The 57,671-nt window shown below is 61.7% G+C and carries 50 protein-coding genes and 2 pseudogenes (1 of these 52 only partly in view); 31 read left to right on the forward strand and 21 right to left on the reverse strand.

The window, feature by feature from the left end:
- Nucleotides 1–2,224, forward strand: the 3' portion of a protein-coding gene (gene acnB, locus AC1Q9F_RS05390; protein ID WP_179695755.1) for a bifunctional aconitate hydratase 2/2-methylisocitrate dehydratase. The gene continues 386 nt to the left of window position 1, outside the view; the window shows 2,224 of its 2,610 coding nt (coding positions 387–2,610); its start codon lies beyond the left edge, outside the window; its stop codon occupies nucleotides 2,222–2,224.
- Nucleotides 2,225–2,503: 279 nt separating this feature from the next.
- Here the strand turns inward: acnB and AC1Q9F_RS05395 are convergent, their stop codons facing one another.
- The 3 genes from AC1Q9F_RS05395 to AC1Q9F_RS05405 form a co-directional block, all read right to left on the reverse strand.
- Complete coding sequence (locus AC1Q9F_RS05395) at nucleotides 2,504–3,784, reverse strand: HAAAP family serine/threonine permease (protein WP_039767145.1); 1,281 nt, start codon at nucleotides 3,782–3,784, stop codon at nucleotides 2,504–2,506.
- 255 nt (nucleotides 3,785–4,039) lie between these two features.
- Nucleotides 4,040–4,210 carry a hypothetical protein gene (locus AC1Q9F_RS05400; RefSeq protein ID WP_007958834.1) on the reverse strand — a complete coding sequence of 57 codons (171 nt, stop codon included), beginning with the start codon at nucleotides 4,208–4,210 and terminating at the stop codon, nucleotides 4,040–4,042.
- Between the two features lie 48 nt (nucleotides 4,211–4,258).
- Nucleotides 4,259–4,453 (reverse strand): hypothetical protein, encoded by a 195-nt coding sequence (locus tag AC1Q9F_RS05405; protein WP_007958836.1) that lies wholly within the window; start codon nucleotides 4,451–4,453, stop codon nucleotides 4,259–4,261.
- A gap of 273 nt (nucleotides 4,454–4,726) precedes the next feature.
- Between AC1Q9F_RS05405 and AC1Q9F_RS05410 the strand changes: the two genes are divergently transcribed.
- Complete coding sequence (locus AC1Q9F_RS05410; RefSeq protein ID WP_007958838.1) at nucleotides 4,727–5,110, forward strand: tautomerase family protein; 384 nt, start codon at nucleotides 4,727–4,729, stop codon at nucleotides 5,108–5,110.
- Between the two features lie 171 nt (nucleotides 5,111–5,281).
- Nucleotides 5,282–6,250: a 2-hydroxyacid dehydrogenase gene (locus AC1Q9F_RS05415; RefSeq protein WP_492618735.1), complete on the forward strand. Its 969-nt coding sequence runs from the start codon at nucleotides 5,282–5,284 to the stop codon at nucleotides 6,248–6,250.
- Here the strand turns inward: AC1Q9F_RS05415 and tssA are convergent.
- The 5 genes from tssA to AC1Q9F_RS05440 are packed head-to-tail and all read right to left on the reverse strand — an operon-like array spanning nucleotide 6,247 to nucleotide 13,757.
- Nucleotides 6,247–7,335: a type VI secretion system protein TssA gene (gene tssA, locus AC1Q9F_RS05420; RefSeq protein WP_492618734.1), complete on the reverse strand. Its 1,089-nt coding sequence runs from the start codon at nucleotides 7,333–7,335 to the stop codon at nucleotides 6,247–6,249. The genes AC1Q9F_RS05415 and tssA overlap by 4 nt on opposite strands.
- Nucleotides 7,332–11,153 (reverse strand): type VI secretion system protein, encoded by a 3,822-nt coding sequence (locus AC1Q9F_RS05425; protein ID WP_492618733.1) that lies wholly within the window; start codon nucleotides 11,151–11,153, stop codon nucleotides 7,332–7,334. The genes tssA and AC1Q9F_RS05425 overlap by 4 nt, the downstream gene beginning before the upstream one ends.
- Nucleotides 11,150–11,914 (reverse strand): DotU family type IV/VI secretion system protein, encoded by a 765-nt coding sequence (locus AC1Q9F_RS05430; RefSeq protein WP_273900974.1) that lies wholly within the window; start codon nucleotides 11,912–11,914, stop codon nucleotides 11,150–11,152. Before AC1Q9F_RS05430 ends, AC1Q9F_RS05425 begins: the two co-directional genes overlap by 4 nt.
- Nucleotides 11,915–11,932: 18 nt before the next feature.
- On the reverse strand, nucleotides 11,933–13,264 hold the full coding sequence (gene tssK / locus AC1Q9F_RS05435; RefSeq protein WP_492618732.1) for a type VI secretion system baseplate subunit TssK: 1,332 nt from the start codon (nucleotides 13,262–13,264) through the stop codon (nucleotides 11,933–11,935).
- 46 nt (nucleotides 13,265–13,310) lie between these two features.
- Nucleotides 13,311–13,757, reverse strand: a complete 447-nt coding sequence (locus tag AC1Q9F_RS05440) for a hypothetical protein (RefSeq protein WP_039767163.1) — start codon at nucleotides 13,755–13,757, stop codon at nucleotides 13,311–13,313.
- 228 nt (nucleotides 13,758–13,985) lie between these two features.
- On the opposite strand from AC1Q9F_RS05440, the gene tssB reads away from it, so the two are divergent.
- The 12 genes from tssB (at nucleotide 13,986) to AC1Q9F_RS05500 (ending at nucleotide 26,863) form a co-directional block, all read left to right on the forward strand.
- On the forward strand, nucleotides 13,986–14,528 hold the full coding sequence (gene tssB / locus AC1Q9F_RS05445) for a type VI secretion system contractile sheath small subunit (RefSeq protein ID WP_007958861.1): 543 nt from the start codon (nucleotides 13,986–13,988) through the stop codon (nucleotides 14,526–14,528).
- Between the two features lie 29 nt (nucleotides 14,529–14,557).
- Nucleotides 14,558–16,042 (forward strand): type VI secretion system contractile sheath large subunit, encoded by a 1,485-nt coding sequence (gene tssC / locus AC1Q9F_RS05450; protein WP_039767165.1) that lies wholly within the window; start codon nucleotides 14,558–14,560, stop codon nucleotides 16,040–16,042.
- Between the two features lie 76 nt (nucleotides 16,043–16,118).
- The gene (locus AC1Q9F_RS05455; RefSeq protein ID WP_007958866.1) at nucleotides 16,119–16,616 is read left to right on the forward strand and encodes an Hcp family type VI secretion system effector; all 498 of its coding nucleotides are present in this window, start codon (nucleotides 16,119–16,121) and stop codon (nucleotides 16,614–16,616) included.
- 15 nt (nucleotides 16,617–16,631) lie between these two features.
- A complete protein-coding gene (tssE, locus tag AC1Q9F_RS05460) occupies nucleotides 16,632–17,075 on the forward strand; it encodes a type VI secretion system baseplate subunit TssE (protein ID WP_492618731.1) in 444 nt (147 codons plus the stop codon).
- The gene (gene tssF, locus AC1Q9F_RS05465; RefSeq protein ID WP_492618730.1) at nucleotides 17,059–18,852 is read left to right on the forward strand and encodes a type VI secretion system baseplate subunit TssF; all 1,794 of its coding nucleotides are present in this window, start codon (nucleotides 17,059–17,061) and stop codon (nucleotides 18,850–18,852) included. The genes tssE and tssF overlap by 17 nt, the downstream gene beginning before the upstream one ends.
- Nucleotides 18,816–19,841, forward strand: a complete 1,026-nt coding sequence (tssG, locus tag AC1Q9F_RS05470) for a type VI secretion system baseplate subunit TssG (RefSeq protein ID WP_492618729.1) — start codon at nucleotides 18,816–18,818, stop codon at nucleotides 19,839–19,841. Before tssF ends, tssG begins: the two co-directional genes overlap by 37 nt.
- Before the next feature lies 1 nt (nucleotide 19,842).
- Nucleotides 19,843–22,383, forward strand: a complete 2,541-nt coding sequence (gene tssH, locus AC1Q9F_RS05475; protein WP_492618728.1) for a type VI secretion system ATPase TssH — start codon at nucleotides 19,843–19,845, stop codon at nucleotides 22,381–22,383.
- A 58-nt stretch (nucleotides 22,384–22,441) separates the two neighbouring features.
- Nucleotides 22,442–23,014: a hypothetical protein gene (locus AC1Q9F_RS05480; protein WP_207983128.1), complete on the forward strand. Its 573-nt coding sequence runs from the start codon at nucleotides 22,442–22,444 to the stop codon at nucleotides 23,012–23,014.
- 163 nt (nucleotides 23,015–23,177) lie between these two features.
- Complete coding sequence (locus AC1Q9F_RS05485; RefSeq protein WP_492618727.1) at nucleotides 23,178–23,711, forward strand: hypothetical protein; 534 nt, start codon at nucleotides 23,178–23,180, stop codon at nucleotides 23,709–23,711.
- A gap of 17 nt (nucleotides 23,712–23,728) precedes the next feature.
- Entirely contained in the window at nucleotides 23,729–24,229 is a 501-nt protein-coding gene (locus AC1Q9F_RS05490) for a hypothetical protein (RefSeq protein ID WP_207983130.1), read from the forward strand.
- 57 nt (nucleotides 24,230–24,286) lie between these two features.
- The gene (locus AC1Q9F_RS05495; RefSeq protein ID WP_492618726.1) at nucleotides 24,287–26,308 is read left to right on the forward strand and encodes a type VI secretion system Vgr family protein; all 2,022 of its coding nucleotides are present in this window, start codon (nucleotides 24,287–24,289) and stop codon (nucleotides 26,306–26,308) included.
- A 12-nt stretch (nucleotides 26,309–26,320) separates the two neighbouring features.
- Nucleotides 26,321–26,863 carry a toxin-antitoxin system YwqK family antitoxin gene (locus AC1Q9F_RS05500; RefSeq protein WP_492618725.1) on the forward strand — a complete coding sequence of 181 codons (543 nt, stop codon included), beginning with the start codon at nucleotides 26,321–26,323 and terminating at the stop codon, nucleotides 26,861–26,863.
- Nucleotides 26,864–27,006: 143 nt separating this feature from the next.
- Here the strand turns inward: AC1Q9F_RS05500 and AC1Q9F_RS05505 are convergent, their stop codons facing one another.
- Complete coding sequence (locus tag AC1Q9F_RS05505; RefSeq protein WP_007958887.1) at nucleotides 27,007–27,402, reverse strand: DUF4280 domain-containing protein; 396 nt, start codon at nucleotides 27,400–27,402, stop codon at nucleotides 27,007–27,009.
- 190 nt (nucleotides 27,403–27,592) lie between these two features.
- Between AC1Q9F_RS05505 and AC1Q9F_RS05510 the strand changes: the two genes are divergently transcribed.
- Nucleotides 27,593–28,660 (forward strand): phosphotransferase family protein, encoded by a 1,068-nt coding sequence (locus AC1Q9F_RS05510; RefSeq protein WP_007958889.1) that lies wholly within the window; start codon nucleotides 27,593–27,595, stop codon nucleotides 28,658–28,660.
- Nucleotides 28,661–28,698: 38 nt separating this feature from the next.
- Entirely contained in the window at nucleotides 28,699–29,466 is a 768-nt protein-coding gene (locus AC1Q9F_RS05515) for an SDR family oxidoreductase (RefSeq protein WP_085687598.1), read from the forward strand.
- Nucleotides 29,467–29,511: 45 nt separating this feature from the next.
- Here AC1Q9F_RS05515 and AC1Q9F_RS05520 read toward each other — a convergent pair whose 3' ends face one another.
- The 6 genes from AC1Q9F_RS05520 to AC1Q9F_RS05545 form a co-directional block, all read right to left on the reverse strand.
- Nucleotides 29,512–30,108 carry a trimeric intracellular cation channel family protein gene (locus tag AC1Q9F_RS05520; RefSeq protein WP_492618724.1) on the reverse strand — a complete coding sequence of 199 codons (597 nt, stop codon included), beginning with the start codon at nucleotides 30,106–30,108 and terminating at the stop codon, nucleotides 29,512–29,514.
- A gap of 905 nt (nucleotides 30,109–31,013) precedes the next feature.
- Nucleotides 31,014–31,256, reverse strand: a complete 243-nt coding sequence (locus tag AC1Q9F_RS05525; RefSeq protein ID WP_207983134.1) for a DUF1652 domain-containing protein — start codon at nucleotides 31,254–31,256, stop codon at nucleotides 31,014–31,016.
- 179 nt (nucleotides 31,257–31,435) lie between these two features.
- The gene (locus tag AC1Q9F_RS05530; RefSeq protein ID WP_492618723.1) at nucleotides 31,436–32,926 is read right to left on the reverse strand and encodes a helix-turn-helix transcriptional regulator; all 1,491 of its coding nucleotides are present in this window, start codon (nucleotides 32,924–32,926) and stop codon (nucleotides 31,436–31,438) included.
- Nucleotides 32,927–33,003: 77 nt separating this feature from the next.
- Nucleotides 33,004–33,894, reverse strand: a complete 891-nt coding sequence (locus AC1Q9F_RS05535) for a LysR family transcriptional regulator (protein WP_085698174.1) — start codon at nucleotides 33,892–33,894, stop codon at nucleotides 33,004–33,006.
- A 6-nt stretch (nucleotides 33,895–33,900) separates the two neighbouring features.
- Nucleotides 33,901–36,108, reverse strand: coding sequence for a xanthine dehydrogenase family protein molybdopterin-binding subunit (locus tag AC1Q9F_RS05540; protein WP_492618722.1), 2,208 nt, complete (start codon nucleotides 36,106–36,108; stop codon nucleotides 33,901–33,903).
- The gene (locus tag AC1Q9F_RS05545) at nucleotides 36,108–36,572 is read right to left on the reverse strand and encodes a (2Fe-2S)-binding protein (RefSeq protein WP_492618721.1); all 465 of its coding nucleotides are present in this window, start codon (nucleotides 36,570–36,572) and stop codon (nucleotides 36,108–36,110) included. The genes AC1Q9F_RS05540 and AC1Q9F_RS05545 overlap by 1 nt, the downstream gene beginning before the upstream one ends.
- Before the next feature lie 118 nt (nucleotides 36,573–36,690).
- Here AC1Q9F_RS05545 and AC1Q9F_RS05550 point away from each other — a divergent pair, with 118 nt between their 5' ends.
- The 10 genes and pseudogenes from AC1Q9F_RS05550 to AC1Q9F_RS05595 all read left to right on the forward strand — a co-directional run bounded on the left by AC1Q9F_RS05550 (nucleotide 36,691) and on the right by AC1Q9F_RS05595 (nucleotide 46,147).
- On the forward strand, nucleotides 36,691–37,581 hold the full coding sequence (locus tag AC1Q9F_RS05550; RefSeq protein WP_492618720.1) for a LysR substrate-binding domain-containing protein: 891 nt from the start codon (nucleotides 36,691–36,693) through the stop codon (nucleotides 37,579–37,581).
- A 229-nt stretch (nucleotides 37,582–37,810) separates the two neighbouring features.
- On the forward strand, nucleotides 37,811–38,740 hold the full coding sequence (locus AC1Q9F_RS05555; protein ID WP_007952852.1) for an amidohydrolase family protein: 930 nt from the start codon (nucleotides 37,811–37,813) through the stop codon (nucleotides 38,738–38,740).
- A gap of 4 nt (nucleotides 38,741–38,744) precedes the next feature.
- On the forward strand, nucleotides 38,745–39,650 hold the full coding sequence (locus AC1Q9F_RS05560; RefSeq protein WP_007952854.1) for an amidohydrolase family protein: 906 nt from the start codon (nucleotides 38,745–38,747) through the stop codon (nucleotides 39,648–39,650).
- A 146-nt stretch (nucleotides 39,651–39,796) separates the two neighbouring features.
- Entirely contained in the window at nucleotides 39,797–41,182 is a 1,386-nt protein-coding gene (locus AC1Q9F_RS05565; RefSeq protein ID WP_492618719.1) for a UbiD family decarboxylase, read from the forward strand.
- Between the two features lie 11 nt (nucleotides 41,183–41,193).
- Nucleotides 41,194–41,763: pseudogene (locus tag AC1Q9F_RS05570) on the forward strand (UbiX family flavin prenyltransferase); the annotation flags it as partial.
- Nucleotides 41,764–41,955: 192 nt separating this feature from the next.
- Nucleotides 41,956–42,486 (forward strand): annotated as a pseudogene (locus AC1Q9F_RS05575) (CobW family GTP-binding protein); the annotation flags it as partial.
- Nucleotides 42,487–42,573: 87 nt separating this feature from the next.
- The gene (locus AC1Q9F_RS05580; RefSeq protein ID WP_492634779.1) at nucleotides 42,574–42,951 is read left to right on the forward strand and encodes a GTP-binding protein; all 378 of its coding nucleotides are present in this window, start codon (nucleotides 42,574–42,576) and stop codon (nucleotides 42,949–42,951) included.
- A gap of 91 nt (nucleotides 42,952–43,042) precedes the next feature.
- Nucleotides 43,043–44,398, forward strand: coding sequence for a nucleobase:cation symporter-2 family protein (locus AC1Q9F_RS05585; RefSeq protein ID WP_007952866.1), 1,356 nt, complete (start codon nucleotides 43,043–43,045; stop codon nucleotides 44,396–44,398).
- Nucleotides 44,399–44,410: 12 nt separating this feature from the next.
- A complete protein-coding gene (locus AC1Q9F_RS05590) occupies nucleotides 44,411–45,799 on the forward strand; it encodes an amidohydrolase family protein (RefSeq protein ID WP_492618718.1) in 1,389 nt (462 codons plus the stop codon).
- Nucleotides 45,800–45,949: 150 nt separating this feature from the next.
- A complete protein-coding gene (locus AC1Q9F_RS05595) occupies nucleotides 45,950–46,147 on the forward strand; it encodes a hypothetical protein (protein WP_007952870.1) in 198 nt (65 codons plus the stop codon).
- Nucleotides 46,148–46,204: 57 nt separating this feature from the next.
- Here AC1Q9F_RS05595 and sigJ read toward each other — a convergent pair whose 3' ends face one another.
- The 5 genes from sigJ to AC1Q9F_RS05620 form a co-directional block, all read right to left on the reverse strand.
- The gene (sigJ, locus tag AC1Q9F_RS05600) at nucleotides 46,205–47,098 is read right to left on the reverse strand and encodes an RNA polymerase sigma factor SigJ (protein WP_492618717.1); all 894 of its coding nucleotides are present in this window, start codon (nucleotides 47,096–47,098) and stop codon (nucleotides 46,205–46,207) included.
- 3 nt (nucleotides 47,099–47,101) lie between these two features.
- On the reverse strand, nucleotides 47,102–47,536 hold the full coding sequence (locus tag AC1Q9F_RS05605; RefSeq protein WP_492618716.1) for a carboxymuconolactone decarboxylase family protein: 435 nt from the start codon (nucleotides 47,534–47,536) through the stop codon (nucleotides 47,102–47,104).
- A gap of 40 nt (nucleotides 47,537–47,576) precedes the next feature.
- Entirely contained in the window at nucleotides 47,577–48,506 is a 930-nt protein-coding gene (locus AC1Q9F_RS05610) for a DHH family phosphoesterase (RefSeq protein ID WP_492619430.1), read from the reverse strand.
- A 74-nt stretch (nucleotides 48,507–48,580) separates the two neighbouring features.
- Nucleotides 48,581–49,864, reverse strand: coding sequence for a Zn-dependent hydrolase (locus AC1Q9F_RS05615; protein ID WP_492618715.1), 1,284 nt, complete (start codon nucleotides 49,862–49,864; stop codon nucleotides 48,581–48,583).
- 147 nt (nucleotides 49,865–50,011) lie between these two features.
- Nucleotides 50,012–51,496: an NCS1 family nucleobase:cation symporter-1 gene (locus AC1Q9F_RS05620; protein ID WP_492618714.1), complete on the reverse strand. Its 1,485-nt coding sequence runs from the start codon at nucleotides 51,494–51,496 to the stop codon at nucleotides 50,012–50,014.
- 621 nt (nucleotides 51,497–52,117) lie between these two features.
- Here AC1Q9F_RS05620 and hydA point away from each other — a divergent pair.
- From hydA to preA, 3 genes are all read left to right on the forward strand, one after another.
- Entirely contained in the window at nucleotides 52,118–53,557 is a 1,440-nt protein-coding gene (hydA, locus tag AC1Q9F_RS05625) for a dihydropyrimidinase (RefSeq protein ID WP_492618713.1), read from the forward strand.
- Nucleotides 53,558–53,729: 172 nt separating this feature from the next.
- Complete coding sequence (locus tag AC1Q9F_RS05630) at nucleotides 53,730–55,097, forward strand: NAD(P)-dependent oxidoreductase (RefSeq protein WP_492618712.1); 1,368 nt, start codon at nucleotides 53,730–53,732, stop codon at nucleotides 55,095–55,097.
- Nucleotides 55,098–56,372 carry an NAD-dependent dihydropyrimidine dehydrogenase subunit PreA gene (gene preA / locus AC1Q9F_RS05635; protein ID WP_492618711.1) on the forward strand — a complete coding sequence of 425 codons (1,275 nt, stop codon included), beginning with the start codon at nucleotides 55,098–55,100 and terminating at the stop codon, nucleotides 56,370–56,372.
- Between the two features lie 55 nt (nucleotides 56,373–56,427).
- On the opposite strand, the gene AC1Q9F_RS05640 is transcribed toward preA, so the two are convergent.
- Nucleotides 56,428–57,048, reverse strand: a complete 621-nt coding sequence (locus AC1Q9F_RS05640; RefSeq protein ID WP_007952885.1) for a TetR/AcrR family transcriptional regulator — start codon at nucleotides 57,046–57,048, stop codon at nucleotides 56,428–56,430.
- A 146-nt stretch (nucleotides 57,049–57,194) separates the two neighbouring features.
- Between AC1Q9F_RS05640 and AC1Q9F_RS05645 the strand changes: the two genes are divergently transcribed.
- Nucleotides 57,195–57,629, forward strand: coding sequence for a GNAT family N-acetyltransferase (locus AC1Q9F_RS05645; protein WP_492618710.1), 435 nt, complete (start codon nucleotides 57,195–57,197; stop codon nucleotides 57,627–57,629).
- Nucleotides 57,630–57,671 lie beyond the last annotated feature (42 nt).

Below are 57,671 nucleotides of genomic sequence, written 5' to 3' on the forward strand. Positions count from 1 at the left end.
CCACGACGTGGCTGAAAAAGCCAAGAACGGCAACGTTCACGCCAAAGCCGTGCTGCAATCCTGGGCTGACGGCGAGTGGTTCAAGAAGCGCCCTGTGCTGGCCGACAAGATCAGCCTGCGCGTCTTCAAGGTCACCGGCGAAACCAACACCGACGACCTGTCCCCTGCCCCAGACGCCTGGTCGCGTCCAGACATCCCGCTGCACGCCCTGGCCATGCTGAAAATGGCCCGTGACGGCATCGTTCCGGACGAGCAAGGCAAGACCGGCCCGATGAAGCAGATCGAAACCATGCGCGGCGAAGGCTTCCCTATCGCCTACGTCGGTGACGTGGTCGGTACCGGTTCCTCGCGTAAATCGGCGACCAACTCGGTTCTGTGGTTCTTCGGCGACGACATCCCTTACGTGCCGAACAAGCGCGCTGGCGGTTTCTGCTTCGGCAGCAAAATCGCTCCGATCTTCTACAACACCATGGAAGATGCCGGCGCACTGCCAATCGAGTTCGACGTATCGAACATGAACATGGGCGACGTGATCGACCTGTACCCGCACGCAGGCAAAGTCTGCAAGCACGGTACCGACGAAGTCATCACCACCTTCGAAATGAAGACCCCGGTCCTGCTGGACGAAGTCCGCGCCGGCGGCCGTATCCCGCTGATCATCGGCCGTGGCCTGACCGAGAAGGCTCGCGCCGAACTGGGTCTGCCAGCGTTCGACCTGTTCAAGAAGCCTGAAGCTCCGGCTGAAAGCACCAAGGGCTTCACCCTGGCGCAGAAAATGGTCGGCAAGGCTTGCGGTCTGGCAGAAGGCAAAGGCGTTCGTCCTGGCACCTACTGCGAACCGAAGATGACCACCGTAGGTTCTCAGGACACCACCGGTCCAATGACCCGTGACGAACTGAAAGACCTGGCGTGCCTGGGCTTCTCCGCTGATCTGGTGATGCAGTCCTTCTGCCACACCGCGGCTTATCCAAAGCCGATCGACGTGACCACCCACCACACCCTGCCTGACTTCATCATGACCCGCGGCGGCGTTTCCCTGCGTCCGGGCGACGGCATCATCCACTCGTGGCTGAACCGCATGCTGCTGCCGGACACCGTCGGTACCGGTGGTGACTCGCACACCCGTTTCCCGATGGGCATCTCGTTCCCGGCCGGTTCCGGTCTGGTCGCGTTCGCCGCTGCCACCGGCGTCATGCCGCTGGACATGCCGGAATCGATCCTGGTGCGCTTCAAAGGCAAAATGAAACCTGGCATCACCCTGCGTGACCTGGTTCATGCCATTCCTTACTTCGCCATCCAGAACGGTCTGCTGACCGTCGAGAAGAAAGGCAAGAAAAACGCCTTCTCCGGCCGCATCCTGGAAATCGAAGGTCTGGAAGGTCTGACCCTGGAACAGGCGTTCGAACTGTCCGACGCCTCGGCCGAACGTTCGGCTGCCGGTTGCACCATCAAGCTGTCGAAAGAGTCGATTACCGAGTACCTGCAATCCAACGTCACCCTGCTGCGCTGGATGATCGGCGAAGGCTACGGCGACGCGCGTACCCTGGAGCGTCGTGCTCAAGCGATGGAAGCCTGGATCGCCAACCCGCAACTGATGGAAGCCGATGCCGACGCCGAATACGCCGAAGTCATCGAAATCGATCTGGCCGACATCAGCGAGCCGGTACTGTGCGCGCCGAACGATCCGGACGACGCCCGTCTGCTGTCCAGCGTTGCTGGCGAGAAGATCGACGAAGTGTTCATCGGTTCGTGCATGACCAACATCGGTCACTTCCGCGCTGCCGGTAAACTGCTGGATCAGGTCAAGGGTCAGCTGCCAACCCGTCTGTGGCTGTCGCCGCCGACCAAGATGGACGCTCACCAACTGACCGAAGAAGGCTACTACGGCATCTACGGCAAGGCCGGCGCGCGCATGGAAATGCCAGGCTGCTCGCTGTGCATGGGTAACCAGGCACGCGTTGAGCCGAACAGCACCGTGGTGTCGACTTCGACCCGTAACTTCCCGAACCGCCTGGGCGACGGCGCGAACGTCTACCTGGCTTCGGCTGAGCTGGCGTCCGTTGCTTCGATCCTGGGTCGCCTGCCGACCGTCGAGGAGTACATGGAATACGCTGGCAAGATCGACAGCATGGCGGCCGATGTTTACCGCTACCTGTCCTTCGACCAGATTGCCGAGTTCCGTGAAGCTGCTGCGAACGCCAAGATTCCGGTCGTTCAAGCCTAACGCTGCAACGCAATGAAAAACGCCGCCCATCGCGAGATGTGCGGCGTTTTTTATGCCTCCGCGTTGATCGTTCCCACGCTCCGCGTGGGAATGCAGCCAAGGACGCTCTGCGTCCTGAACCGTGACGCAGAGCGTCACAAGAGGCATTCCCACGCAGACGGTTCGACGCCTCGACGTGGGAACGATCAATTACAAACCATACAGGCACAAAAAAGGCCGACCTGCGAGGCAGATCGGCCTTTCTTTTTCACAAGATCAAACGGGATCTTGTGTTGAACCTCAAGCAGTCAGCGAGTAGATCAACGCCGAAATCGCCACCAGACCCACTGCGGTGACAAACACGTTCGACATCTGCCCACGATAACGGGCCATCGCCGGCACTTTGCGGATCGCGTACATCGGCATCAGGAACAGGATCGCCGCGATGACCGGGCCACCGATGGTTTCGATCATGCCGAGGATGCTCGGGTTCAGGGTCGCCACGATCCAGCACACCACCAGCATGAACGCCGCCACGATTCGGTCCAGAGCCTTGGCGCCCGGGCGCTTGCCGCTTTTGACGATCAAGCCTTTCAGACCTTCGCTGGCACCGATGTAGTGGCCGAGGAACGACTTGGAGATCGCCACGAATGCAATCAGCGGCGCCGCGAACGCGATGGTCGGGTTGCTGAAGTGGTTGGCCAGGTACGACAGGATCGACAGGTTCTGCGCCTTGGCTTCCGCCAGTTGCTCCGGCGACAGGGTCAGCACGCAACTGAACACGAAGAACAGCACCATCACCACCATCAGCAGGTGTGCGCGGGACAGTATCTGCGAGCTGCGCTCATCCGCGTGAACGCCGTACCGACGCTTCTGATCGACCGCAAACGCCGAGATGATCGGCGAGTGGTTGAACGAGAACACCATCACCGGAATCGCCAGCCACAACGTGTGCAGCAGCGCCGACGGTGCCGGCACTTGCGAAGCGGTGGTCAGGATGCCGCCGTTCCAGTGCGGAATCAGGTACACCGCCAGGAACAGCAGCGCGACGATGAACGGATACACCATCAGGCTCATGGCCTTGACGATCACTTGCTCGCCGCAGCGCACCACGGCCAGCAGGCCGAGGATCAGCACGAACGACAGCAGCGCGCGCGGTGGCGGCGTGATGTGCAGTTGGTGTTCGAGGAAACTGGCGACCGTGTTGGTCAGGCCAACGCTGTAGATCAGCAGGATCGGGAAGATCGCGAAGAAGTACAGCAGAGTGATCAGCGCGCCGGCCTTGATGCCGAAATGCTGTTCCACCACATCAGTGATGTCGGCGCCTTCGCGACCGGAGAGCACGAAGCGGGTCAGGCCGCGGTGTGCGTAGAACGTCATCGGGAAGGCCAGCAGCGCGAGGATCACCAGCGGCCAGAAGCCACCCAGACCTGCGTTGATCGGCAAAAACAGGGTACCGGCGCCGATGGCCGTCCCAAACAGTCCCAACATCCAGGTAGTGTCATGGCGATTCCAGCTCGACAGTTCGGCTGGTGCTGCCGCTTCAAAGCGTTGTTCGACGCTATTGGCCTGATCATTCATCCGGTCGGATCTCCGCATTCCGGTCACTTGCCACTCGGTCAGGACGCGTCGGAAAAAACCGACAGACATGCTCCGGCCGAAACAGGGGCGCGATTCTCCGCGATAAATGAGCAGAAGCAAAGACTTAGCTGAGGAATGGTTGTACGGAGCAGATCGGAGGCTTGTCGTTTTCAGGAAAAAGCCTGTCGGCGCCAGATACGCGACATGTCGCTTTATGGCATGTACCGGCGCCGAATAAGCCATGGGAAAGCCCGATCAGATCGATCGGGCCAATATGAAGCCGAGGAACATGCAAAAGATGCCCAGACCCATCAACCCCCAGATCGGGCGCATTTCTTTCCTGTCTTTGATACGTATTTTTTCGGCCCACTCATCGTGTTCCCGTTCCAGTTGTTCCATTCTGGCTTTGGCGTCATAGGTGCTCATGTTGATTTCCTTTTGGGTCATGTGTCTGAAGATTGCGAAAACGAACGCTCAAAACTTGAAAAAGACGCCTGCCAATGCCGCGCTTGCCGTCAACACGCCGGCCACCACCGCAACCGGATAAAAATACGTCTCCCACTTCAGCTTCTTCTGTTCCGCCATAAGCTTCTGCCGCTCAGCTATCAGTTTTCGCGTTTCGTTATGCAGCCTGTCGAGTTCCAGGTTTTCGCGGTTGTTCTGAAGCATTGGCCTTCCTTGGCTGATGGCAATTTCCGTCCGGATTACTGCTTCGTCATGAAGAACGCATCCCGTCCTGCTCTCTATAATTCCGCGCTTCTCACCCCGCCGTATAGCGGATGAATCCGGCAGCACTCGTAGGCAACATCCGTAAATCCCGCAGGACGGTGCGTCCATTTCCTAACGCTTTTAAACAACCTCACCGTCTGGCATTTTTCGGCTATACCCAATGGCGAATTGACTGACATCCCCGTCCAGTCCCCTCGCCTGTGGAGCCATCCCATGCCTCTCGTCCGCGTCGACATCAAGAAAAACCCGGACCCGACGTTCGCCAAACGCATTGGCGAAGTGATCTACGCCGCCCTGCGCAGCGAGATCAATGTGCCGGAACACGACAATTTCCAGGTGCTGGCCGAGCACGACGACCAGCACTTCGTCTATGACCCGCAATACCTGGGGATCCAGCGCAGCGACGGCATCGTGTTCATCCAGCTGACCATCAGCGAAGGCCGCACCGTGGAGATGAAACAACGGCTGTTCCAGACCATCGCGCGCAACCTGAACCAGCAACTGGCCGTGCGTCAGGAAGACGTGTTCATCAATCTGGTGGAAGTGAAAAAAGAGAACTGGTCATTCGGCAACGGCATCGCCCAGTACGTGACCTGATTCTGTGACCTCCAGCGCCGACCTCACCTTCTGACGAAGCACCCGCACGCTCCCCGCATCAGCTCCTACACTGCCTGATGCGGGGCCGTGCCAGCCATTGCCAAACTGCTCTGGAATCAGCACTCTGAACCGACTTTTGCGCCCAAGACAGACGATCACAGGAGCCGAGCAATGCCCGCCACCGTTCTGGTACTGGTTGAAACCATCAATGACTATTTGCCGATCCTCGAACGTCAGGGTTTTCACCTGATTCTTGCGCCGACCCCACCCGAGCGCGCGCAAGCCATCGCCACCCACGGGGCGCGGATCGACGCGGTGCTGACCCGTGGCCCGCTGGGTTTATATGCTGAAGAAATCGCGGCCTTGCCCGCGCTGAAAATCATCTGCGTGATCGGCGCCGGTTACGAGCAGGTCGACCTGCAAGCCGCCAGCGACCGTGGCCTGACCGTGACCAACGGCGCCGGTGTCAACGCTTCATCGGTGGCCGACCACGCCATGGCGATGCTGCTGGCGCTGGTGCGTGACATCCCGCGCTGCGATGCCGCCGTGCGTCGCGGCGAGTGGCCGAAGATCATGCGCCCGTCGCTGGCCGGCAAGCGTCTGGGGATTCTCGGTCTGGGCGCGGTGGGGATGGCGATTGCCAAACGCGCGGGCCTGGGCTTCGACATGGAGATCAGCTACCACAACCGCCAGGTGCGCAGCGACGTGCCTTACGCGTTCTGCTCGACCCCGACCGAACTGGCCCGGGCCTCGGATTTTCTGGTGGTCGCCACGCCCGGCGGCATCGGCAGCCAGCATCTGGTGACCCGCCCTGTGCTCGATGCTTTGGGGCCCAACGGTTTCATCGTCAACATTGCCCGCGCCAGCGTGATCGCCACCGCCGACCTGATCAGCGCGCTGGAACAGCGGCGAATCGCCGGCGCGGCGCTGGATGTGTTCGATCACGAACCGCAAGTACCCGATGCGCTGAAGGGGCTGAGCAACGTGCTTCTCACCCCGCACGTCGCCGGGCTGTCACCGGAAGCCACCCAAGGCACCGTGGAACTGGTAGGCAAGAATCTGGTGGCGTTCTTCTCCGGGCAACCAGTACTGACGCCGCTCCAGCTGCCGCCGAAACTCAACAACCAGCGCGTGCACTAAAGCACGCCGAGCAAGGTCCACAGACGCCGGGATTCGGCGTCTGCCGAAATCAGCTCGCCGAGCAGCTCGCTCAACGGCTTGTTGCCCCACTCGACCCCGCGCCGGATCAGATACGGCACCGGGCTGTGGGGCTCGGTGCGGGCCAGGTACTCGGCGATCAACAGCAATTGCCGATAAGCCTCTTCGCGGCTGGCCGGTTCGCGCGGCACTGGTGCGGCTTCGGGCGTGGCCGTGACAGACGCTTCAACCGTCGAGACCGCGACCGGCGCAGGCGGCGGTGCCGACAGTGGTTGTTGTGGGTGCATGGCGATGAACTCCTGAACCAGGGTCAACAACGCTTGAAGGGTGTCCTGCAACGGCCCGAGCCCCGGCCCCTGATCCCCCAGATACGCATCGCACCAGGCATCCAGACGCTGCAGGTGTTGCAGGCTCAGCAGCAGATTGCCTTGATGGCGCAGCCAGAATGCCATGGGCGTGGCCCGCACCTGTTCGATGAGTTTCTTGTGTTCGCTGCGCGCGGTCTCGGCCGACGCCTTGGCGCCTTTGGAGTCGTTGGCCTGCACCTGCTGCACCTGAATCCGCCGCCAGGTTTCGAGGGTGTAACCCTCAAAATCGCTGTTGTTGGCGCCGAATAAAGGCACCCGAGTCAGCAGCACTTCACTGTAGCGACGCACCAGCCACTCCAGCGGAATCGCCCGCCACGACTGGTCGCCGTCGTCGGCCTGCGGGTGCAACTGTTCGGGATAGCGCTCACACAGACCGGCGATCAGCGCCAGACTGCCCGGCAGCCCATCGAGTGCCTGCACGTGCAGCCAGGCCTCGCCCAGCCAGGCACTGAGCATCAAGTCCTTGCTGCGTTCGAGCAATAACGTGGTAGTGAGCCGCTCGACTTCCGGCCAGTTGGCGCGTTTCAGGGTCGACTGCCAGACACCCGTGGGCAGACTCGCGTCGTCCTCGCGGCGCAGATCGCGCAACTGGTCGTACTCGCGCTCATAGCGCAGATCCGCACCACAGGGCGCATCGTCGCTGATGGGCGCGAGCAACTGATCGATCAGGTCCGGCAACGGGGTCGAGGGCAGGCTCACAAATCCTCCTTCTGGGCTTCAAGGGCGGCGGTGGTGCCGGTCACCTGAAACGGTGAACGCGGCGCGCGGGTCGGCAACGGTGGAATCGACAATGGCAATTTCGAGCCCTGACTCATCAGCGACACGCGCACGAACATCCGGGTGAATTCGCTGGTGACGCTGTCGTTCTGCGCGGTAACCGGCAGGCGCAGGCTCAACGGAAAATCGGTGTAATCCATGCTCGGCTGGCGCTGCACCGAGAAGTGCGCACGCATCAGGCGCAGCAGCGACCACGGCCCGCCATACTCCCAACCGGCTTCCAGATCGCGCACCACCAGGTTTGGTTGCAGCGGGTCGTTGACCGGACGCTCCTTGCCGTTGCGCGCCCAGCGCAAGGTCAGGCGGATCGGCTGACCGGGCATCCAGCGCAGGTTCGGCTGATCGGCAGCGGGATAGCTGATCTGCTGATTGCCGGCCAGCAAGCCCCAGGCAATCACTTGATCGGCGCCCTTCTCTTCTTCGCGATCGGTGCGCCAGCGCACGTCCAGCTCGACGCCGAGAATGCCGCTCTTGTCGCGCACGAACAGCGGCGTCAGCCAGACGCTGGCCTGCTTCACTCGGTTGAGAAAATCTTCCGCCGCCAGGCGCTCCGGAGTCTGGCTCAGGACCAGTCCGGCCTGGGCCACCGGCAAGCGCTTGTCGATGATTTCCAGAAAGTGCTGGACCCGCGCCGGGTCGGCATCCTGCGCCTGCACGCCGTTGGCAAACGGAAAGCGTTCAGCCAGATACTGATTGAAATAGCCGGCCAACTCGTTCCACGCGGCGGCCGCCTGTTGCTGTTGCAGAAACTGGCAGCGTTGCAGGGCCGACTGTTGCAACTCCACCGCCCGCATCGCCAGGGTGCCGCGTCCGCCGGTCAGATTGGCGGTCTGCAACACCTGCACGCAGGAACCGGTGTCCATTTCAATGAAGTCGCGGCTGACCAGTTGCTCGATCTGCGCCGGCGAACTGGCGGGGTTGGAATCCTTGTATTTGAGCAATTCGTCGTTGAGCGCGCTGAACTGGGTCACGCGCTCGTAATCCAGCGCCGACAGGTTGCCCTGCTGGGTCTTCAGCCACTCCAGCGCCGGGGCGCGACGCTCGGTGATGCCGAGCATGGTGTTGAATTGCTGTTTGAGGCTCAGCTTCAGATCCTGCACATCGCTGGCGCCGTAGAGTTGCAGGCCGAGGTTTTTCGAGCCGTCCCACTGGCTGATTTCCGTGCGGCCACCGAACAGCGGCTGCGCGGTGATTTCATCCAGCCCGCCAACGATCTGCGCCATCGCCCGGCGGTTCAACGCCCCTTGCAGACGTGCCGCCAGATCACTGCGATGGACCTCGACAAAGGCTTTTTGCAGGTTCATCGCCTGCACGGCCTGCACGTTGAACACCGCGTAGGGATGAGTCTGATCATCGTGATCCTTGAGACTCAACCACATCGCTTGCGCGACGGCGGTTTCGGCCGCTTGCAGCAACGCTTCGCGATAGGCCGGCGGAATGCGCGGCAGCTCTTCGGCGACGTAGCTTTTATAGCTGGCGAAATAATTCAGCGATTCGTTGAGGTCATCGCCATCCACGGTCTGGCCTTGCCGGTTGACGCTGTCCTGACTGGCGCGCAAGGCAATCGAAACGAAGTCACGCTTGAACAGCGCCTGCACCGCGTTGTTGAGCTTGACCACCTGATCCTGCAACGCCAGTTGCCCGCTGCCCTGCTGCACCAGCAGATTGCCCCGGGAGCCCACCTGGGCGATCCATTGATCGCGAAAACTCTGCTGCAACTTGCCGGCCTGCGCATCGAGCTGCTGTTCGACGGCCGGACCGAGCAATGAACTCTTGCGCACCTTGTCGAGAAATTCGCGATAACCCGGCACCAGCTCCTGGCCCTTGCCGCGACTCCAGGTCGAGTTGGTCAGGGCGATCGCCGCTTGCAGGTCATCGATCAGCGCGCGCAGGTCTTCCAGTTCGGTGAGGCTGTTGCCACTCCCGGCTTCAAGCTGTTCCAGGTGCAACTTGAGGTAGCCGGCCTTGCTGACGAAGTTGTCGGCCAGAAAATACTGATCGAGCCAGCGCTCCATCAGCCCGGTGAAATTGCTGACGATCAGCGGCCGTTCAACGCTCAGATCCAGCGCCTGCAAGTCGCCGCCATCATTGGCCGCAAACAGTCGGTTGTAGTAGGCGGCGTGGGGCAAAGTGCCGGCGTTGAGGTTCAGCGACAAAGCGCTGTTGCTCAGCTGCGCCAGGTCTTCCAGCGGCGCCCGCTGATTGTTCTGCACCTGGGCGAACAACTGGTTCTGTTGTTCCAGACGCAAGGCCCGCTCGACCAGATCCGTGGCCTTCTGATAATTCTGCCACTGCGCCGGGTCTTCGCTTTCGACGCTGGTGCGCCGGTCGGTGGCGCGGATCGCCTTGATTTTCGCCAGCTCCGCGACCAGCAGCTCGTGCAGCGGTTGCAGCATGTGGCGCTGGGTCGACCTGAACACTTCCTGTTCGAGTCGTCCGTCCAGCGAGGAAAACCACGACGTAGGAAAGGCCAGCGAAACGTAGTGCCAGTGCGGCGCCCGTTCCAGCACCCGCCAGAAGTTCTGCACGTTGCGCCGGGTCGGCTCGACCCGATGCTCGTCGTCGGTGACCGCCACGTAATTCTTCTGCGCGCCTTGCAGCAGCCGCGCCAGTTCATGGGCGTCCTTGACCGACGCCTGCCAGACCCAGAGCATCGCCACCGCCCAGACCACCCCGACCACCAGCGCCACCCCGGCGGTGACTCGCTGCCAGCGCTGGCGCAGGCGCAACAGGCGCGGTACGCCTTGGGCCAGCCCGCGTTCGCCGACTATTCGCTGACGCCACAACTGCCGCACAAACGCACTTTGCTGCAGGCCGCTGTCATCGGCAGAAAAACCGTCCAGCGCATCGTCCGCCGGCTGATTGGCCGTCAGGTAAACGCCACGAAAACACGGTGCTTCGCCCTGGGCATTGCCTTGAAACACCGGCTCGAGCACGTTCTGCAAACCACGGCGCAGGGTTTCCAGACGTTCCGGTAAGGCGTACAGATCCGCACTCAAATGCCCGGACAAGGTGCCGATTTCAATCACCGCTTCCGCCACCGCACGGTGCAGCCGATCCAGCGCCTGATCGCTCCATTGCCCCTGCCACACCGCATCGCGGGCATAGGGCGACGACCAGCCCAAGGTGCGATCGCGGGCCTCGTCCGGCAAGGCGCTGATCAGCTCCTGAAACCCCGGCAGTTCTTCCAGCCCGGTGATGACGACGTACACCGGCAGGCTCAGACCAAAGCGTTGCAACAGATCGATGAAACGCCGACGCGCCGCCAGCCCCAATTGCGTGGCCTGTTCCAGATTGCTCAGCCGACTGACCGGCACCGTCCAGATCACCCCATCCAGCGGCCGCTTGCTGCGCAGGCGCAGTATCAACCCGAGCAAGCGCCACCAGCCGCCGCGTTGCAGGTGCATGCCGTCTTCCGGCAGAAACAGTGCCTGGGGCACCACCAGCACCGCGCCTTCGGAGTCCGACCACCAGCGACCGAACCACGCCGGTTTGTCGGTGGGCTGCAAACGCCACTGAGTGGCGAGTTGCGCGCCTTGGGTTTCATCGCCGAGCATCAGCAGCCACGGCATCTGATACCGGTCGTGGGCACCCTGCTCCTGTTCCATGTGCCGCACGGCGGCGTAGAAACTGCGGATCGCTGCGCCGCTCTGGGTGCGCAGCCACCACACCGCCACCGCGATGATCACCAGCAGCAAAAGGATGGCGACCACCCAGGCCACGATCGTCAGGGTACTCATGAGTCTTGCTCCGGCGCCGTCAGCGTGTCGGGCGCCTGCAACACCGGCTCCAGTTCCTGACGGATGTCACGCCACAGAAACTGCCCGAGCCCGGTCAGCAGCAGAATCATCGCCAGAATGCCCAGCGCCAGACGAAATCCGTCGGGCAACGCCGTGCGTACCGGCAACTGCAGGGGTGTCGCCAGCGAAGGCTGTACCAGTCGCTGACTGACAGCGGCGTAATCGGCCTCGTCCTGCCAGGCAAACGTGAACAGGGCCCGCCGCCATTTTTCCCGTTGCACCTGGCCCTGCTCACCGCGCAGGCGTCCGTGGAAACCGAGGATCAGACACTGCAAATACACGTTGGCCAGATCGCGGGTGGTGGGCTGCTGTTCATCGAGCAGAGTCTGGATCGCCGCCGGCACTTGCTCGCCGGCCTGACGGCTGGAATACAGTCGCGACTCCAGGGGCTTTTCCTGCCAGGCACTCTGGCCCGGCCAGGGGCTGAACAACAAGGTCTCATCGACCAGCGCGACAAAGGCATACACCAGCGCCTTGACCTGTTCGGTCGCCGAATCACCCACCTTGGCAAACGCGGTACGCCACAGCCGTTGCGAAGCCTGGGTCGAGAGTTCGACCACGGTTTCGACCAGCGCCGCTTCGTCCTCACTGTCCTTGGGCAACTGGCTCCAGTCCTGCGACCACTGCTGCCACGTCTGGCGGAACGCACTGCTCAGCGGAGCGTCCTGCAACCCGAGGCTTGCGGCACTTCCTTGCGACATACGACGTTCCTTGTGTGATCAGGCACGTTCACTGTTCTGGGCGACAAACAACACCACTTGCCACGGACTGCTGGTCAGTTTTGTCGCTGGCGCGGCGATCATCAGCGGCAGTTGCGCGTCGAACCAGCTGCCTTCGGCGGTCACCACAAACAACCGGGTGTCGTCGCCGACGCTGTAGGCCACCTGCTCGCTGCGGCTCATGGCCTGATGCGTCAGACCGCTCATGCGCTGGCGGCTGAGCAACGCAATGTGCGGTGCCGAAGCGATGATCGCGCCCCGCAGCCATTCACCGGCTGCCTGCTCGCTGGCACCGTTGGGCATGCGCAGGCCGATGACCAGGCGTTGGCTCGGTTGCTCGTCCGGCAACTGAATGGAAAAGCTCTGCTCACCGCGCTCGAACGCAATGCTGCGATATCCGGCGCGGATCAGTTCCAGGGTGTTTTCCAGCCAGTCGAGCAGCGGTTCGTAACCGCGCTGCAATTCGAGAAAATCTAGTGGCGCAAAAGCCGGTACGCCCGCCAGCGGATCGAGCGCCGACCACGCGCCGGCGAGTCCCAGCAGTTGCACATAAATGCTTTGCGGATGAGCGACACGGCTGATCAACGCCCCTTCCACTTCCGGCAGCCGCGCCCACAACGCCGTCATCTGCCGACGGATTTCCAGCGCGTCATCCTGATTGCCGGCCTGCTGTGCCTGGCGCAATCGCCCGCCGAGAAACAGACACTTCTCCCGCGCCCGCGCGCAGAGCCCGGCCACCCGACGACCCAATGGCGATTCCGGCAGTAGGACCGGTGTCGGCGGTGTGTAAGGCAACGGCAGAAAACCGCCGCCCTCCTTGCGGATTTTCAGCAGCGGCAGGCAGATTGAATCGGCTTTGTTCAGTTGCGTGCACAGGCGTGGATTGGGACGCCACACCGTGATCGATTCAGGAAATTCGCCGCTGGTGAGATCCGGTAACGCCTCGCCGACCACCGATTGCAGACGCCCCTTGAGCGGCAGTAACTGCCCGGCGCGCCACAGCGGACTGATCGCCAGATAGACTGTCACCGTCGCATCGTCCGTAGCGTCGATCGCGGCAGCGACGTCCAGCTCCAGCGTCGGGTCGACGCCGACTTGCAGATTGACCGGCAGACCGTCCGGCATCGTCCCTTGCAACGACAGCACCCGCACCACCCCGGCGCTCATCGCCGACGGGTCGAACTCCATGTGACTGACGCCGAAAAACCACGGATTGCACGCCTGAGCCAGATGCGCGCCGAGCGCCTCGGCCCGCAGGCCCTGTAACTGAAAATGCTGTGGCAGCAATTGCATGCCTTCATGCCAGCAGACCGCGTCAGGTAGCAGACTCATACGACTCCCTTCGACTGCACCGCGAACCGGCGGCGGACGGTGTGTTTCAGTTTTCCTTGCTGACCAGGCTCATCTCGCGACTGTCGAACTTGAGCCATGCGTCGCTCTGATCGTCCAGCCGCAGGCGGTGCGCTCCGGGAGTGTTATAGCTGGCGAAGACCAAAAGTCCAGCCGCCCGCTTGCCCCCCAAAGGGAACGGCTGGCGGTCGATGAATTGCCCCGGCACCAGCTCCAGTCCCCACACGCTCATCAGCTGACGATAGTCGCGCTGGTACTGCTCGCGCTCGGCAAACCACTGGCGGGCACTGATGCCCGACAGTTGCTTGAGCAGATCCGGATCGTTGACCGCGATGAAATCCACGGCAATCGGGGTGTCGTCATTGGCCTTGGGAGCGACGTCGAGGGTCAGGCTGTCGAGATCGACTTTCGGCCCGAAAAACGAACAGCCGGCGAGCAGCGCAAACCCGATCGTTAGAAAAAGTCGTGCAGACAAAATGAATTTTCCTTTTCGCCAGTCAGTCCAAAAAAGTTTTTCGCTTGCATTTTTATAGACCTGTTCTAGCGTCTTGGGTAGTTCGGTTCCTACAGCCGAATGAGGAAGGTTTGTCAAAGGAACGACAGGTCATCTGCCACCCTTTCTAACCTGTGGTCCAGCAAGGGAAAGCGATGAACGGGCCTCCCCGATGCATTGCGCCCGCTCATCGCATCGGAGTCCGCCGACATGGCAGAAAGTACCCAGCACAAGCTCGACCGGGTTCGCCCGCCCCGAGTGCAAATCACCTATGACGTCGAAATCGGCAACGCCATCGAGAAAAAGGAATTGCCGCTGGTGGTCGGCATCCTGGCCGACCTCTCGGGCAAGCCGCTCGAACCATTGGCAAAACTGACCGAACGCCGTTTCACCGAAATCGACCGCGACAACTTCAACGACGTCCTCGCCTCCATCGCCCCCCGCGCCACGCTGCAAGTCAACAACACCCTCAGCGGCGACGACAGCAAGCTCAACATCGAACTCAACTTCAAGCACATCGACGACTTCGACCCGGTCAAGGTGGTGGAGCAAGTCACGCCGCTGCGGCGTCTGTTCGAAGCCCGCCAGCGCCTGCGCGACCTGCTGACCAAACTCGACGGCAATGATGATCTGGACAAGCTGCTGCGCGACGTCATCGCCAACACCGAAGGCCTGCAAGAGATCAAGTCGGCCCGCCCGGACACCGCTGTCCCGGCCGCTGATGCCGAAGCTCCGGCCGAACCGCAAGCCTGATCGTCCACCTGACCGAGGAAGAATTCGCCATGCCCGCCGCCGCCCAGAATCAAGCCAGCGAAAATGCTGCCGCCGAGACTTTATCCCTGCTCGACCGAATCATCGCCGAGGGCCGCATGGCCCATGACGACAGTCAGCAGGATTACGCCCGCGACATGCTCGCGGAATTCGCCACCCAGGTGCTCGACGAAGGCATGGCCATCGACAAGGACACCGTGGCGATGATCAACGACCGCATCAGCCAGATCGACGAGCTGATCAGCGCCCAGCTCAACGAAGTGCTGCACCACCCGGACCTGCAAAAACTCGAAGCGTCCTGGCGTGGCCTGCACATGCTGGTGCAGAACACCGAAACCAGCACCCGGCTGAAACTGCGCCTGCTCAACGTGACCCAGAAAGAGCTGCAGAACGATCTGGAAAAAGCCGTCGAATTCGACCAGAGCGCCCTGTTCAAAAAGATCTACGAAGAGGAATACGGCACCTTCGGTGGCCATCCGTTCAGCCTTTTGGTCGGTGATTACACCTTCGGCCGCCACCCGCAGGACATCGGCCTGCTGGAAAAACTATCGAACGTCGCTGCGGCCGCCCACGCCCCCTTCATCGCTGCTGCCAGCCCACGGCTGTTCGACATGAACAGCTTCACCGAACTGGCCGTGCCGCGTGACCTGTCGAAAGTGTTCGAGAGCCAGGAGCTGATCAAGTGGCGCTCGTTCCGCGAAAGCGAAGACTCGCGTTATGTCTCCCTGGTGCTGCCGCACTTCCTGCTGCGCCTGCCTTACGGCCCGGACACTTCGCCAGTGGAAGGCATCAACTACGTCGAAGACACCAACGGCACCGATCACAGCAAATACCTGTGGGGCAACGCCGCGTGGGCGCTGTCGCAACGCATCACCGAAGCCTTTGCCAAGTACGGCTGGTGCGCGGCGATCCGTGGCGCTGAAGGCGGCGGCGCGGTTGAAGGCTTGCCGGCGCACACCTTCCGCACCAGTTCCGGTGATCTGTCGCTGAAATGCCCGACCGAAGTGGCGATCACCGACCGCCGCGAGAAGGAACTCAACGACCTCGGTTTCATCGCCCTGTGCCACAAGAAGAACAGCGATATCGCGGTGTTCTTCGGCGGCCAGACCACCAACAAATCCAAGGTCTACAACACCAACGAGGCCAACGCCAACGCACGGATCTCGGCGATGCTGCCGTACGTGCTCGCGGCCTCGCGTTTCGCCCATTACCTGAAGGTGATCATGCGCGACAAGGTCGGCAGTTTCATGACCCGCGACAACGTGCAGACCTACCTCAACAACTGGATCGCCGACTACGTGCTGATCAACGACAACGCCCCGCAGGAAATCAAGGCGCAGTACCCGTTGCGTGAAGCGCGGGTGGACGTCACCGAAGTCGCCGGCAAGCCCGGTGCCTATCGCGCGACGGTATTCCTGCGGCCGCACTTCCAGCTCGAAGAGCTGACCGCGTCGATCCGCCTGGTCGCGACCCTGCCGCCACCGGTAGCCGCCTGACCTGTACGCGCCCGCAAGATTTCTTGCGGGCGCTCCCCTGTTTGCCTGGCACGACACCTTTCAGGAGTTTCAAGCGATGGATGCAATCATTCTCGACCTCGGCGGCGACATCAAAGGCGACAGCCTGCTTGAGGGTTACGCGGACAAGATCGAAGTCATGTCCTACAGCCACAACGTGGCGATGCAAGTCACCAACGACGTCAGCAACTCGGAGCGCACCTCCGGCAAGCCCCACGTCGGCGAGTTCACCCTGACCAAATTCGTCGACACCTCCACACCGTCGCTCAACGAATACTGCTGTGCCGGCAAGCCGATCCCGGAAGCCAAGATCACCATCGGCCGCAACGCCGCCGAAGGCAGCGGGCAACTGCTGCCCTTCATCATTTACACCCTGACCAACGTGGTGATTTCCAACGTCAGCGTCAGTGGCGGTACCGGCGGCAAACCGGTGGAAACCCTGTCCCTGAACTTCACCAAGATCAAATGGGAACTCACCGCGCAGAAAGACGACGGCACCAAGGAAGGCACGGCTGCCTCGACCTGGGACATGGCCGCCAACAAGCTCGTCAGCTAACCCGGCGGCGCGGCCATGGCAGGCACCGGCTTACTTCCACCGCTGTTCGAACGCCTCGCCTCGAGCGAGGGCGAAGGGGCGCGGGAGTTCGATCGGCAGGATCTGCTCGACTCGGTGCACGCCGAGCTCGGGCGCCTGTTCAACACCCGCCGTGGCCCGCGCACCCTGACCACCCCGCCCAGCGTCATCGACTACGGCATCGCCGACTGGAGCGCGCTGCAACAACAACGCAGCGATGATCGTCGTCGGCTGATGCGGGACATTCGCGAAGCCATCACCCATTTCGAACCGCGCCTGCTGCTCGGCGAGGTTCAGGTCAATCCCCTGCCCGAGCACCCGCAGCGCTTGAGCATCCGCCTGCTCGGCGAGTTGCGCAGCGGCACGCAGCACTGGCCGGTGGCGTTTGTCATCGAGCCCGGCAACGAAGGGCTGGAGGTGCGCCATGAGCGACTCGATTGACCCGCAACTGCTCGACTACTACCAGCGCGAACTGACCTGGCTGCGACATGCCGGCGGACAGTTTGCCGAGCGCTATCCGAAAGTCGCGCGACGTCTGGAGTTGTCTCCCGGCGAATGCCCCGACCCGCACGTCGAACGATTGCTGGAAGGTTTCGCCCTGCTCGCCGCACGCCTGCAACGACGCCTGGATGACGACTACGCCGAATTCAGCGACGCATTGCTCGAACAGCTTTATCCCCTGGCCATGCGCCCATTGCCGTCGTGTGCGATCGTCCAGTTCGAACCGGACCCGAGCAAAGGCAACCTCGACGGCGGCTATCCCCTGCCCCGGGACACGCCGTTGTTCGTCACCACCAGCAAGGGCGAAAGCATCCACTTTCGCACCAGCGCCGCCGTGCGTTTGTGGCCAGTCGAAGTCAGCGAAGCCTTGTTGCTGGGCAGCGATGAAGCCCAGGCGCTGACCGGCGTAGCGCAGTCCCGCTCGGCGTTGCGCCTGAGTCTGCGTTGCCTCGGCGAAAGTCAGTGGTCGGAGCTTGGCATCGAACAACTGCGCATTCACCTGGCCGCGTCACCGGTGGTCAACGCCAGCCTCTATGACCTGCTCGGCGCCCACGCGGTGCAGGTGTTGGCCGGCTCGCCGGGGAGCATTCCCGCCCTCGTGAAAGGCCTGCCGAAGATCGTCGGTTTCGCCGACGACGAAGTGCTGCTGCCGGACGAAGATGGCGTGCATCCGGGCATGCGTCTGCTGGCCGAGTACTTCGCGTTCCCGGACAAATTCCACTTCTTTGATCTGCCCCTGTCCGGCGTTTCGAGTGACAGCCAGACGCTGTATCTGTACATCGTCTTTGACCGGGCCCCGGCGGGTCGCCTGCATTTGCAGGCCAGCGATATCGCCCTCGGCTGTGCGCCGGTGATCAACCTGTTCCCGCGCACCTCGGAGCCGCTGCGCCCGGACGGCACCCGCAGCGAGTATCGCCTGATCGCCGACAGCCACCGGGAAAACAGCGTCGAGATCCACAGCATTCGCAGTGTGCGCGCCAGCTCCGCCAGCGGTGTGCAACGGCTGCCGGCGTATTTCGGCAGCCAGCACAGCAGCGGTGACCGGCAACGTTACTGGCATGCGCGGCGAGTCAACGGACAGACGCCGAACCGGCTCGGCAGCGATCTGCTGGTCAGCGTCGTCGACACCCGTTTCGAACCGCAGACCGACCTGCCCGATTACAGCCTCACCGCCGAACTGCTCTGCACCAATCGGCATCTGGCGCAGAGCCTGCCCGCCGGTACGCCGCTGGGTTTCGAACGGCCGGGCCCGGTGGCGTGGGCGCGCCTGCGCAATCCACCGAGCCCGCAGAGCCTGCCGCGTCTGGACGGTGATTCGCGCTGGCGGCTGGTGTCACAACTGACCCTCAATCATCTGTCGCTGGTCGAAGGGCCACAGGCGCTGGATGCGCTGAAGGAAATCCTGACCCTGCACAACCTGCGCGATGAAGCCAGCGCCCTGCGCCAGATTGAAGGTCTGCTGAGCCTCGGTTGCGAGCGGGTGATCGGCCATGTCGGCGCCGACGCCTGGCGCGGCTGGCGCAACGGACTTGAAGTGCAATTGCAGCTCGATCCACAGCATTTCGTCGGCAGCAGCGCGGTGTTGTTTTCAGCGGTACTCGCGCAATTCTTTTCGGTGTACGCCACGGCCAACCGCTTTGTGCGCACGGTACTCATGCAGGCAGACAAGGAGGTCAAGGCATGGCAACCCCAAGCCGGCATGCCCCTGTCGCTCTGACCCTGAGCCAGCGCCTGCGCCGCGATCCGCAGGCGTTCGAATGGTTGCAGGCATTGCTGTTGCTGGAGCGCGAACAGCCTCAGGCCGACTCACTCGGTTCGGGTACATCGCCACAGGCCGAAGCGCTGAAATTGCGCGGGCCGCTGACGCCGTTGTTCGCCGCCAGCCAGATCGAAAGCCTGGAGGAAAACCCCGGTGAACCGCTGACCCTGAACTCGCCGATGTTCGGCCTCGGCGGCCCCGACGGCCCGCTGCCTTACGCTTATCAGGAATGGCTGCAACAACGGGCGCGGGCCAAGGATCACGCGCCCGCCGAATTCCTGGACCTGTTCCAGCATCGGCTGCTGAGCCTGCTGTACAAGGTGATGCGCAAACACCGGATCGCCCTCGGTTTCACCACGCCCGGCGCCTCGCCGGTGCAGGCGCAACTGCGGGCGCTGACCGGGTTGTTGCCCAAATCCCTGCAAGAGCGCCAGGCGATTCCCGACTGCGCCGTTCTGGCCTGCACGGCGTTGTACGCCGATGGCCGTCGGTCGTTGGCGGGGTTCGCGGCGATTGTCCGTGAGCAGTTTTCCGTGGCGGTGGAACTGAGCGCTTATGAAGGGGCGTGGCGTGAGATTCCACGCGTCAGCCGCAGCGTCATGAAGGCTGGCGGACGCAATCTGCAACTTGGCCGCAGCGCTGTCGCCGGGACTCGGGTCTGGGATGAACATGCCGGCATTCGCCTGACGTTGGGGCCGCTGCCATCGACCCAGGCCGCGCGCTTCTTGCCTGACGGTGAGGCGCATCCGGCACTGGCCAGCCTTGCTGCGCTGTATTTCGGCCCGGATCTGGACGTGAAACTGGTGCTGCGGGTGCGCGGGGCCGGGCCTCTGCAACTCGGCCGACAAACCCCGACCCTGCTGAGCTGGAACGGCGGCCTGCAACGGCAGACCAGCCTGGCCGTGCAACGGATCGAAACCCGCCTGCGTCAGCTGGAGATCACCTGAAATGGAACTGGCCAGCCTGATCGGACGCCTCAACCCAGACAACCGCCGCGCCCTCGAACGCGCTGCCCAGCGGTGCTTGCAGCGCGGGCATCACTTTGTCGAGATCGAGCATTTGTTGCTGGAGTTGCTGGATATCGAGGGCGGCGATTTTGCCTTTCTGCTGCCGCGTTTTGGATTGGAACGGGATGCGCTGACGGCGGAGATCAACAAGGCGCTGGACCTGTTCAAGGCTGGCAGCACGCGCACACCGGCATTGTCTTCGCACACGCTCGGATTGCTCGAAGACGCGGTGGTGCAGGCCAGTGTGCTGGGCATCGACAGCATTCGTTCCGGGTTGCTTTTATTGGCGTTGATCGACCGTGACGAGCGCCGCAGCCTGCTGCTCAACAGTGCATCGTCATTGCTGCGAATTCCGAAAGAAGCGCTGCGCGCAAACTTGCTGGAGTGGACGGAAAACTCCCGCGAGCATGTTGGCCCGCGCTCTGTGTCTTCGGGGAGTCCAACACCACGGCAAGACTCCGTGCTCGATCAATACACCCAGGACCTGACCGCCGACGCTCACGCCGGGCGCATCGACCCGATCGTCGGTCGCGATGGCGAAATTCGCCAGTGCATCGACATTCTTCTGAGACGCCGGCAGAACAACCCGATTCTGGTCGGTGCGCCGGGCGTAGGCAAAACCGCCGTGGTCGAAGGACTGGCGCTGCGCATCGCCGCCGGGGATGTGCCGCCGTCGTTGCAGGAAGTCAGTCTGCGGGTGCTCGACCTTGGTTTGCTCCAGGCCGGGGCCGGGGTCAAAGGCGAATTTGAACAGCGACTCAAAGGGGTTATCGACGCGGTTCGCAGCGCCGACAAACCGATCATCCTGTTCATCGACGAGGCCCACACGCTGATCGGCGCTGGCGGTGCCGAAGGTGGCAGCGATGCGGCCAACTTGCTCAAACCCGCGCTGGCCCGAGGCGAATTGCGCACGTTGGCCGCCACGACCTGGATGGAATATAAAAAATATTTCGAAAAAGACCCGGCCCTCGCCCGCCGTTTCCAGCTTGTGCAGGTGGAAGAGCCGGACGAAACCACTGCCGTGGAAATGCTCCGCGGCGTGGCCGCCAAACTTGAACAGCACCACGGCGTGCAGGTGCTGGATGCGGCGATCCACGAAGCGGTGAAGCTCTCGCATCGCTACATTTCCGGCCGCCAGTTGCCGGATAAAGCCATCAGCGTCCTCGACACTGCGTGCGCCCGGGTCGCCCTCGGCCAGCACGACGTGCCGCCACCGCTGGAGAGCCTGCGCCATCGTCAGCAAAGCCTCAAAGAAGAAGTTGAACGCCTGCGCCGGGAACAGGCCACGGGGCTCGATCACCGCGAGCGCATCACTCTGTTGGAAAGTGAATCGAAGACCAATGTCCAGGCCATCCGCGAACTGGAAACCCGCTGGGGCGAAGAGCGCGTGGCTGTGCGCGAACTGCTCGACACTCGCCGCGAATTGCTTGACCTCAGTGAACGCGCCGACAGCGACAAACCGGATGAAGCCACCGACAGTCGCATCGATCATCTGGCCGCCGAACTGCTGCGCCTGGAAGCCGGACTCGATGCGATCCGCCAGGACGATCCGCTGGTGCCCGAACAGGTCGACGGAAAAACCGTCGCCGCCGTGATCGCCGGCTGGACCGGCATCCCCGTCGGCAAAATGCTCGCCGACGAAGCCCACGCAGTGCGCACTCTCGGTACACGCATGGGCCAGCGAGTGATGGGCCAGAGCACCGCGCTCAACACCATCGCGCAACGATTGCAGGCCTATCGCGCGGGGCTCACCGATCCGCAAAAACCGGTCGGCGTGTTCCTGCTGGTCGGCCCCACGGGCGTTGGCAAAACCGAAACCGCCTATGCGCTGGCCGATGCGTTGTACGGCGGCGAACGCAACCTGATCAGCATCAATCTCTCGGAATATCAGGAAGCCCACACCGTCAGCCAACTCAAGGGCGCACCACCCGGCTACGTCGGTTACGGCAGCGGCGGCGTACTGACCGAAGCCGTGCGGCGCAAACCGTATTCGGTGGTGTTGCTGGATGAGATCGAAAAGGCGCATCCGGATGTGCTGGAAGCGTTTTACAACGTGTTCGACAAGGGCTTGATGGAAGACGGCACCGGGTTGGTGGTGGACTTCAAAAACACCGTGATGCTCGCCACCAGCAATGTCGGCGCCGAGTTGCTGCTCGATACACCGACTGCACAACTCGGATCGGAAGCCTTCAACGAAGCGCTGCACAAAGTCCTCCTGCAAGCCTTCCGCCCAGCGTTTCTGGCACGCATGACGGTGGTCGCGTACCGGCCGCTGGATGAGCAGACGCTTGAAGGGATTGTGTTGGCGAAGCTGGAGAAATTGCGTGGCCGCTACAAGGCCGCGACCGGCAAGCAATTCGAGTTTGATTCGGGAATCGTCAAAGCGGTACTCGCCAAATGCAGCGCGGCAGGCGCGCGGGATGTCGAGAACGTGCTGATGACGCAGGTGACAGGGAGATTGGCGGAGTGGGTGTTGGAATGACCGCCGTCAACGAGAATTGACGGAACGCAAAAATGGCACCCGCGCAGGAGACGGAGTAATGACAGAAGCGGATTTTTTGAATGCGGTGCTGCAGGCAGCAGGTGTACACCCAAAGCTGCAAGATACCGATGAACCAAGTCAATTTACGAAGAGCTGGGTTTCTGAAGGTCCTTGGGAGAGTGCTGCGCAAGTTGAGATAGCTCACCATCTACGACGTGGTTACGGCATCACAACGAAAATTCGCGAAATCAGTTACCCGGAGCCTTACTCCAGCGAAAAGGTCGATTTCTATTTCGAACTGCAAGATGAGTCCTACGCCATTGAAATAAAAGTAGAAAGCACGAACGGCTTATTCGGCGGCGCAAACTTACAGGAATCGATCACCCGTGACGTTTACAAATTAGGCGGTTTTGTGGCCGACCACCGATGGGTCGTGGTCATAGCCACCAGCCAAAAAAATTGCGAGCTGCTTGATTTCACCTTGAATCGCGGGGACTCATGGTCTCGAGATGTGGAGGGCCAATTCAAGGCTTACCTGTGCAACATTGACACGTACCCACACGGACTGCCCATCGATCGCTCAAAACAACTTTCCGCACCTTTCAACTTTATAACCAACTACTACAAGTGATCTCATTCGCACTTTCCATCCGAGGAACACATTAATGTTGACCAATAACAAAAGCGAATTTGCTCTTGCGACCAAACAAATAAATCCGCATCTTTGCCAGCGCATTAAACGATTTTAGGAGTGGGTGAAGGGGTAACGCATAAATCCAGATGGAGAAAAAGAGATGGCCACTCACGAAGTTAAGTTTGACGGGACAATAATAGCCCGCGTCCTTGTCAGTGCCGAAGCGGAGAAGAAAACACTCGCCATTGTAGGAGAGCCCGTGGGTGATGCCAAAAGTCGTGAGTTCGTGACTATTGCAAAGCTATTTGAAGCCAACAGACCGTCAAAGACGGATCTGACTTGCATCGCTCCCACTGACGACAGCTATGACGTCGGGGTCATGATCGGCGGCGTCTTGTTTCAGGCAGATATCAAGACTATATATCCGAGTTTTGAGGCTCGCAAAGGCCACGGAACACTTTTGGACGATTTGATCGATATCATGGATAAAAGTCTTGAGAAGGAAAAACGCCAGGGAAACATATGCCTGTTCGACCTTTCTTATATCGGACAGGGGCTCAGACAATCAATGAGCAGCATCATTCACAACACTTCGCAAACATCGATGACTCTGGAATACGATTATTCCGGACAACAGAATCACTTCATACTACCTAAAAAATATGAATTTCACCTCGGCAACTGGTACCACTAAAAATAAAGGAGAACGTGATGGCTGACGTCGCAGGCACTCGTGAAACATCAGCACTTTCAGACATTGAAAGAGGGGTTATCGCCCGCATCCAGGCGGTCAACGATGACATCGCAGGTCATGTGGGAAACATTGATTTCAGCAATCCGGGAGCGTCGGCCTCATATGGCTTCCATGGCATACGCAGCGCTCACGGAGTCGGCAGCTTCAATGTAACCGTCCAAAACATTGGCTTTATAAGAACACTCTATCCAAGTAGAAGCTCGATCGGCAATCTCTATCAATCGAACTCCATGAACAAGAAAAAAATAAAACTTTGCTGGCTTTGTTACTCCGAGGCCGCTGCAACAGGACATGCAAATAATCAAATTCCAACTCTAGTCGAGTTCAGCGGCACCGGAGGTGGAAGGTTATTACTTGAATATGCAAGAGACTGGCTTTTTTACACGCCCGACCACTATGCGACCTATTTCCTCGTCACGTTGAATAACGTTCCAATCCGAACCATGGCCAACTGGTAATACTGATACGGACCTGTCGGAAAATGTGCAACTTGATACTGCCCTTGAGGAAGTTCCATGTCCCGTTCTACCGACAGCAACACCACCCTCTCCCTCACCGCTGCTTCGCTGTCGGCGCTTTACCCTGAGTCGCTGTCCGGCGACGAAGCGCTCAACACGTTGGGCTCACAAATCCTCAACGGCCTCAACGACGGCACCTCCCTCACCCTGACCAGCGCCATCGCCACCCACGTCACCACCACCCTGCACAACGACGCCCAACTCCGTCCCTTCGACGCACTGGTCGCCGAAATCCGCCAGCTCCCCGCCGATGCCACCGCCGATGCCACCGCCGAACGCTATCAGCTGGTTCTAAGGCCGTGGCTCTGGTGGCTGACCCTGGCCAGCAACAACCGCGTGTTCCAGAACCTCGACACGTCAGACATCGTCACGACGATTTTCAAGGCCCACGGCTTCACTGACTTCAAGTTGTCGCTGACCGGCAGTTACACCCCACGCGAGTACTGCGTGCAGTATGGGGAAACCGATTTTGCTTTTGTCTCGCGGCTGCTGGAAGAGGAAGGCATCTTCTGGTTTTTCACCCACGAGGACGGCAAGCACACGCTCGTGCTGGGCGACAGCAACGACGCTTTCGTACAGATACCCAACGGGCCGAAGGTCAAGTATCTGGGCCAGCAAATGGGTGAGCGTGAGTTGCATGGCATCCGCTCAGGCCAGGTCTGCTTGCAAGCGGTGGCCGGGGTGTACAAAGCGACGGATTACGAATTCACCACGCCGACCACTTCACTCTATGGTCAGGCCGAAGCCGTGGCCGGGCCGCGTTCGATCTATGAGCATCCCGGCGGTTACAACGCCAAGGCGCGCGGTGATGCATTGACCAAGCAGCGGGTCGACGGGCTGCGCAGCGAGGAGAAACGCTTCGTCGGCGAGAGCGATTGTCGCTGGTTGATTCCAGGTCACTGGTTCACCCTCGACGGCCACGAAGACACAAGCCTGAACATCGATTGGGTCGTCACGCGGGTGACCCACGACGCCAGTCATGAAAGCTATCGCAATCGCTTCGAAGCGATCCCAAAGGCCACGCCGTTTCGTCCGCAACGTGTTACGCCAAAACCACGCATGCATCCGCAAACAGCGATCGTCGTCGGCAAGTCCGGCGAGGAAATCTGGACCGACGAATACGGCCGGATCAAGTTGCAGTTCCCGTGGGATCGCGACGGCAAGAATGACGAAACCAGTTCCTGCTGGGTGCGCGTGGTGCTGCCGTGGAGCGGCAAGGGTTTCGGCATGCAGTTCGTGCCGCGCATCGGTCAGGAGGTCATCGTGACCTTCATCGACGGCGACCCGGATCGGCCGCTGGTCACCGGTTGCGTGTACAACGGCGACAACGCCCTGCCCTATGCCTTGCCCGCCAACCAGACCCAGTCGGGGATCAAGACTCAATCTTCGAAGGGCGGCGGTGGTTTCAACGAGCTACGTTTCGAGGACAAGAAGGACGCCGAGGAAGTGTTCCTGCAAGCGCAGAAAGACCTGAAGATCAACGTGCTCAACGACACCACCGCCACGGTCGGCCACGACGAAACCCTCACGGTGCAGAACGCCCGCACCCGCACGGTCAAGGACGGCGACGAGACCGTGACGCTTGAGAAAGGCAAACGCAGCGTGACCATCCAGACCGGCAGCGACAGCCTCGATGTGAAGGACAGTCGCACCGTCAAGGTCGGCGCCGACCAGAACCACAGCACCGGCGGCAACTACACCGACAAGGTCACCGGCGATTACAGCCTGACGGTGGATGGCAACCTGACGATCAAGGTCAGCGGCACCCTGACGCTGCAAAGCGGCGGCAGTTTCACGATCAAGAGCGGCGCGGATCTCGCGACTTCGGCCAGCACCTCGATCACCCAGAAGGCCGGCACCGCCATGACCAACCAGGCCGGTACTTCGCTGGACAACAAGGCCGGGACGACGCTGACCAACGACGCCGGCATCAGCCTCACCAACAAGGGCGCGGCCTCACAGACCGTGGACGGCGGCGGCATGCTGACCATCAAGGGCGGTCTGGTGCAGGTCAACTGACAAGGAGAAGCCATGGCGATCACACCGCTGGATCTGCAGCAGGATGACAAGCAGCTCAAGGGGCGCTTGCAGGACGGTCAACTCGATGGCCCGTTGAACATCAAGGACGACGGGCGCAAACAGGCGGACCTGAATTACAGCCAGGGCGAATTGCAAGGCACGTCCCTGCTCTATCACCCCAATGGCAAGGTCTCGGCGCAGATGCCGTTCGTGCGTGACAAGCTGCAAGGCATCGCCAGTTTCTACGCGCCCGAAGGCTGGTTGCAGCGCAAGGCCACCTACCGGCGCGGTTTGTTGCATGGCGAGGCGTTCAATTACTTTCCCGACGGGCAAGTGGCCGAGGCCGAGTTCTATCGCGATGGCGTGCGTGAGGGGCGTTATCAGCGCTTTCATCCCAACGGCAAACCGGCGCTGGATGCGCGTTATCTGAATGGGCAACTGATGGAGCCGGAGCAAGGATTTGCCGAGGACGGGCGGCCGCTGGATGCCGATGGCAAGCCGATTTCCCGGGTGCGCTGGTGGTTTCGCAAGTGGACAGATCCGCAGCAGGCCTGAAGCTTTTCGAGTGAATGAACCGGCCTCTTCGCGGGCAAGCCCGCTCCCACAGTGGTCGGTGTTGTTTACACAATTGCATTCACAACGCAGCCCCTGTGGGAGCGGGCTTGCCCGCGATGGGGCCAGCACACTCAATGCAAGAATCAGGGAATCAACATCTGCATCTGCCCCGGCATCACGATCTTGATCACTCCCGCCCAGTTGCACATCAACGTGCTGTTGGCATCGATCGCCGGCATCCCGCCCAGCAGCAGGGTCGGCGCGCCGCCGGGGATCCACGGCGTGGCGGTCGCCGGAATGCATGGCATCGGCGTCAACACGCCCAGCGCCGCAGCCGTGGCAGCGGCGACCATCGGGTTGGCCATGCTCATGCACATGCCGAACGTGGTGACGTTGACCAGCGGAATATGATCCATGATGTTCGCCGCCGGCATCCCGCCGGTCAGCGTGCGGTTGACCGGCAGCACGTTGAGCACCGCCGGTGCGGCGCCGAAACTGCATTGCAGGGTGGCGCTGGCACAGACTTGCGGGCAGCCCATTTCAAAGCTCCTTCGTGAACAAGGCATACGCGCTAAACCTTAGTCGCCAGCGGCTCGCCGCGCACATTCCCAAAGGTGATTATCGTCCAACACGCTAACCTATAAGACCGAACCGCGCTTGTGACGACCCGAGCGCGCCATTAGATTAGCCAATGATGTCTGGCCTCCAAAATAAGCAGAAGGGATAAGCATGGCGCTTACTGACCAGTCCACCCGTATCCGCTCTGGCGAAGAACTCGATGCCAGCCTGATCGATCCGTACCTCAAAGCGCACATTCCGGGCCTGACCGGCACACCGCAGATCAGCCAGTTTCCCGGCGGCGCGTCGAACCTGACCTACCTGCTGGAATACCCGGACCAGGAATTCGTCCTGCGCCGTCCGCCGTTCGGCCACAAGGCCAAGTCCGCCCACGACATGGGTCGCGAATTCCGCATCCTCAACCAGTTGCGCGACGGCTTCCCGTATTGCCCGAAAGCCTACGTGCACTGCACCGACGATTCGGTGATCGGCGCCGAGTTCTACGTGATGGAACGGGTCAAGGGGATCATCCTGCGCTCGGACCTGCCGCCGGAACTGGGGCTCGATTCGGCGAAAACAGAGGCGCTGTGCAAGAGCTTCATCGATCGTTTCGTCGAACTGCACCGGGTCGATTACAACGCCTGCGGCCTCGGCGACCTGGGCAAGCCTGAAGGCTACGTCGCCCGCCAGATCAAAGGCTGGAGCGAGCGCTACGAAAAAGCCCTGACCCCGGACGCACCGCACTGGGAACAGGTCAAAGCCTGGCTCAACGACAAAATGCCGGCCGATCACCCGACCTCAAGCATCGTCCACAACGACTACCGCTTCGACAACGTCATCCTCGACCCGAACAACCCGATGCAGATCATCGGCGTGCTCGACTGGGAACTGACCACCCTCGGCGATCCGCTGATGGACCTGGGCAACACCCTCGCCTACTGGATCCAGGCCGACGACCCGGCACCGGTGCAACTGATGCGCCGCCAGCCAAGCCACGCCCCGGGCATGCTGACCCGCCGCGAATTCGTCGACTACTACGCCGAGCGTTCGGGCATCCAGATCGACAATTTCGACTTCTACTACACCTACGGCCTGTTCCGCCTGGCCGGCATCGTGCAGCAGATCTACTACCGCTTCTTCCATGGCCAGACCCAGGACAAGCGCTTCGCGCAGTTCATTCACATGAACAAACTGCTGGAGCAGATGAGCCTGCAGGTCATTGCCAAATCCAGCCTCTGATGACGGCGTTATAACAAGGCTTACTACAAGGGAATCCCATGTCCAAGACTCAGTTGTTCGACCTCGACGGCAAGATCGCTTTCGTCTCCGGCGCCAGCCGCGGCATCGGTGAAGCCATCGCCAAACTGCTGGCCCAGCAAGGTGCCCACGTCATCGTCTCGAGCCGCAAACTCGAAGGCTGCCAACACGTGGCCGACGCCATCATCGCCGCCGGCGGCAAGGCCACAGCGGTCGCCTGCCACATCGGCGAAATGGAACAGATCAGCCAGGTCTTCGCCGGGATCAAGGAACAGTTCGGACGCCTGGACATCCTGGTCAACAACGCCGCGACCAACCCGCAGTTCTGCAACGTGCTGGACACCGACCTCGGCGCCTTCCAGAAAACCGTCGACGTGAACATTCGCGGCTACTTCTTCATGTCGGTGGAAGCCGGCAAGCTGATGCGCGAAAACGGCGGCGGCAGCATCATCAACGTGGCGTCGATCAACGGCATCTCGCCGGGGATCTTCCAGGGCATCTACTCGGTGACCAAAGCCGCCGTGATCAACATGACCAAAGTCTTCGCCAAGGAATGCGCGCAATTCGGCATCCGCTGCAACGCCCTGCTGCCGGGCCTGACCGACACCAAATTCGCCTCGGCGCTGGTGAAAAACGACGCGATCCTGAAGCAAGCGCTGACGCAGATCCCGCTCAAGCGCGTAGCCGACCCAAGCGAAATGGCCGGCGCCGTGCTGTACCTGGCGAGCGATGCCTCGAGCTACACCACCGGCGTATCGCTGAACGTGGACGGCGGCTTCCTGTCCTGATCCGCTTCTGACGCAAAACAAAAGGCAGCCCACGGGCTGCCTTTTTCATGCCTCCAGCACCTTCGGCAACTGCCAGCCAAAATGCACCGACAACAACCGCAACAACAAACACGCCGCCCCCGCCAGCAACGCAGCCGCCACCGGCGGCACACCCAGCCTGCGCCCGACAATCAACACCGCCGCCCCGACAAACGCCGAACTGGCATACAAATCCGCCTGCAACACCACCGGCACCCGCGCCAGCACAATGTCACGCAGCACACCGCCACCCACCCCGGTAATCGTGCCCATCAGCATGGACACAAACGGCGAGATCCCGAAATTCAACGCCTTCTGCGCCCCGGCCACGGCAAACAACGCCAACCCCGCCGCATCCAGCACGATCAAGGTTGAACCGGACCAGCCCAGCACCAGCTCATGAAAAACAAACGCCACCCCGCCCATGGCAAACGCCAGCGCCGGATAACGCCAGTCCGCCACAGCCTTGGGCGGCGTAGCACCGATCAACAGATCACGCGTCACCCCGCCACCGAGCGCGACGATGAAGGCAATCACCATCACCCCGAGCAGATCGAGCTGACTGCGCATCGCCGCAATCGCGCCTTCAATCGCAAACACCGCCGTGCCGACCAGATCGGCCACCAGCACAATCCACTCGACCCGCGCCTTCCCAGGCGCCCGGCTTATTGAGTGACGCAACGGGTCTTGGTGATGTGTCGAGTCACTTGCCCGTCGGCATAGGCATCACCGGCGACCTCGGTATTTTCCATGACCTGACAAGTCCGCTCAGGTGGCGGAGGCGGTGCTGCCGGCGGAGGGGGTGGAGGACTGGCGCAGCCACTGAGCAACACCAGACCGACAGCCGACAACAACGAAGAACACACGCGTTTCCCAGGATTGTTCATAGGATGACCCGCGATGAATGGAAGAAAACTCCCGTCGCCGAGCAGGACAACGCCCGGTTATGGAAACCGAACCACTCATTCCTTATAGACCAGTGGACTGCAAGTGCCAGTGAAATGGCTCGAACCGGCAGGATTTGCTGTCGATTTTCGGGATGAGTCGGCCACCGCCGACAAGCCATCACCTACAGGTGAATGTCAGATCGGGACGCAGAGCGTCCCGGGCTGCATTCCCACGCTCCGCGTGGGAACGATCAAAGCAAAAGCAGTCCGCTCTTCGATTCTCACCACTCAAAACGATGAGCGTTAGCTCGAGTACCGCTTTTGATCGGAGGGCCCGTCGGCAGGCTGAGTGGAGGGATTGATCCGGGGGTGGGAGCGCAGCGACCGTTTGGCGAAGCCAAACACATCGAGAGGAGGTGCAGCGAAGCAAACCGTAGGCGATGCCCCCGGATCAATCCCGGAGCGAAGGAACCCCGAGCCACAGCGAGGGCCGTACGTCAGGGTAAAGCCTTTTGGGTTACCTTTTCGGCGTTTGGAAAAGGTGACCCGCCGTAAGGGCGGAACCCTAAGAAGCCGTTACCGCAGCAACGGATATTCACACCAAACCACCCCAGAGCCTGGTCGGCCCAGAGGCCGCCAAGTTCAACCGGGCGAACGCAGGGAATTACTCTGAAGCTCATACCGCAATTCATCAATCAAGGCATCCACCGCTTCCGGAGTACGCAAGGCACCAAGACTCAACCCACTAATCACCAAATCCACCCGCCCCGAAACCGGCTCATACAACTTCACAGTAAGCGAGTGATCCCCATCCACCACACACTCACAAGCCAACGGCGAAAAACTACGCTCAAGCCGAGCCCGCAACTGCGCCAGATAAATCATCGCGCCAGCTCCACACAACCAGACTCAACAACCAACAACACATTCATAAAGGGCTGATCCATTAGCAGGTTCCAAAAAGACACGATCACCAAAAAAATGCATCGCACCTCACCAGACTAAAAACACCTCGCCCGATCAAACACCCGAATTTGCACCCCCTGAACTAGTGCATTTGCACCTTACCGCTGCCCCCGACCGCCCCCCGAAAACAACCCGCGCTCCCGCGCCCAGACAATCGCCTCGCTGCGACTGTGAACATCCAGCTTCGAATACACCGTCGCCACATGATTGCGCACCGTGTTCGGCGCCAGCTTCAGCCGCGCAGCAATCTCCTTGTCCGCCAGCCCCTCACAAATCAGCCCCAGCACATCACGCTCGCGGGCCGTCAGATCAGTGAACGAAACGCTAGGCAATTGCGGCGAATTGACCTTCTTCACGTTGGCCAGTTTTTCAATCAGCGTACGGCTGAACCACGACGCATCCTTCATCACCTCTTCAATCGCCGCCACCAGCTCAAGCTCGGTGCGCTTGCGCTCGGTGATGTCCATCAGCACCAGCAGATAGCACACCGCGTCCTGGATGTTGACGGTATCGGCGGACACCGCGCACTCCAGCAATTCAGCGTCCTTCCTGCGGATCCGCATATCGACACGATCAACGCGGCCGGTCTTCTCCAGCGCCGCCAGCAAACGGGCGCGTTCCGCCGATTCATCGATGAAGTCCAGTTGCGCGACAGTCTTGCCGAGCACCTCGTCGCTCTCGTAAGCCAGGGTATCGAGAAAGGCCTGATTGACGTCGATCAGCCGCTGCTCGTCGGCGCTGCAAATCAGGATCGGCACCGGCGTCAGGCGAAAGGCCTTGGCGAACCGTTCCTCACTCTGACGCAGGGCAACTTCGGCCTTGTGCCGCAGCTCCATGTCGACGAAGGAAAACAGCATGCAGTCTTCGTCGTTGAGCACCAGCGGCTGGCCGGCGACGATCACTTGCTTGCTGCCGCCGTCCGGCAGGCGCAATTCAGCCTGCATCTGCGGAATGGTCGCGACATCGCGCAGGCGCTGGATCGCCAGCTCTTTGCGCTCGGCCTGTTCGAGAATATCCAGCTCATAGGTCGAGGCGCCGATCACCTGATCTCGGGTGTAACCGGTCATCTCCAGAAACCCCGGATTGACCTTGATGTAACGCAAATCGCTGAGACGGCAGATCACCGCCGGCGCCGGGTTGGCGTTGAAGGTTTTTTCGAAGCGCTGTTCGGCGTTGGCCCAATCGGTGACGTCGCTCATGATCAGCACCAGCGACTCGATGTCGCCGTCGCGATCGGTCAACACCATGCTGCGCACGCTGTGCACCCAGGTGCGTTCCTCGTCACTGTTCGGGGTGACTTCGACCAGCACGTCGCTGAAGGTTTCGCCGGCGGCCACGCGGCTGATCGGGTATTGCTCCGGTGTCAGCGTGTGGTTGTTGCGATAGCGCAGGTTGAAGCGCTCGACGTATTCCCCGGCGTTGTTGCCCAGCTCGCCGATCCGGCTGACGCCATGCATCGCCAGCGCGGCTTCGTTGGCCCAGAGAATCGTCTGGTCGAGTTCCAGCAGAATCACCCCGTCGGACAGCCCGGCGATGATCTGTTGCAACTGACGGCGATTGGTTTCGGTGGTCAGGACGTCCCGGCTCATTGGTTCTCCACAAGTTCGCGCATGTGAAGTTTACGACCGCAGGCCGTTGTGATCGTGCCGGGCAACTTTGCCCCTGATTACCGAGAGTTGTGATCGACCAGTTCGCGCAGCGTATCGAGAAACAGCTTGAGCACCGGCGAGGCATCGTCGGCCCGATACGTCGCGTACAGCGGCACTTGCGGCAGCGCCGGGGTCAGGCGCCGGAACACCAGTCCGGCGGGAGCCAACTGCTCGATCGATGCGGGTAACAGCGCCACGCCAAACCCGGCACGCACCAGACTGAGCAAGGTCTGCACCTCGATCACCTGCTGGCGGATCTGCGGGGTGAACCCGGCCTGAATGCAGCACTGATAGAGAAAATTGGCGAACCGCGACTGCTTCAATTCCAGCGCCACAAACGGTTCCTGCGCCAGGTCGGCGGGCGCCAGCACCTCGCGTCGGGCCAGCGGATGATCCTGCGGCATCACCACATGGATCGGCTCATGGATCAGCAGTTCATTGCGTAATTGCGGGTCGTCATAGCCGACGCGGAACACGCAGGCGTCGATGCGTTTTTCCTTCAACGCCTTGACCTGCGCCGCCGGGGTCATCTCATGCAAACGCCAGGTGACCTGCGGATAGCGTTCACGAAACAGGTGCAGTGCCTTGGGCAGCACGCCGACCATCACCGAACTGATCATGCCGATTTCCAGCTCACCGAGTTGCCCGCGCCCGGTCTGGCGGGTCAGGTCCAGCGCCCGCTCGAGTTGTTCGAACACCAGCGGCGCTTGTTCCTTGAGCATCTGCCCCGCCGCTGTCAGCTCGACCCGGTGATGGCTGCGCTCGAACAACGGCGTGCCGAGTTCTTCCTCCAGCAAACGGATCTGCTGGCTCAGCGGCGGCTGGCAGATGTGCAGCCGTTCGGCGGCGCGGCCGAAGTGCAGCTCATCGGCCAGCGCCATGAAGTACCGCAGCAAACGCAGGTCCATGGCGGCTTACCCCAGGTTCAATGGCGTGGAACGCTGACGCACCCCGGTCAGGCTGAACAGCGCATTGGCAATCGCCGGAACCACCGACGGGCTGCCCAGCTCCCCGACGCCGCCCGGTTTGTCCGGCTGGCCATCGAGTACGAGGATGTCCACCGGCGGCATGTCGGACATGCGGGTGACGCGATAGTCGTGGAAATTGCTCTGCACCACCCTGCCCTGCTGGATGTCGAGGCGGTCGAACAGCGCGTGGCCGAGGCCCCACATCAAACCGCCGTAAATCTGCTCCTCGACCCCGCCCGGCGACACCGCCAGACCGCAATCGACCACACACGTCAGCTTCTCGACCCGGGCCTTGCCGTCCACCTTCGCGACTCGCGCCACCACGGCGATGAAACTGGTGTAGCCCTGATTGGTGGCGATCCCCAGCGCCGTGTCCGGCGGCAGCTTCTGGCCCCAACCGGCGCGTTCGGCGGCCTGCTTCAGCACCGCCACATGCCGAGGCCGTTCCTGCATGTTGGCCAGCCGGAATGCCAGCGGATCTTCACCGGCCGCATGGGCCAGTTCATCCATGAAGCTTTCCACGGCGAACACGTTGGGAATGAAACTCACCGAGCGATACCAACCGCTGGGCACGTTGCTTTCGTGCTTGACCCAGTTCAGTTCCAGGTGCGGCGGACGGTAGGCAAAGTCCCACGCGGTGATCGCTTCGGTGGTGCTGTAGTCCATGTGATCCGGGCGCTCGAAATAGCCCGGCTCCCACTGTTCCGGCGAGGCCGGTGACACCGCGTGCAGTTGCAGCGCGGTGAGTTTGCCTTGGGCATCCAGTGCGCCTTTCGCCCGATGAAGGGTGGCCGGGTGATTGAACAGCGCGTGCATTTCGTCTTCGCGGCTGTTGAGCAGTTTCACCGGCACGCCGGTCTTCTGCGCCAGATACGCCACTTCGAACAACCAGTATTTGGCTTCCCGCGCACCGAAGCTGCCGCCGGACACCAGCTCATGGATGGTGACCTTGTCCTTGGCGATGCCGCACACGGTCTGCGCCGCTTCCAGTGCCGACGACGGCACCTGCACGCCGCCCCAGTAGGTGATCGCCTTGTCCTTGACCTGCGCGGTGATGCAGATCGGCTCCAGCGGGTTTTGCACCTTGTAAGGCATCGTGTAATCGGCTTCGAGCAGCTTCGCCGCGCCCGGCCATTGTCCGGCGACATCGCCCTGGGCCATGGCTTTGACGGTTTGCGTTGCCGGGTCGCTGATCGCTGCGATCTGCGCTTTGCTCAGCTCGGCGCTGTCGAAGCCGGCCAGCGGCGAGTCGCTCCATTTGATCTCCAGCAACTGGCGTCCCTGCTGCGCAGCCCAGAACGTTTCGGCCAGTACCGCGACGCCTTCGAGGTTGCCGCCGAGCACGTCCGGGCGGCCCGGAACCGCGATTACCTTGCGCACGCCTGGCACCAGCAAAGCTGCCGCCGAATCCACCGCGACAACCTTCGCGCCCACTACAGGTGCGCGCTGAATCACTGCCACCAGCATCCCCGGCAACTGCACGTCGATGCTGTACTTGAAGCGCCCGCAAACCTTGGCCGCCGCATCGCGTTTGTGGCGCAATTTGCCGATGTACTTGAACTGCGCCGGATCCTTCAGCGTGACGTTGGCCGGCGCCGGCAGATGCGCCGCCGCGCCGGCCAGTTCGCCGTAGCCGAGGCTGCGCTTGCTCGACGCATGCACGACCCGGCCTTCTTCGGTGGAGCAACTGTCGGGGCTGACTTTCCACTGCTGCGCCGCCGCGCTGATGAGTAGCGCGCGTGCCGTGGCGCCGGCCATGCGCAGGCGATCGTACTCCAGAGAAACGCTGGTGCTGCCGCCCGTGGAGAAGACTTTCCAGACCGGATGAATGTAGGTTTCGAAGAACGGATCTTCGGGGGTGATGACCTGCACGGTCATCGGGTTCACATCCAGTTCCTCGGCCACACATGCGGCCAGCGCGGTTTGGGTTCCGGTGCCGGAATCGTGCTTGTGCACCACCAGTTTCACCGTGCCGTCGGGCAGCACGCGCACCCAGGCGTTGGGTTCGAATTCAGTGATCAAGGTTTTCGGCTCAGTCGCCGCCACACCGGAAGGCAGGTACAGCGCAATCGCCAGACCAGACGCCACTGTCACCGCCTGCTTGAGAAACACCCGGCGCGAGGGTTCATGAAGGGTTCCGCCGATGAGGCTCATCACGCCTCCTTCGGCGCATTCGCCGCACGTTTGATCGCCTTGTTGATGCGCCCGTAAGTGCCGCAGCGGCAGATATTCCCGGACATCGCCTTGCGGATCGAGTCGTCGTTGACCGGCGCGCCGGTGCTGAGCAGCGCGGCCGCGGACATGATCTGCCCGGATTGACAGTAGCCGCATTGCGGCACATCTTCGGCGACCCAGGCCAGTTGCAGCGGATGGTTTTCGCTGGGCGACAGGCCCTCGATGGTGGTGATGCTATGGCCCGCGACGGCGGCCAGCGGCAACTGGCAGGAACGCACCGCGACGCCGTTCAGGTGCACGGTGCAGGCACCGCACAGGCCCATGCCGCAGCCGAACTTGGTGCCGGTGAGTTTCAACTGATCACGCAACACCCATAACAAGGGCATGGAGGGGGACGCCTCATCCAGCTCGCGTCGTTCGCCGTTAACCGTGAATGCAATCATTGTCAGGCTCCAAAAGAGCGGCCCGTCTTTGTGCGGGCCTGGTGACCGATTATTGGAACCCCCGGCAACGCGCGGCCAGCGACGATTTCTGCCAACCGGTGTAAGCAGGACTAACAACATGTACAAGCGATACCCGTCGGTGCAGTCCATGAGCGCGTTCATTCACGCAGCGCGCAGCGGCAGTTTCTCCAGCGCCGCGCGCAAGCTCGACCTGACCCACAGCGCGATCAGCCAGCAGATCCGCGCCCTGGAAGACTTCATCGGCCAGCCGCTGTTCGTGCGCGAAGGCGGCGGCAGCAACCTGACCGATGCCGGGCAGCTGTTTGCCAGCGTGCTGTCGGATGGTCTGGCGCAGATTGACCGGGCGTTGTCCTCGGTGAAGAACCGCAGCGTGGCCCAGCGCCTGACCCTGGATGTGGACAGCGAACTGGCGCAGAGCTGGCTCAATCCGCGTCTGCCGCAATTGCTCGACGGCTTGCCGGATTACGAAGTGACAATCCTGTCGATGCCGCGCAGTGATCGCAGCACGTTCGAACGAGTGGACCTGTCGCTGCGCTATGGCTATGGCGATTGGGACGATTGCGAGATGACGCAGATCTGCGGGGATCGGGTGCTGGCGGTGGCGTCCCCGGCGCTGCTGGAACGGCATGGATTGCAGCTGCCGTTGAGCCCGGCGCAGATTCTTGAACTGCCGCTGTTGGGGTATACGCGGCGGTCGTGGATTCCATGGCTGGATGCGGCGGGCATGCCGGCGGTTGAGCCTGCTGCTCGCGTCGTTTTTGATAACGCGGCGAATCTCATCGCGGCTGCCGAGACGGGTGTCGGCGCAGGACTGGTGCGTGGATTACTGGCTGCCGACGCGTTGCGCAGCGGGCGGCTGGTGGCGTTGAACGAGGCGCAGATTGCGGCGCATTACAACCTCTACGCGGTGTGGCCGCATGGGCAGGCTGAGCGGGTGGCACCTGTTGTTGAAGTGATCAAGCAGTTGGCCATGCAAACACTTCACTGACGCCATCGCTGGCAAGCCCATATCGAACAAGTATCACCACCCCACCTAATTAATATTGTACGAACCCTCCCCCGCCTTCCAATACTCGCCTCAAGCAACCACCCACCCGGGCCGGATGCGAACAGGCGAGGGAATGCGCGAGTGCTGCGCATAGAAACGGCCGATTGCCCGGGACGTGGATGCTGTGAGCCGCAAGGCTCCCTTCCCCGCTATCAGGAGATCGACTTCAATGATCATCGATATCAGCTGCTATCCCACGGATCTCGTGGACCTCGCCTGGAGGCATGACGGTGACCCGTTCACCGGCGAGCGTCTGCTGGAGATGATGGATGGCCCGTATATGGTCAACGGCAAGCCTCGCCGCATCGACAAAGCCTTCATCCAGCCGCCGCAGGGCAACACCATCTACACCTGGACCGACGGCGAGCTGTCGGGCCGCGAATCCATCGACGCCTACATGGCCTACACCCTGAAAATGGTCCAGACCTACCCGGACCGTTTCATTGGCTGCTTCGTCTACAACCCGCGCTGCGGCGTGGAAAACGGCGTCGAGGCGATCGAGCGTTACGTGAAAGAGCACGGTTTCAAGATGGTGCAGATGCAGGCCAACATGCATGCCTACCGTCCCGACCGTGCGCTGGACTGGGTGCGCCCGGCCTTCGAGAAATGCGCCGAGCTGGGCATTCCGGTCAAGCTGCACACCGGCGACGGGCCTTACAGCATCCCGTCGGAATGGGTGCCGATGATCAAGGAATTCCCCAACGTCGATTTCATCATGGCCCACTTCGGTGTGCAGACCGGCGGCGTCTACGTGTTCGAACCGATGCAGTGGGCGATGGAGTTACCCAACGTCTATTGCGAGTCTGGCTGGTGCCTGCAATCGCGGATCGTCGAGTTCGCCAAGGTCCTGCCGACCCACAAGATCCTGTTCGGCACCGACACCCCGCCGAACGAACCGGGCATGTGGCTGCGCCTGCTCGAAGTGCTCTGCCATGAGCCGCCGCAGGGCCTGAACCTCGATGAGGACACCCTCGAAGACTACCTGGGCAACAACACCGCACGGATGATCGGCCTCGAGCCGTCCCCGCCGCCGCGTTCCGTTTCCGAAGCAGAGGCGCAACTCAAGCGCCCCGTCACCACCCAACTGGCCAGGAGCTGAACCGATGATCATCGACACCCATCTGCACCCCACCAACCTGGTCGACGAGGCCTGGCGCCACACCGGCGAACCGTTCACTGGCGAGCGCATGCTCAAGTTGATGGACGGCCCGTACATGATCAACGGCAAGCCGCGCCGGATCGACATGGGTTTCATCCAGCCGCCACCGGGCAACACCGGTTATCGCGATGGCAACCGCCGGGGCCGCGAGGGCGTGCGTGACTACATGTCGTACGTCGCCGAACTGTGCGTGAAGTACCCGGACCGCTTCATCGGCAACTTCAACTTCAACCCGCGCTGGGGACCGGAAAACGGCGCGGCAGAGCTGGAATTCCACATCAAGGAATACGGCTTCAAGATGCTCAAGCTGCACGCCAACATGCACGGCTATCGCCCGGATCGCGCACTCGACTGGTTGCGCCCGGCGATGAAGGTCTGCGCCAAGTACAACATCGTGGTGCTGATCCACACCGGAGACGGCCCGTACACCATTCCGACGATGTTCTACCCGATCATCCGCGAGTTCCCGATGGTCAATTTCATCATCGGTCACTTCGGCATCCAGACCGGTGGCAACTACTCGTTCGAGGCGTTCTGGATGGCGATGGACACGCCGAACGTGTACTGCGAATCCGGCTGGTGCTTCCAGTCGCGGATCGTCGAGTTCGCCAAGGAGCTGCCGCGCAACAAGATCGTGTTCGGCACCGACTCGCCGCCGAACGAACCGGGCATGTGGCTGCGCGAGCTGGAAGTGCTGTGCTCGCCGGCGCCGCAGGGCCTGGGGATTGACGAGGATCACCTTGAGGATTACCTGGGCAACAACATCGCCCGGTTGTGCGGGATCGAACCGACCCCGCCGCCCAAGGATCTGGCCGAGGCGGACATTCGTCTGACCACGACCTACCTCTAAACAGGGTCTGACCCGGCTTCAACCCAGCCACACAGCGACTTTACAGGCGCGAAGATGACCCGGCGTTCGCTCGACCGGCAGGCCAACGGCTTGTCGATCGAACGCCAGCCTCACCCCTGCGCGCCTGCTTTTTACGAGGTGAAACCATGACCCGTTCGACGCTCGGCGACTCTCAGGATTTTCACGTATTCATCGACGCCTATCGCCGCCAGTACCCGGACGATGTGCTGACGATCACCCAACCCCTTTCTGCCGATCAGGACGTCACCGCCCTGGTCGATGCCCTCGCCACTCAGAGCCGCGATCCGCTGCTGATCTGCGAAAACGTCGGCAACCTCGGCGTGCCGGTGGCGACCAATCTGTTCGCCTCTCGCCGGCGCATCGCCCGGCTGTTCGGCGTCAGCGCCGCGCAGTTGCACGAAACCTTCCAGACCCGCGCCAACCAGCCAATCGCGCCACGCTACGTCGAAACCGGCCCGGTGCTGGACGAAGTCTTCGAAGGCGAAACCCTGGACCTGGCGCTGCTGCCGATGCTCAAGCATTTCGACAGTGATCGCGGCCCGTACATCACCAACGCGATCATCATCGCCGAGGACCCGCAGACCGGCATCGCCAACATGAGCTACCACCGCTCGATGCGTCACGCCCGTCAGGCGTTGGCCACCAGCCTGCACTCGCGCGGGCACCTGTGGCGGATGTTGCAGACCGCCCGCGAACGCGGCGAAGAATTGCGCGTGGCCATGGTGGTCGGCGCGCATCCGCTGTTCATGCTCGCCGCCGCTGCACGCCTGTCCTACGGCAGCGATGAACGCGCGGTGGCCGGCGGGCTGTTCGGCGCTCCGCTGGAACTGGTCAAGACCCCGCGCTACGGCATCGGCGTTCCGGCATACGCCGAGTTCGTACTTGAAGGCGCGATAGACCCGACGGCCTATGCCGAAGAAGGCCCGTTCGGCGAATTCAGCGGCTATTCCTCGGACCGCTCGACCAACAACGTGCTGCGCGTCGACACCTTGTTGCGGCGCAAGGACGCGTGGCTGGTGGACGTGATGGGCGGGCGCTACGCCGAACACCTGACCCTGGCGCGGCTGCCTCGCGAAGCGGAAATGAGCGAGAAACTCAAGGCGCGCTTCCCCGCCGTCACCGCCGTGCATTACCCGAACTCCGGCACCCATTTTCATTGCTACGTGGCGCTGGACCAGAGCCGCGACGGCGAGGCCCGGCAGATCATGCTGGCCTTGCTCGGCTGGGATCCGTACCTGAAAACCGTGATCGCGGTGGACAGCGATATCGACCTCACCGACGACAGCCAGGTGCTGTGGGCACTGGCGACACACTTCCAGCCACACCTCGACATCTTCACCATCGACGGTTTGCCCGGCAGTCCGCTGGACCCGTCGTCCTCGGTCAACGGCACCACGTCGCGCATGGGTCTGGATGCCACGCGCGGTTCGGGGTTCGACGGGATCAAGGCGCAGCTCGATCAGGATGTGCTCGAACGCGCGCGGCAACTGCTTGAAGGTCTGCCATCGTGAACCGCCAGCGGATGGTGGTCGGCATCAGCGGCGCGTCCGGGTTCATCTACGGCGTGCGCCTGCTGGAGTTGCTGGCCGAGCTGAACATCGAAAGCCATCTGGTCATCAGCCGCGCTGCGCTGCTGACCATGGCCCACGAAACCGACTACAAACTGGCCGACGTCACCGCCCTCGCCAGCCATTACCACCGCGCCGATGACGTCGCCGCCGGGATCGCCAGCGGTTCGTTCCGTTGCCTGGGCATGGTGGTTGCGCCATGTTCGATGCGCACGCTGGCAGAGATCGCCACCGGCACGTCTTCGGGGCTGATCGGTCGCGCCGCCGACGTCACCCTCAAGGAGCGCCGCACCCTGGTGCTGATGGCCCGCGAAACACCGCTGACCCTCGCCCACTTGCGCAACATGACCGCCGTCACCGAGATGGGCGGCATCATCGCCCCGCCGGTGCCGGCCTTCTACGCCCGCCCCGACAGCCTGGCGCAAATGGTCGACCACAGCCTCGGCCGCGTCCTCGACCTGTTCGGCCTCGATGCCGGCGTCGCCCGACGATGGCGAGAACACACAGAACCCTGTGGGAGCGAGCTTGGTCCGGGCGGCGATCCGACGATGGCGGTGGATCAGTCGCCATCACCGCTAATTGACACACCGCCTTCGCGAGCAAGCTCGCTCCCACAAAAAAGCTTCATCTGCACCGGTCAGTCCATCACCAAGGAGCCTCACATGAACACCCCCTTCAACGCCCCGACCCCGAACACCAAAATCCCGGTCACCATCCTCACCGGGTTCCTCGGTGCCGGCAAAACCACCCTGCTCAATTACATCCTCAAGGAGAACCACGGCCGCAAGATCGCAGTGATCGAAAACGAGTTCGGCGAGGTCGGCATCGACGGCGATCTGGTGCTCAGTTCCGAGACCGAAGAAATCTACGAGATGGTCAACGGCTGCGTCTGCTGCACCGCTGAAGTCCGCGAAGATCTGGTGCGCATCGTCCGCGAACTGGTGGCGCGTCCGGTGCGGCTCGACCACATCCTGATCGAAACCAGCGGCCTCGCCGACCCGTACCCGGTGGCCCAGAGCTTTTTCATCAACGACCCGATCGCCGAGGAAGTCGAACTCGACGCCATCGTGACCATGGTCGATGCCAAGCACATCGCCCAGCACCTGGAAGACCTGCAACTGGACGGCGTCGACAATCAGGCGGTGGATCAGATCGTCTGCGCCGACCGTATCGTCATCAACAAGGTCGATCTGGTCAGCACTGAAGAGGTGGAAACCCTGCGCGGCAAGATCCGGGGTCTGAACGCCACGGCAGATCTGGTGACCTCGACCCATGCACAAATCGACCTGTCGAAAATCCTCGGCATCGGCGCCTTCGAATGCACGCAGAAGCTGATGGAAATTGGCGCGGATCAGCACGATCACGATCACCACGACCATGACCATCACGCTGAAGAACCCGACCACGAGCACGACCCGAGCGTGTCGTCCGTGGGCATCGCCGTGGACGGTGCGGTCAACCTGATGGCGTTCCACCGCTGGATCAGCGAATTGCGCAGCGCTCAGGCGGACAACCTGTACCGCATGAAAGGCGTGCTCGCGGTGGCCAACGAAGACCAGCGCTACGTGCTGCAAGGCGTGCACAGCCTGGTGGAGTTCCGCGCCTCGACCGCGTGGGGCAGCGAGCCACGCTCGAGCAAGATCGTGTTCATCGGCCGCGACCTGGATCGGGCGGCGCTGAACCAGGGCTTCGCCGCCTGCCTGGCCGGCTGAAACCCGGCATCGGAGCCGGTGGATGGCGGTTCCGGGCACACAGAACGAATACCCCTCTGTACCGAATAACAACAGCTAGAGGTGATTCCCCATGTCGTCAGCCAGTTCCTCCTCCACCGTCCACCCTGTCGACCGCGTCCTGCCGGTGCGACAGATGCTCACCCTCGGCCTGCAGCACATGGCCGTCTCGTACATCGGCGCCATCGCCGTGCCGCTGATTGTCGCCAGTGCCCTGAAGATGTCCCACGCCGACACGGTGGTGCTGATCAGCACCACGCTGTTCTGCTCGGGCATCGCCACCCTGTTGCAGACCGTCGGTTTCTGGAAGTTCGGCGTGCGCCTACCGATTCTGCAAGGCGTGGCGTTCAGCAGCGTGGGTCCGGTGATCGCCATCGGCAGCAACCCGGAGGTGGGATTCGCCGGGGTCTGCGGGGCGGTGATCGGGGCGGGGATTTTCACCATGCTCATCGCGCCGTTCGTGGGCCGCTTGCGACGGTTTTTCCCGCCGGTGGTGACTGGCTGCATCGTCACGGTGATCGGTTTGCAGCTGTTCCCGATTGCCTATGAATGGGTCGGCGGCGGGCGCAACGCGAGCAATTTCGGCGCGCCGGCATTTCTCGCCGTGGCAGTGGTGGTGTTGCTGACCATCCTGCTGGTCAACCGTTATGGCAGCCCGTTGCTGCGCAACATGGCGGTGCTGGTGGGGATGCTGGTGGGCGCCGGTCTGGCTTACGGCTTGGGCATGGGCAACTTTCACAGCGTCGAGGACGCGCCGTGGCTGACCGTGCCCTACCCGTTCTACTTCGGCCTGCCGACTTTCAGCCTGATCCCCATCGCCACCATGGTGGTGGTGATGATCGTGCAGATGGTCGAGTCCATGGGGTTGTTTGTGGCCATCGGCGACATCGTCGACAAACCGGTGGAAGACAAGCAGGTGATCAACGGTCTGCGCGCCAATGGCCTGGCCAGCACCATCGCCGGAATGTTCGCCGCGTTCCCGTTCATTGCCTTCATGGAGAACGTCGGGCTGGTAATCCTGACCGGCGTGCGCAGCCGCTGGGTGGTGGCGATCAGCGGTCTGCTGATGTGCTCGATTGCGCTGGTGCCGAAGGCCGGGGCGATCATCGCTTCGATGCCGACCGCCGCGCTGGGCGGTGCCGGTATCGCGATGTTCGGCGTGGTCGCGGCGGCGGGCATCCAGACCCTGGCCAAGGTCGATTACGAGCGCAATCGCTACAACGTGCTGATCGTCGGTTTCACCATCGCCGCCGCCCTGGTGCCGGTGCTCGCCCCGACCCTGTTCAAACAACTGCCCGAGTGGTCACAGCCGTTCCTGCACAGCAGCGTGGTCATCGCCTGCCTGGTGTCGGTGCTGCTCAACGCAGCGCTCAATGGCGTCAGCGTGCCAGAAACCACACCCGGCAAATCCGCCTCGCACATCCTCTGACTGGAGCTGCCCATGACTCAACTTCAAACCATCCTGATCAAGCACCCGGTGGCGGTGATGACCGGCCTGCGCGGCCCCCGTGCCCGGGCCGGCGCCGTGGACATCCGCGTGGTCAACGGCCGGATCGCGGAAATGGCCGCCAACCTTGAGCCGCAACCCGGTGAGCGAGTGATCGACGCACGAAATTCAGTGGTCTATCCGGGCTGGATCAACACCCACCATCACCTGTTCCAGAACCTGCTCAAAGCCGTGCCCGAAGGCTTGAATCAGGACCTGCAAGGCTGGCTGGCGAGCGTGCCCTATCCGCGCCTGAACCGCTTCACCCCACAACTGGCGCGGATCGCCGCACGGTTGGGAATGGTCGAACTGCTGCTGTCCGGCGTCACCACCTGTGCCGATCACCACTACCTCTACCACGCCCACGGCAGCACCGAGACCGGCGACCTGCTGTTCGACCTTGCCGAGGAATTCGGCCTGCGTTTCGTGCTCTGCCGTGGCGGTGCACTGGAGTCGGCCAGCGCGCATCCGGGCTTCTCGAAAACCGCGCTGCAACCGGAGTCCCTGGAGCAAATGGTCGGCGATATCGAACGGCTGAAATCGCGCTACCACCAGGACACCCCGGATGCCCTGCGCCGGGTGGTCGTGGCGCCGACCACACCGACCTTCTCGCTGCCGCCAACGCTGCTGCGCGAACTGGCGCACACTGCCCGAGGCATGGGACTGCGCTTGCACACGCACCTGTCTGAAACCGAGAACTACGTGAATTTCTGCCGCGACAAGTACAACTGCCTGCCGGTGGAATTCGTCGCCGAACACGAATGGCTCGGCCCGGACGTCTGGTTCGCCCACGCCGTGCACTTGCAACCGGGGGAAATCCGCATGCTCGCCCAGACCGGTACCGGCGTCTCCCACTGCCCAGTGAGCAACGCCCGGCTGGGCAGCGGCGTCGCGCCGATCCCGCAAATGTATGAGGCCGGCGTGCCGATCTCCCTCGGCGTCGATGGCGTGGCCTCCAACGAATCCGGAAGCATGGTCGGCGAAGCAAACACCGCCTGGCTGATCCACCGCGCCGAACAAGGCGCCTCGGCCACCACCGCCGAAGACGTCATTCACTGGGGCACCGCCGGCGGCGCGCAAGTGCTCGGCCTCGGCGCGGTCGGCACACTGGAAATCGGCCAGGCAGCGGATTTGGTGATCTACAGCCTTGACCATCCTCGGTTCTATGGTTTCCACGACAGCGCCGTCGCACCGGTCGTCGCGGGTGAGCCGATCGCCGTGAAATACAGCCTGGTGGGTGGGCGGATCGTCGTCGACAACGGGGTGATTCCGGGGCTGGATATCGAGCGGATACGGGCCGAGGCCTGGGAGGGTGTGCAGACGATGATGAAGGTCGACGATTGATGGATGACCGGTGGGAGCGACGGTGCGACGATTCGCCTCGTCAGCTCCCGTCGGCGGCATTAGCGACTTGCGCTTTTGTCGACTAACGTTAGTACCTCATCGGATTGAGCCCCTGCCAGTTACACCGGGCTCTTGATCAAGGAGAGACTGATGACATCCAACCGCCTCATCGAACAGACCTATCGCACCTGGTCCAGCCCCATCCTGCTGGAGCTGAAAAAGCGCGAGCACGAGATGGCGCCGGCCGAACGCCAGGCGCTCGAGAATGTGCTGGTGGAAAGACGGTTGCTGGACGTTGGCAACCCGAACGGCAGTAACCGTCGCAAGGGTTCGGCGATCAAGGAATAACCCTTCCCCGGCCGGTACAAAAAACTGTGGGAGCGGCTCGCTCCCGCAGGTGCCCGGCTACAGGATATTGGCCGAAGACTGCAACCCTGCCAGCTTGTCAGGGTTACGCATGATGAAGATCCGGTTCACCTGCCCTGCGCCATCGAACCCGAATGTCATCGAGGCGGTGACGAGCCCGTCAGCCTTGATGACCACTCCCTTCGCGCCATTGATCTCGACCGGCAGCCACTCCTGCGCTTGCCAGTAGGTGTGCAGCGATTGGCCGATGAAATCCAGCACACTCTTCTGGCCGAGCAAGGTTTCGCGGATCGCCGACGCCTTGCCGCCGCTGTCGGCGCAGAGTTCGACGTCTTCGCTCAGCAACGCACTGAGTGCACTGGTCGAGCCGCTGGCGATGGCCGAATGAAAGGCGTCCAGCAGCTGCGACTGGCGCGCCGGCTCCGGCTGAAAACGGATCTGCTCGCCGCCGATGCTCGCCTTGGCCCGTGACACCAGTTTGCGGCACGCCGCTTCCTGAATCCCGAGGGTTTCAGCGACCTGCGGATAATCGAAATCGAAGATGTCGTGCAGCAGGTACGCCGCCCGCTCCTTGGGCGTCAGCCGTTCGAGCATCAGCAGGAACGCGGTGGACAGCGACGCGGCGAGTTCATGCATGTGTTCAGGCGACTGGTGGTGAGTGGTGTGAATCGGTTCCGGCAACCAGGTGCCGATGTAATCGACACGGGACTTGTGCGCCGAGCGCAACAGGTCGATGCAGTGCCGAGTGCAGGCCGTCGTCAGCCATGCGGCCGGTGTGACGATGGAGGCCTGATCGGCCTCCAGCCATTTGATGAACAGCTCTTGCACCGCATCCTCGGCTTCCGCACGGGAACCGAGAATGCGATACGCCAGCCCCAGCAGAAAGGGTCGTCGCTGTTCGAACACAGCGACGGTTTTTTCAGCAAAGTTCATCGATCAGTGCCTCGACACCTGCAAACGGTTCCACAGGTTGATCATGCCGATTTCCGCCGTCAAGGCAGCGATCTGCGCGTCATTGAAATGCTCGCGCAGGGCGCCGCGCAACGGCGCGTAGTCGGCGTGCGGATCGAGCACCGTCAGGGCTTCAGTCCAGGCCAGCGCCGCTTGTTCGGCGGCGGAGAAATCGTTGACGTGGCGCCAGACGATCAAGCGGTCGAGACGCTCGTTGCTCTCATTGGCTTCGCGCGCCTCGCGGGTATGCATCTTCACGCAGAAACCGCACTGGTTGATCTGCGAGGCACGCAGGTGAATCAGGTGCCGCAGCGACGGCGGCAAGTCATGGTCGTTGAGGCTGACATGCACCTGGGTCAGGCGCTCGAACACTTGCGGCATGGCTTGTTGCAGGTTGACGGCTTGGGTGTTGAACGACATCGCGTTGCTCCGTGTTTAAGGGATTCAACGGGATGACGATTCAGCTTTCGGGTTTGTGACGTGGGGCTTGTAAAGAAAGCTTCAGCAGTTCCTTGCGCAGCATTGAAGGCTCTAGAACGGCGATTCCAGCGTGCCAGCCGAGTGATAACAAATGGCTCAGCTTCTGTTGGGAGACCAAGGGTTTGGCCAGCAGACAGCTTTTTTGGTCGCGAATGCTGATGAGGTTCAACAGCCAATCATCGCCCTGCCCGGCCATCCAGTCGTTGATTGTCGAGCGATGCCTTTCGAGCAAGGCATCGGCATCCCATACCGTCATTTGAGCGAAGACCTGCGGCAGAAGGCTGTCGGGTTTCATCCGTTTCAAGTCTGCGGCCAATGCGGCGCAGATGTCTGATTCGATGGCGGTCTGGCATTCTAGGAAATATTGCTCGGGCCAGTCCGCCGTGAGTTTTCCGTGGGGTGCGAGCTCGGTGTAGGCATCAATGTCTGCCGCTGTGGTCATCTGTCCGGTGAAATTCAGCGTGTTGTCCAGAATCGCCGTGGCCAGCAGCGCGGCGCTTTGTTCGCTGATCCTCGACAGCAATCCTGCGGCTTTCCAGCGCTGGAAAATCTGCGTCGCCGCCGCCCCGATCGGACGGATATCGGCGGCAGATCCGAGTGTCTGTGCCCAATGGTGTTCGAAGCCTGGGTGATGGTCGATGACTTCTACCACCCGATCAAGCGCGACCATTGGGTCAAAATGGTGGTAGTCGGAGACGTCGACCAGCACGAACTCATCGTTGGATGTCGGGCGGTAATCGTCCAGCGCCGCGCCCCAGCCGAGCACGGTTTTCGAAACGCTGGCGTTGGGTCTTGCGCTGCTGACGGCGCGGGCGGGAATGCCTTGCAAGTTGAGCAACTCTGCATAGGCGATGCAGCAGGCGTAGGCATCGATGTCCAGATACGCCGAGCCTGAGGTGATGACTTTGATGGGCGACATTGCGCGTCCTGACTTCCTTTTCAGGGGCGGCAACGTCGCACATTTTCATGAACGATTAATGAACATCAGGCTGCCCGTTGTCCTCCGGCCACCGCCGCCGAAGCCGCCAGCATCGCCCGCAACAACACCGCACACCCGGCCGCCAGATCGTCCGGCGCGGCGTTTTCGATTTCGTTGTGGCTGATACCGCCTTCGCACGGCACGAAGATCATCCCGGCCGGGCCCAGTTCGGCGAGGAAAATCGCGTCGTGGCCGGCGCCGCTGACGATGTCCATGTGCGACAGGCCCAGACCTTTGGCAGCACCGCGTACCGCTTCGACGCAGCCCTTTTCGAAGTACAGCGGCGGGAAGTCGGCGGTCGGGGTCAGTTCATAGGTCAGGCCGTGTTCTTCGCAGGTCGCTTCGATGACTTGCTTGACCTCGGCGATCATCGAGTCGAGGCGTGCCGGCTCCAGGTGGCGGAAGTCGAGGGTCATGCGCACTTCACCGGGGATGACGTTGCGCGAACCCGGATAGGCTTGCAGGCAACCGACGGTGCCGCAGGCGTGGGGTTGATGACCGAGGGCGGCGCGATTGACTGCACCGACGATCACCGACGCACCGACCAGGGCGTCCTTGCGCAGGTGCATCGGAGTCGGGCCGGCGTGGGCTTCGACGCCGCGCAGTTTCAGGTCGAACCACTTCTGCCCCAGAGCACCGAGTACCACGCCGATGGTTTTCTGTTCGTCCTCAAGGATCGGGCCTTGCTCGATGTGTGCTTCGAAATAGGCGCCGACCTTGTGCCCGCTCACCTTGCGCGGCCCGGCGTAGCCGATGGCGTTCAGTGCTTCACTGACGGTTACGCCGTCGGCATCGACCTTGGCCAGAGTTTCTTCGAGGGTGAATTTTTCGGCGAACACGCCGGAGCCCATCATGCACGGGGCGAAGCGCGAGCCTTCTTCGTTGGTCCAGACCACCACTTCCAGCGGCGCCTCGGTTTCCACGCCGAGGTCATTGAGGGTGCGCAACACTTCGACCCCGGCCAGCACGCCGAAGCAGCCGTCGAACTTGCCGCCGGTGGGCTGGGTGTCGATGTGGCTGCCGGTCATCACCGGCGGCAGGTTCGGGTTGCGGCCGGGGCGACGGGCGAAGATGTTGCCGACTTCATCGACCGTGACGCTGCAACCGGCGTCCTTGCACCACTGCACGAACAGGTCGCGGGCCTGGCGGTCGAGGTCGGTCAGGGCCAGGCGACAGACCCCGCCCTTGACCGTGGCGCCGAGTTGGGCCAGTTCCATGAGCGACGCCCACAAGCGGTCGCGGTTGATGTGCTGATGGGTCGATTGCAGAACGTCTACGGCTGCGTTCATGGGGATCTCCTCAGGCAGTTTTCTTATGGATATTGCTGCGGTGACTATCCGGACGCCATCGCGAGCAAGCTCGCTCCCACATTTGACATGCACACTCCTGTGGGAGCGAGCTTGCTCCGGGCGGCGATCCGACGAAGAGGCCAGTTATCACACCGGTGATTTCACGGCAGAAGGCTGTGCACGCATCGCGCACAACCCGTAATAGATCAACCCGCCCAGCGCCGAGCCGGTGAACCAGCCGTAGCTGTAGAACCAGCTGAACGCGCTGCTGCCCAGCGACAGCAGGGTCAGCACCACCGGCACGCCGAAGGCGATGAACCCGGCCCAGTTCCATGCCGGGTACACGTCGTCGCGGTACAGGCCGGCCAGGTCCAGTTGCTGTTTCTTGATCAGGAAATAGTCCACCACCATGATCCCGGCGATCGGTCCGAGCAGGCTGGAATAGCCCAGCAACCAGTTCGAATACACGGTTTCCAGGCTGACATCGGAGACGATCAGCCCAAGCTTTTTCAGCAATTCATGGCCCATCAGCGCCAGACCAACAAACCCGGTGAGGATCACCGCTTTGGTGCGGTTGATCACCTTGGGCGCGATGTTCTGGAAGTCGTTGGTCGGCGAGACGATGTTCGCGGCGGTGTTGGTCGACAGCGTGGCGATGATGATCAGTGCCATGGCCACCGCGACCCACACCGGGCTCTGGATATGGCCGATCAGAGTCACCGGATCGGAGACGCTGACGCCCACTAGTTTCACCGAGGCGGCGGTCATCACCACGCCCAGTGCGGCGAACAGGAACATGGTCAGCGGCAGGCCGAAGATTTGCCCGAGGATCTGATCTTTTTGACTGCGGGCATACCGGCTGAAGTCAGGAATGTTCAGCGACAACGTGGCCCAGAAACCGACCATAGCCGTCAGCCCGGCGGCGAAGTAACTGACCACGCTCGCGCCCTCGGGACGCTTCGGCGGAATCGCCAGCAATTCAGTCATCGACACATTGGGCATGGCCCACACCAGCAACCCGATGCCGACCGCCACCAGCAGCGGCGCCGACAGGGTCTCCAGCCATTTGATCGACTCGGCACCACGGATCACCACCCACAGGTTGAGCGCCCAGAAGATCATGAAACCGATCACCTCCCCCGTCCCGCCGAGGGATTTCCAGCCGTCGAACACCGAGCCGAGAAACAGGTGAATCGCCAACCCGCCGAACATGGTCTGGATGCCGAACCAGCCGCACGCCACCAGCGCCCGGATCAGGCACGGCACGTTGGAGCCGAGAATCCCGAACGACGAGCGCAGCAGCACCGGAAACGGAATCCCGTATTTGGTGCCGGGAAACGCGTTGAGCGTAAGGGGAATCAGGACGATGACGTTGGCAAACAGAATCGCCAGCAAGGCCTCGCCGACGCTCAGGCCGAAATACGCGGTGAGTACGCCGCCGAGGGTGTAGGTCGGCACGCAGATCGACATGCCGACCCACAGCGCGGTGATGTGCCATTTGTTCCAGGTTCGTTCGCGCACCTTGGTCGGTGCCATGTCGTGGTTGTAACGGGGACTGTCGAGGACGTCGCTGCCGGCTTCGAGTTCGAACAAGCCGTCGCGCTCGGTCACTTGCGATCTGTTCTGTTGCATGGCCGCTCCACTGTTCTTCTGATTATTTTTTTGCTCATCAGGCGGCTGCACACGCAGGTGCGAGCCGGACGATGGCCGGAGGAACTGACAACTTTCATGCACCGGCCATGGTGTCAGCGGCGGCATCAATAAACGTGCCGGGTGCCCCGCTTTCGCATCGGGCCGTGCTTTCTATTTCCTGCAACTTACTGATGTTTATCAGTTTTAATTATTCACCTTGTGAGGCCGCGAAAACTTGACTGAACACTCAGGCTAAATGCCAGGCAAGTTGTCCGAACTGTCAGGACTCAATCTGGTGCACTGCATTATTTTTCTTCAGAACGCATCACCCGCAGCTCAACTTCAAGCGGCTGATTTCACATAGGAAATCTTGCTCATATTTCCAACCTGTCAAGTGCGTCAAAATGGTGAAGCGCCTCACCATTTTGGTGATTTCGTATTTTTATCGTTATTTATCAATGCTTTAAAACAGTCATAAGCTTATAAAAAATAATCTTGATCAATTGCAGAACTGCGACTAGCGTCTATTCCTGACAGCGCTGACAAGATTACGCATTTGGCGCTGCAAACAATAAAACACTAGAACCGGCACAAGTCGGTCATGCCTGCGAGGAACTCGGAATGTCTCTGTTGATCCGTGGCGCTACCGTTGTTACCCATGATGAAAGTTACCGCGCCGATGTCTATTGCGCTGACGGCGTGATCAAAGCCATTGGTGAAAACCTGGATGTTCCCGCCGGCGCCAAAGTGCTCGACGGCAGCGGCCAGTACCTGATGCCCGGCGGCATCGATCCGCACACCCACATGCAACTCCCGTTCATGGGCACCGTGGCCAGCGAAGACTTCTACAGCGGCACCGCTGCAGGCCTGGCCGGCGGCACCACCTCGATCATCGATTTCGTGATTCCCAATCCGCAGCAGTCGCTGCTTGAAGCCTTTCACCAGTGGCGTGGCTGGGCGGAGAAATCCGCGTCGGACTATGGCTTCCACGTCGCGATCACCTGGTGGAGCGAGCAGGTGCGTGAGGAAATGGCCGAGTTGGTCAGCCATCACGGGATCAACAGCTTCAAGCATTTCATGGCCTACAAAAACGCAATCATGGCCGCCGACGACACGCTGGTGGCGAGCTTCGAGCGGTGCCTGGAACTCGGCGCGGTGCCGACCGTGCACGCGGAAAACGGCGAGCTGGTCTATCACCTGCAACGCAAATTGATGGCCCAGGGCATCACCGGGCCGGAAGCGCATCCGCTGTCGCGGCCATCGCAGGTCGAAGGCGAAGCCGCGAGCCGGGCAATCCGGATCGCTGAAACCATTGGCACGCCGCTGTACCTGGTGCACGTCTCGACCAAGGAAGCCCTCGACGAAATCACCTACGCCCGCAGCAAGGGCCAACCGGTCTACGGCGAAGTGCTGGCCGGGCATCTGCTGCTGGACGACAGCGTCTACCAGCACCCGGACTGGCAGACCGCCGCCGGTTACGTGATGAGTCCGCCGTTCCGTCCACGCGGGCATCAAGATGCGCTGTGGCATGGTTTGCAAAGCGGCAATCTGCACACCACCGCCACCGACCATTGCTGTTTCTGTGCCGAGCAAAAAGCCGCCGGCCGTGACGATTTCAGCAAGATTCCCAACGGCACCGCCGGCATCGAAGACCGCATGGCGGTGTTGTGGGATGAAGGGGTGAACTCGGGACGCTTGTCGATGCAGGACTTCGTCGCCCTCACCTCCACCAACACTGCAAAAATCTTCAACCTCTACCCGCGCAAGGGCGCGATCCGCGTCGGCGCCGATGCCGACCTGGTGCTGTGGGACCCGCAAGGCACCCGCACCATCTCCGCCAAGACCCACCATCAGCAGGTGGACTTCAACATCTTCGAAGGCAAGACCGTGACCGGCGTGCCGAGCCATACCGTCAGCCAGGGCCGGGTGGTCTGGGCCGACGGCGACCTGCGCGCCGAGCGTGGGGCGGGCCGGTATATCGAACGGCCGGCGTATCCGGCGGTGTTTGATTTGCTGAGCAAGCGGGCTGAGTTGCACAGGCCGGTTGCGGTTAAACGCTGAAACCCAGGCCTTCGGCCTTCGCTAGCAAGCTAGCTCCCACAGGGAAGTGCATTCCAAATGTGGGAGCGAGCTTGCTCCGGGCGGCGATCCGACGAAGAGGCCCGCACAGACAACACAAAAACCACTGCCCGACAGAGGCAGAAAACCTCAATTAACCGTGAGGCAAAAAACCGTGATCGAGACCCTGAACCATCTCCCGCATCCGCACGAAAGTGCGGCCGCCCTCGCCGGCCATTTCACCGATCTGGCGCCGCCGCTAAACGACCGTCAGGCACATCTGGAAGCCTCGCGCTGCCTGTATTGCTACGACGCGCCGTGCGTGAATGCGTGCCCAAGCGAGATCGACATTCCGTCGTTCATCCGCAATATCCATCAGGACAACGTGCGCGGCGCGGCGCAGAAAATCCTTTCGGCGAACATCCTCGGTGGCAGTTGCGCGCGGGTCTGTCCGACCGAGATCCTCTGCCAGCAAGCCTGCGTGCGCAACAACGCCCACGAATGCGCGCCGGTGCTGATCGGTCTGCTGCAACGCTATGCCGTGGACAACGCGCACTTCACCGAGCACCCGTTCCAGCGCGCCGCCGCTACCGGCAAACGCATCGCGGTGGTCGGTGCCGGCCCGGCTGGCTTGTCCTGTGCCCATCGCAGTGCGATGCACGGGCATGACGTGGTGATATTCGAAGCGCGCGAGAAGGCTGGCGGACTCAACGAATACGGGATCGCCAAGTACAAACTGGTCGACGACTACGCGCAGAAGGAACTGGATTTCCTCCTGCAAATCGGCGGCATCGAAATCCGCCACGGTCAGAAACTCGGTGAGAATCTGACCCTCAGCGAACTGCACCAACAGTTCGACGCGGTGTTCCTCGGCCTCGGTCTGAACGCCAGCAAGCAACTCGGCCTGGCCCACGAAGACGCCCCCGGCCTGCTCGCCGCCACCGACTACATCCGCGAACTGCGCCAGGCCGATGACCTGTCGCAACTGCCGCTGGCCGAACACTGCATCGTCCTCGGTGCCGGCAACACCGCCATCGACATGGCCGTGCAAATGGCCCGCCTCGGTGCCCACGACGTCAATCTGGTCTATCGCCGTGGCGCGGCGGACATGGGCGCCACCGGCCATGAACAGGACATCGCCAAGGCCAATCAGGTGCGGCTGCTGACCTGGGCGCAACCGGAGGAAGTGCTGCTCGACGCTCAGGGCAAGGTGCGCGGCATGCGCTTCGCCCGCACCCATCTGGTGGACGGTCGTCTGCAAACCACTGGCGAGACTTTCGAGTTGGCCGCCGATGCGATCTTCAAAGCCATCGGCCAGGCCTTCGACGGCAGCGCCCTCGCCGACCCGCTGGCCCGCGAACTCAAGCGTCAGGGCGAACGCATCCAGGTTGATGAAAACCTGCGCACCAGCATCCCCGGCGTGTATGCCGGTGGCGACTGCACCAGCCTCGATCAGGACCTGACCGTGCAAGCGGTGCAACACGGCAAACGCGCCGCCGAGGCGATCAACGCTCAACTGATGCTCAACGTGGAGGCTGCGTAAATGGCCGATCTCTCGATTGTCTTCGCCGGAATCAAAGCCCCCAATCCGTTCTGGCTGGCCTCCGCGCCGCCGACCGACAAGGCCTACAACGTGGTGCGCGCCTTCGAGGCCGGCTGGGGTGGCGTGGTCTGGAAAACCCTGGGTGAGGATCCGGCGGCGGTCAACGTGTCGTCGCGTTATTCGGCGCACTACGGCGCCAACCGCGAAGTGCTGGGCATCAACAACATCGAACTGATCACCGACCGCTCGCTGGAAATCAACTTGCGGGAAATCACTCAGGTGAAGAAGGACTGGCCGGATCGCGCGCTGATCGTGTCGCTGATGGTGCCGTGCGTCGAGGAGTCGTGGAAACACATCCTGCCGCTGGTGGAAGCCACCGGCGCTGACGGCATCGAGTTGAATTTCGGCTGCCCCCACGGCATGCCCGAACGCGGCATGGGCGCGGCGGTCGGTCAGGTGCCGGAGTACGTCGAGCAAGTCACACGCTGGTGCAAGACCTATTGCTCGCTGCCGGTGATCGTCAAGCTGACACCGAACATCACCGACATCCGCGTCGCCGCGCGTGCGGCCCATCGCGGCGGTGCCGATGCGGTGTCGCTGATCAACACCATCAACTCGATCACCAGCGTCGACCTGGAACACATGGTCGCCCTGCCCACTGTTGGCAGCAAAAGCACCCACGGCGGTTATTGCGGTTCGGCGGTCAAGCCGATCGCGCTGAACATGGTCGCGGAAATCGCCCGTGATCCGCAGACCCAAGGCTTGCCGATCTGCGGAATCGGCGGCATTGGCAGCTGGCGTGATGCAGCGGAATTCATTGCCTTGGGCAGCGGCGCGGTGCAGGTGTGCACAGCGGCGATGCTGCATGGTTTCCGGATTGTCGATGAGATGAAGGATGGTTTGTCGCGGTGGATGGACAGTCAGGGTTACGCCAGCATCGCCGAGTTTTCCGGGCGGGCGGTGGGCAACACCACGGACTGGAAGTACCTGGACATCAACTATCAGGTGATCGCGAAGATCGACCAGGAAGCGTGCATCGGTTGCGGGCGTTGCCACATCGCCTGCGAAGACACATCACACCAGGCGATCAGCAGCCTGAAACAGGCCGATGGCAAGCATCAATATGAAGTGATCGATGACGAGTGTGTGGGGTGCAATCTGTGCCAGATCACCTGCCCGGTGGCGGACTGCATCGAGATGGTGCCGATGGAAACGGGCAAGCCGTTTCTGGACTGGAATCATGATCCGAGGAATCCCTACCATGTCTCACCTTGAGGCATGCGCCGTCTGAGTTGAAAGATCGTCCCACGCTCCGCGTGGGAACGATCAGTTACGGCTCCAAACCTATCCCCCGCAAAATCACACTCGTCACCGTCTGCACCGCCCGCTCGAACTGCATGTCCGACAGCGGCTGGTGCTCATTCAAAATATTCACCTGATGATCAAAGTCGGCATAGTGCTGCGTCGACGCCCAGATCATGTACAGCAGGCTCGACGGCTCCACCGGCAAAATCCGCTTGTCCTCGACCCACTGCCGGATCTTCGCCTCTTTCATCTTCGCCCAGTCGTACAGGCTCACATCCAGCGCCTCGCCGAGGGTCGGGGCGCCGTGGATGATTTCGTTGGCCCAGACTTTCGAGCCATACGGCCGGCTGCGCGAGTGGTTCATCTTGGCGCGGATGTAGCTGCTGAGCACCACGCGCGGATCGTCGAACATCTCGAAGCACAGCGCGTCCTGCTTCCACACTTCCAGCAGGTCGAACAGCACCGCGCTGTACAGCTCGCTCTTGGTCGAAAAGTAATAATGCAGATTGGATCGCGGCAGCTGCACTTCAGCAGCAATGTCCGCCATAGCGGTGCCGCCGAAACCTTTTTCGGCGAAGACTTTTTCCGCCGCCAGCAGGATCTTGTCGACGTTGGTGCGGCGGATTTCGATCTTGTGATTGCCCATGAGGGCTCCCTGAAGACAACGTTGTTGAAGACTAGCATCCGCTCTGGGCAAGGGGCGACAGCCGAGAACGATTCTTCACACACTTGGGCTTTTTTCTGGTTTAGGATCGCCCTCCTTCTCCCCGTCAGACACTGAAGGATCTGTCCATGACCATTCGAAAGCGCATCGCTGCGGATGATCCGCAGCTCGCCGCATTGTGGGAGCGTTCGGTTCGCGCCACTCATGATTTTCTCCCGGAAGACGACATCCATCGGCTGTTCCCGCTGGTGCGTGACACCTACCTGCCCGCGCTGGATGTGCACGTCTTCGAGAACCCCGACCATTCCCCGGCAGGCTTCATCGCCACTGATGACGACACCGTGCAGATGCTGTTCATCGACCCGGCGTTTCGTGGCCAGGGCATCGGCCGACGCCTGCTCGACCATGTCCGCCGCCCGCTGCTGAAGGTCGACGTCAACGAACAGAATCCGCAGGCCCACGGCTTCTATCGGCACTACGGATTTGAGGACATCGGCCGCTCGGCATTCGACGGCGAAGGCCGGCCCTTTCCGGTGATTCACATGCGCCTGAAAGCCCTGTGATCCACGTTCTATACTCAGCCCGCCATTTCACTGAAAGGAATC

This window comes from Pseudomonas sp. GW823-FHT04A03 (genome assembly GCF_058796615.1).

Bases quoted from the DNA above. Each gene is read 5' to 3' on its own strand.
- AC1Q9F_RS05395 (WP_039767145.1), bottom strand. From the start codon at position 3,784: ATGAATGATCAGGCCAATAGCGTCGAACAACGCTTTGAAGCGGCAGCA.
- AC1Q9F_RS05400 (WP_007958834.1), bottom strand. From the start codon at position 4,210: ATGAGCACCTATGACGCCAAAGCCAGAATGGAACAACTGGAACGGGAA.
- AC1Q9F_RS05405 (WP_007958836.1), bottom strand. From the start codon at position 4,453: ATGCTTCAGAACAACCGCGAAAACCTGGAACTCGACAGGCTGCATAAC.
- AC1Q9F_RS05410 (WP_007958838.1), top strand. From the start codon at position 4,727: ATGCCTCTCGTCCGCGTCGACATCAAGAAAAACCCGGACCCGACGTTC.
- AC1Q9F_RS05415 (WP_492618735.1), top strand. From the start codon at position 5,282: ATGCCCGCCACCGTTCTGGTACTGGTTGAAACCATCAATGACTATTTG.
- AC1Q9F_RS05425 (WP_492618733.1), bottom strand. From the start codon at position 11,153: ATGAGTACCCTGACGATCGTGGCCTGGGTGGTCGCCATCCTTTTGCTG.
- AC1Q9F_RS05430 (WP_273900974.1), bottom strand. From the start codon at position 11,914: ATGTCGCAAGGAAGTGCCGCAAGCCTCGGGTTGCAGGACGCTCCGCTG.
- tssK (WP_492618732.1), bottom strand. From the start codon at position 13,264: ATGAGTCTGCTACCTGACGCGGTCTGCTGGCATGAAGGCATGCAATTG.
- tssB (WP_007958861.1), top strand. From the start codon at position 13,986: ATGGCAGAAAGTACCCAGCACAAGCTCGACCGGGTTCGCCCGCCCCGA.
- tssC (WP_039767165.1), top strand. From the start codon at position 14,558: ATGCCCGCCGCCGCCCAGAATCAAGCCAGCGAAAATGCTGCCGCCGAG.
- AC1Q9F_RS05455 (WP_007958866.1), top strand. From the start codon at position 16,119: ATGGATGCAATCATTCTCGACCTCGGCGGCGACATCAAAGGCGACAGC.
- tssE (WP_492618731.1), top strand. From the start codon at position 16,632: ATGGCAGGCACCGGCTTACTTCCACCGCTGTTCGAACGCCTCGCCTCG.
- tssF (WP_492618730.1), top strand. From the start codon at position 17,059: ATGAGCGACTCGATTGACCCGCAACTGCTCGACTACTACCAGCGCGAA.
- tssG (WP_492618729.1), top strand. From the start codon at position 18,816: ATGGCAACCCCAAGCCGGCATGCCCCTGTCGCTCTGACCCTGAGCCAG.
- tssH (WP_492618728.1), top strand. From the start codon at position 19,843: ATGGAACTGGCCAGCCTGATCGGACGCCTCAACCCAGACAACCGCCGC.
- AC1Q9F_RS05480 (WP_207983128.1), top strand. From the start codon at position 22,442: ATGACAGAAGCGGATTTTTTGAATGCGGTGCTGCAGGCAGCAGGTGTA.
- AC1Q9F_RS05485 (WP_492618727.1), top strand. From the start codon at position 23,178: ATGGCCACTCACGAAGTTAAGTTTGACGGGACAATAATAGCCCGCGTC.
- AC1Q9F_RS05490 (WP_207983130.1), top strand. From the start codon at position 23,729: ATGGCTGACGTCGCAGGCACTCGTGAAACATCAGCACTTTCAGACATT.
- AC1Q9F_RS05495 (WP_492618726.1), top strand. From the start codon at position 24,287: ATGTCCCGTTCTACCGACAGCAACACCACCCTCTCCCTCACCGCTGCT.
- AC1Q9F_RS05500 (WP_492618725.1), top strand. From the start codon at position 26,321: ATGGCGATCACACCGCTGGATCTGCAGCAGGATGACAAGCAGCTCAAG.
- AC1Q9F_RS05505 (WP_007958887.1), bottom strand. From the start codon at position 27,402: ATGGGCTGCCCGCAAGTCTGTGCCAGCGCCACCCTGCAATGCAGTTTC.
- AC1Q9F_RS05510 (WP_007958889.1), top strand. From the start codon at position 27,593: ATGGCGCTTACTGACCAGTCCACCCGTATCCGCTCTGGCGAAGAACTC.
- AC1Q9F_RS05515 (WP_085687598.1), top strand. From the start codon at position 28,699: ATGTCCAAGACTCAGTTGTTCGACCTCGACGGCAAGATCGCTTTCGTC.
- AC1Q9F_RS05525 (WP_207983134.1), bottom strand. From the start codon at position 31,256: ATGATTTATCTGGCGCAGTTGCGGGCTCGGCTTGAGCGTAGTTTTTCG.
- AC1Q9F_RS05530 (WP_492618723.1), bottom strand. From the start codon at position 32,926: ATGAGCCGGGACGTCCTGACCACCGAAACCAATCGCCGTCAGTTGCAA.
- AC1Q9F_RS05535 (WP_085698174.1), bottom strand. From the start codon at position 33,894: ATGGACCTGCGTTTGCTGCGGTACTTCATGGCGCTGGCCGATGAGCTG.
- AC1Q9F_RS05540 (WP_492618722.1), bottom strand. From the start codon at position 36,108: ATGAGCCTCATCGGCGGAACCCTTCATGAACCCTCGCGCCGGGTGTTT.
- AC1Q9F_RS05545 (WP_492618721.1), bottom strand. From the start codon at position 36,572: ATGATTGCATTCACGGTTAACGGCGAACGACGCGAGCTGGATGAGGCG.
- AC1Q9F_RS05550 (WP_492618720.1), top strand. From the start codon at position 36,691: ATGTACAAGCGATACCCGTCGGTGCAGTCCATGAGCGCGTTCATTCAC.
- AC1Q9F_RS05555 (WP_007952852.1), top strand. From the start codon at position 37,811: ATGATCATCGATATCAGCTGCTATCCCACGGATCTCGTGGACCTCGCC.
- AC1Q9F_RS05560 (WP_007952854.1), top strand. From the start codon at position 38,745: ATGATCATCGACACCCATCTGCACCCCACCAACCTGGTCGACGAGGCC.
- AC1Q9F_RS05565 (WP_492618719.1), top strand. From the start codon at position 39,797: ATGACCCGTTCGACGCTCGGCGACTCTCAGGATTTTCACGTATTCATC.
- AC1Q9F_RS05580 (WP_492634779.1), top strand. From the start codon at position 42,574: ATGGAAATTGGCGCGGATCAGCACGATCACGATCACCACGACCATGAC.
- AC1Q9F_RS05585 (WP_007952866.1), top strand. From the start codon at position 43,043: ATGTCGTCAGCCAGTTCCTCCTCCACCGTCCACCCTGTCGACCGCGTC.
- AC1Q9F_RS05590 (WP_492618718.1), top strand. From the start codon at position 44,411: ATGACTCAACTTCAAACCATCCTGATCAAGCACCCGGTGGCGGTGATG.
- AC1Q9F_RS05595 (WP_007952870.1), top strand. From the start codon at position 45,950: ATGACATCCAACCGCCTCATCGAACAGACCTATCGCACCTGGTCCAGC.
- sigJ (WP_492618717.1), bottom strand. From the start codon at position 47,098: ATGAACTTTGCTGAAAAAACCGTCGCTGTGTTCGAACAGCGACGACCC.
- AC1Q9F_RS05605 (WP_492618716.1), bottom strand. From the start codon at position 47,536: ATGTCGTTCAACACCCAAGCCGTCAACCTGCAACAAGCCATGCCGCAA.
- AC1Q9F_RS05615 (WP_492618715.1), bottom strand. From the start codon at position 49,864: ATGAACGCAGCCGTAGACGTTCTGCAATCGACCCATCAGCACATCAAC.
- AC1Q9F_RS05620 (WP_492618714.1), bottom strand. From the start codon at position 51,496: ATGCAACAGAACAGATCGCAAGTGACCGAGCGCGACGGCTTGTTCGAA.
- hydA (WP_492618713.1), top strand. From the start codon at position 52,118: ATGTCTCTGTTGATCCGTGGCGCTACCGTTGTTACCCATGATGAAAGT.
- preA (WP_492618711.1), top strand. From the start codon at position 55,098: ATGGCCGATCTCTCGATTGTCTTCGCCGGAATCAAAGCCCCCAATCCG.
- AC1Q9F_RS05640 (WP_007952885.1), bottom strand. From the start codon at position 57,048: ATGGGCAATCACAAGATCGAAATCCGCCGCACCAACGTCGACAAGATC.
- AC1Q9F_RS05645 (WP_492618710.1), top strand. From the start codon at position 57,195: ATGACCATTCGAAAGCGCATCGCTGCGGATGATCCGCAGCTCGCCGCA.